This window comes from Domibacillus sp. PGB-M46 (genome assembly GCF_022668875.1).
Taxonomy (GTDB): Bacteria; Bacillota; Bacilli; order Bacillales; family Domibacillaceae; genus Domibacillus.
Genome location: NZ_JAKGCR010000032.1, coordinates 1 through 41562 on the forward strand (window position 1 = coordinate 1; position 41562 = coordinate 41562).

39 protein-coding genes are annotated in these 41562 nt (G+C 44.6%); 32 read left to right on the forward strand and 7 right to left on the reverse strand.

Features of this window, described 5'->3' with window-relative positions:
• On the forward strand, positions 1-249 hold a 249-nt coding region (locus tag L2D08_RS21560), incomplete at its 5' end, for a malic enzyme-like NAD(P)-binding protein (RefSeq protein ID WP_304653945.1).
• Positions 250-512: 263 nt separating this feature from the next.
• Positions 513-911 (forward strand): sporulation protein, encoded by a 399-nt coding sequence (locus L2D08_RS21565; protein ID WP_242237167.1) that lies wholly within the window; start codon positions 513-515, stop codon positions 909-911.
• Between the two features lie 14 nt (positions 912-925).
• On the opposite strand, the gene L2D08_RS21570 is transcribed toward L2D08_RS21565, so the two are convergent.
• Together L2D08_RS21570 and L2D08_RS21575 are read right to left on the reverse strand one after the other, a co-directional pair.
• Complete coding sequence (locus L2D08_RS21570) at positions 926-2017, reverse strand: SLAC1 family transporter (protein ID WP_242237169.1); 1092 nt, start codon at positions 2015-2017, stop codon at positions 926-928.
• Between the two features lie 102 nt (positions 2018-2119).
• Positions 2120-2392 carry an acylphosphatase gene (locus L2D08_RS21575; protein WP_242237170.1) on the reverse strand — a complete coding sequence of 91 codons (273 nt, stop codon included), beginning with the start codon at positions 2390-2392 and terminating at the stop codon, positions 2120-2122.
• A 419-nt stretch (positions 2393-2811) separates the two neighbouring features.
• Here L2D08_RS21575 and L2D08_RS21580 point away from each other — a divergent pair, with 419 nt between their 5' ends.
• The 5 genes from L2D08_RS21580 to L2D08_RS21600 are packed head-to-tail and all read left to right on the forward strand — an operon-like array spanning position 2812 to position 5038.
• Complete coding sequence (locus tag L2D08_RS21580; RefSeq protein WP_242237172.1) at positions 2812-3003, forward strand: YwbE family protein; 192 nt, start codon at positions 2812-2814, stop codon at positions 3001-3003.
• Positions 3000-3308 (forward strand): antibiotic biosynthesis monooxygenase family protein, encoded by a 309-nt coding sequence (locus tag L2D08_RS21585; protein ID WP_242237175.1) that lies wholly within the window; start codon positions 3000-3002, stop codon positions 3306-3308. Before L2D08_RS21580 ends, L2D08_RS21585 begins: the two co-directional genes overlap by 4 nt.
• The gene (locus L2D08_RS21590; protein WP_242237177.1) at positions 3305-3664 is read left to right on the forward strand and encodes a hypothetical protein; all 360 of its coding nucleotides are present in this window, start codon (positions 3305-3307) and stop codon (positions 3662-3664) included. The genes L2D08_RS21585 and L2D08_RS21590 overlap by 4 nt, the downstream gene beginning before the upstream one ends.
• Positions 3661-4311 (forward strand): cobalamin B12-binding domain-containing protein, encoded by a 651-nt coding sequence (locus tag L2D08_RS21595; RefSeq protein ID WP_242237179.1) that lies wholly within the window; start codon positions 3661-3663, stop codon positions 4309-4311. Before L2D08_RS21590 ends, L2D08_RS21595 begins: the two co-directional genes overlap by 4 nt.
• Complete coding sequence (locus L2D08_RS21600; protein WP_242237181.1) at positions 4298-5038, forward strand: STAS domain-containing protein; 741 nt, start codon at positions 4298-4300, stop codon at positions 5036-5038. Before L2D08_RS21595 ends, L2D08_RS21600 begins: the two co-directional genes overlap by 14 nt.
• Before the next feature lie 21 nt (positions 5039-5059).
• Here L2D08_RS21600 and L2D08_RS21605 read toward each other — a convergent pair whose 3' ends face one another.
• Positions 5060-6016, reverse strand: coding sequence for an L-lactate dehydrogenase (locus L2D08_RS21605; protein ID WP_242237184.1), 957 nt, complete (start codon positions 6014-6016; stop codon positions 5060-5062).
• A 371-nt stretch (positions 6017-6387) separates the two neighbouring features.
• On the opposite strand from L2D08_RS21605, the gene L2D08_RS21610 reads away from it, so the two are divergent.
• Positions 6388-7782, forward strand: coding sequence for a M28 family peptidase (locus L2D08_RS21610; protein ID WP_242237186.1), 1395 nt, complete (start codon positions 6388-6390; stop codon positions 7780-7782).
• A 58-nt stretch (positions 7783-7840) separates the two neighbouring features.
• Here the strand turns inward: L2D08_RS21610 and L2D08_RS21615 are convergent, their stop codons facing one another.
• Together L2D08_RS21615 and L2D08_RS21620 are read right to left on the reverse strand one after the other, a co-directional pair.
• Positions 7841-8635: a TIGR00266 family protein gene (locus L2D08_RS21615; protein ID WP_242237187.1), complete on the reverse strand. Its 795-nt coding sequence runs from the start codon at positions 8633-8635 to the stop codon at positions 7841-7843.
• Between the two features lie 53 nt (positions 8636-8688).
• Positions 8689-9279: a uridine kinase family protein gene (locus L2D08_RS21620; protein ID WP_242237190.1), complete on the reverse strand. Its 591-nt coding sequence runs from the start codon at positions 9277-9279 to the stop codon at positions 8689-8691.
• 95 nt (positions 9280-9374) lie between these two features.
• Here L2D08_RS21620 and L2D08_RS21625 point away from each other — a divergent pair, with 95 nt between their 5' ends.
• Both L2D08_RS21625 and L2D08_RS21630 read left to right on the forward strand, forming a co-directional pair.
• Entirely contained in the window at positions 9375-9827 is a 453-nt protein-coding gene (locus L2D08_RS21625) for a MarR family winged helix-turn-helix transcriptional regulator (protein ID WP_242237192.1), read from the forward strand.
• Positions 9824-12481 carry an MMPL family transporter gene (locus L2D08_RS21630; protein WP_242237194.1) on the forward strand — a complete coding sequence of 886 codons (2658 nt, stop codon included), beginning with the start codon at positions 9824-9826 and terminating at the stop codon, positions 12479-12481. The genes L2D08_RS21625 and L2D08_RS21630 overlap by 4 nt, the downstream gene beginning before the upstream one ends.
• Positions 12482-12518: 37 nt before the next feature.
• On the opposite strand, the gene L2D08_RS21635 is transcribed toward L2D08_RS21630, so the two are convergent.
• Positions 12519-13412 carry an AraC family transcriptional regulator gene (locus L2D08_RS21635; RefSeq protein WP_242237196.1) on the reverse strand — a complete coding sequence of 298 codons (894 nt, stop codon included), beginning with the start codon at positions 13410-13412 and terminating at the stop codon, positions 12519-12521.
• Between the two features lie 129 nt (positions 13413-13541).
• On the opposite strand from L2D08_RS21635, the gene melA reads away from it, so the two are divergent.
• The 20 genes from melA to L2D08_RS21735 all read left to right on the forward strand — a co-directional run bounded on the left by melA (position 13542) and on the right by L2D08_RS21735 (position 36551).
• A complete protein-coding gene (gene melA / locus L2D08_RS21640) occupies positions 13542-14867 on the forward strand; it encodes an alpha-glucosidase/alpha-galactosidase (protein WP_242237198.1) in 1326 nt (441 codons plus the stop codon).
• Positions 14868-14970: 103 nt separating this feature from the next.
• Positions 14971-16041 (forward strand): LacI family DNA-binding transcriptional regulator, encoded by a 1071-nt coding sequence (locus tag L2D08_RS21645; protein WP_242237201.1) that lies wholly within the window; start codon positions 14971-14973, stop codon positions 16039-16041.
• Positions 16042-16068: 27 nt separating this feature from the next.
• On the forward strand, positions 16069-17331 hold the full coding sequence (locus L2D08_RS21650) for an ABC transporter substrate-binding protein (RefSeq protein WP_242237204.1): 1263 nt from the start codon (positions 16069-16071) through the stop codon (positions 17329-17331).
• Positions 17332-17429: 98 nt separating this feature from the next.
• On the forward strand, positions 17430-18326 hold the full coding sequence (locus L2D08_RS21655; RefSeq protein WP_242237247.1) for a carbohydrate ABC transporter permease: 897 nt from the start codon (positions 17430-17432) through the stop codon (positions 18324-18326).
• Complete coding sequence (locus tag L2D08_RS21660; RefSeq protein WP_242237207.1) at positions 18326-19156, forward strand: carbohydrate ABC transporter permease; 831 nt, start codon at positions 18326-18328, stop codon at positions 19154-19156. Before L2D08_RS21655 ends, L2D08_RS21660 begins: the two co-directional genes overlap by 1 nt.
• 464 nt (positions 19157-19620) lie before the next feature.
• Entirely contained in the window at positions 19621-20751 is a 1131-nt protein-coding gene (locus tag L2D08_RS21665; RefSeq protein ID WP_242237209.1) for a GntR family transcriptional regulator, read from the forward strand.
• Positions 20752-20890: 139 nt separating this feature from the next.
• Entirely contained in the window at positions 20891-21583 is a 693-nt protein-coding gene (araD, locus tag L2D08_RS21670) for an L-ribulose-5-phosphate 4-epimerase (protein ID WP_242237211.1), read from the forward strand.
• A gap of 128 nt (positions 21584-21711) precedes the next feature.
• On the forward strand, positions 21712-23343 hold the full coding sequence (locus L2D08_RS21675; protein WP_242237248.1) for a xylulokinase: 1632 nt from the start codon (positions 21712-21714) through the stop codon (positions 23341-23343).
• Between the two features lie 70 nt (positions 23344-23413).
• Complete coding sequence (gene araA / locus L2D08_RS21680) at positions 23414-24886, forward strand: L-arabinose isomerase (RefSeq protein ID WP_242237213.1); 1473 nt, start codon at positions 23414-23416, stop codon at positions 24884-24886.
• 62 nt (positions 24887-24948) lie between these two features.
• A complete protein-coding gene (locus L2D08_RS21685) occupies positions 24949-25968 on the forward strand; it encodes an aldose epimerase family protein (RefSeq protein ID WP_242237215.1) in 1020 nt (339 codons plus the stop codon).
• Between the two features lie 3 nt (positions 25969-25971).
• Entirely contained in the window at positions 25972-27048 is a 1077-nt protein-coding gene (locus L2D08_RS21690; protein ID WP_242237218.1) for a sn-glycerol-1-phosphate dehydrogenase, read from the forward strand.
• A gap of 135 nt (positions 27049-27183) precedes the next feature.
• On the forward strand, positions 27184-28170 hold the full coding sequence (locus L2D08_RS21695; protein ID WP_242237221.1) for a LacI family DNA-binding transcriptional regulator: 987 nt from the start codon (positions 27184-27186) through the stop codon (positions 28168-28170).
• 198 nt (positions 28171-28368) lie between these two features.
• Entirely contained in the window at positions 28369-29721 is a 1353-nt protein-coding gene (locus L2D08_RS21700; RefSeq protein WP_242237224.1) for an ABC transporter substrate-binding protein, read from the forward strand.
• Positions 29722-29788: 67 nt separating this feature from the next.
• Positions 29789-30721, forward strand: coding sequence for a carbohydrate ABC transporter permease (locus tag L2D08_RS21705; RefSeq protein WP_242237227.1), 933 nt, complete (start codon positions 29789-29791; stop codon positions 30719-30721).
• 3 nt (positions 30722-30724) lie between these two features.
• Positions 30725-31561: a carbohydrate ABC transporter permease gene (locus L2D08_RS21710; protein ID WP_242237230.1), complete on the forward strand. Its 837-nt coding sequence runs from the start codon at positions 30725-30727 to the stop codon at positions 31559-31561.
• Positions 31562-31589: 28 nt separating this feature from the next.
• Positions 31590-33074, forward strand: a complete 1485-nt coding sequence (locus L2D08_RS21715) for an alpha-N-arabinofuranosidase (protein WP_242237231.1) — start codon at positions 31590-31592, stop codon at positions 33072-33074.
• A 37-nt stretch (positions 33075-33111) separates the two neighbouring features.
• The gene (locus tag L2D08_RS21720; protein WP_242237233.1) at positions 33112-33315 is read left to right on the forward strand and encodes a hypothetical protein; all 204 of its coding nucleotides are present in this window, start codon (positions 33112-33114) and stop codon (positions 33313-33315) included.
• 19 nt (positions 33316-33334) lie between these two features.
• Positions 33335-34000, forward strand: coding sequence for a YesL family protein (locus tag L2D08_RS21725; RefSeq protein ID WP_242237235.1), 666 nt, complete (start codon positions 33335-33337; stop codon positions 33998-34000).
• Positions 34001-34050: 50 nt separating this feature from the next.
• Positions 34051-35556, forward strand: a complete 1506-nt coding sequence (gene arfA, locus L2D08_RS21730) for an arabinosylfuranosidase ArfA (RefSeq protein ID WP_242237236.1) — start codon at positions 34051-34053, stop codon at positions 35554-35556.
• 23 nt (positions 35557-35579) lie between these two features.
• Positions 35580-36551 (forward strand): glycoside hydrolase family 43 protein, encoded by a 972-nt coding sequence (locus L2D08_RS21735; RefSeq protein ID WP_375337628.1) that lies wholly within the window; start codon positions 35580-35582, stop codon positions 36549-36551.
• 77 nt (positions 36552-36628) lie between these two features.
• Here the strand turns inward: L2D08_RS21735 and L2D08_RS21740 are convergent, their stop codons facing one another.
• The gene (locus L2D08_RS21740; RefSeq protein ID WP_242237240.1) at positions 36629-37369 is read right to left on the reverse strand and encodes a class I SAM-dependent methyltransferase; all 741 of its coding nucleotides are present in this window, start codon (positions 37367-37369) and stop codon (positions 36629-36631) included.
• A 101-nt stretch (positions 37370-37470) separates the two neighbouring features.
• Here L2D08_RS21740 and L2D08_RS21745 point away from each other — a divergent pair, with 101 nt between their 5' ends.
• Positions 37471-38340 (forward strand): LysR family transcriptional regulator, encoded by an 870-nt coding sequence (locus L2D08_RS21745; protein ID WP_242237242.1) that lies wholly within the window; start codon positions 37471-37473, stop codon positions 38338-38340.
• 61 nt (positions 38341-38401) lie between these two features.
• Complete coding sequence (locus tag L2D08_RS21750; protein WP_242237244.1) at positions 38402-41038, forward strand: cation-translocating P-type ATPase; 2637 nt, start codon at positions 38402-38404, stop codon at positions 41036-41038.
• The last annotated feature ends 524 nt before the right edge of the window (positions 41039-41562 follow it).

A 41562-nucleotide genomic window follows, 5' to 3' on the forward strand; every position in this document is an offset into this window, starting at 1 on the left:
GGAGCGGCTTACGCGGCAGACGGACGCTCGGTCAACAACGTACTAGGGTTCCCGGGTATTTTCAGAGGCGTATTGAATGCAAGAGCAAATGATGTCACGCACCCAATGCTGGTTGCCGCAGCGGAAGCCATCGCATCCTGCACAAAACCGGGTGATCTTGTTCCGCATCCATTAGATCGGACCGTTCATGAACGCGTAGCAGCAGTGGTGGAACAAGCAGCGGCTGCGGAGAAAATTGCGGTGAAATAACCAGTAATGGACAAGGTAAACGAAATCAAGTATGATATGATTATACAATCGAACGAAAACTCCTAAAGGGGAGTAGCTTTAGCGGATTGGTCGTCATTTCAGAGTCTTGACTCTCGGCTTTTCCGGCAGCAGCAAGCTGTTAGTGAGACCTTTACCCAGCCGGTAAAGGTCTCTTTTTATGAAAAAAACCTTTACTGGCATCGGTAAGGGTTTTTTTCTATTTTATTTGACCATACTAATTCCAAACAAAAGGGTGGAGGAACATGATTATGATGCTGCGAAAATATATGTCACTGCTGGGGATTGGCTCAGCTCAAATTGACCTCGTTCTGCCGAAGCAGACGTACAGACCTGGAGAACAAATTGAAGCCTACTTTTTAATTCAAGGAGGAACGATTGAACAGCGGATCAACCGGATCGATTGTGATTTGATGCTGGAAAACCATGCGGATGAAACAAGCAAAACGATTGAAAGCCGCACGATTCTATCCAGCCGCACCATTGCTGCGGAAGAATTAAACAAAGTGCCGTTTACATTCCGGCTGCCAGAAGTTCTGCCGGTTCCAGGCCGTGATGAATCTTATCGATTTAAAACGAAGCTGACATTTGACCAGGGCGCAGAAAGCGTCGTCGATCAGGATTGGATCAAAATTGTCGTGTAAAACAGCGCGTCCAACTAGGCGCGCTGTTTTACGTGATCCCGGCTTTCTGACCACGGAAGTGAATCTTTGAAAAACAGTGTACATTCCGCCAGAAGAAGTAGAATAAGAACGGGAATGCCGGATTGAACGATCAGCTGCTGTACCATCACAAACGGGGCAGGTGCATGGGTAAAATCAATATGTATAGTAAACATGTAAAATGTGCCGAGTGTAAAATTACGTGCCCATTGTGAAACATGGTAGCGGCCAATCGCTTCATGAAGAGAATAAGCTTGAAGACGGGCAGCCATACGCCATAACTCAATGCTTTCAATAATGAAAAATAATAAAGCTGCCCATATCCACATCACGAGTATAACTTCACGTGTAAAAGCTCCTGAAACAATCGCTGCTATACCTGAAATAGACATGGCACCGTGAATGATACAATTCGTATTTTTCCAGCCATCGAGAATATCTCCCCGTCGAAAACGCTGAAAGCGGATTATAACAAGAACGAGATTTAAAAAATAAAGGAACAATCCGCCGGCAATCACAAATCGGCTGAGTAACTGCAAAAACGGTGTTTGAAACAGGGTATTACATAGTATCACAAGTGATTGTGTACTCACTGTCGATAAAAAAACAATGCCGTGAATCCGTGTATAATACTTAGCGGAAAGGATCACCTTGTAACTTTTCAGACAGAGCACCATATAAAACGCCCAAAGTCCTGTATTCAAGAGGGCAACAGTGAAAATAACCGGCTGTAAAAAGGGGAATTGATGAAATAAAACCAGGCATAAAATCGATGTAGCGGCTACCCATGTGCCAACGGCAAAGCTCTGGACGGGATGGGTTAAATACCGCTTTCGAAAAACACCCCTCAGTGCTGCTTTCATAAAGGAAAAAATTAAAAACAGCCAAATAAAAAAAAGCACTGCATCAATCAAATAGGAAGGCAGTACGAGCGGAATATGAAGCTGGGGGAAAACCCCAATTGAGAAAATGCCAATGGCCATAATCATCGCACCATAGGACGCATCTATACGAGTTCCCCGAAACAAGGGAGATTTAATAATTAAAAGAAGCAAAAACAAAAGCGGTCCAAAGAACAACCGATACATCACAACAGTCTCCTTTTTTCCATTTTCGATCTATTTACTAGGTTTTTAGGAAAACAATTACCAAAAATACTTGTTTAATCATAGCAACGGAAAAAAAGAGTGTCAATACTTGATTCGAAAGGAAGTAAGAGACTCCAGCGGTACACGTTCCTCTTCAATATGATGAACCTTTGCAAAGTGGTTTCCTTTTTTTAAATCTGCTATAAAGGCGTCCAGCTCTGCCAGGGAACCCTCTGCATGAACAGCGACTGTGCCATTATCAAGGTTTTTCACCCAGCCGGAAACACCATGATCGGCAGCAGTCATTTGGGCAAAATAGCGAAAACCAACTCCCTGTACTTTTCCAGAAACCGTTAAATGACGAGCCTGTTTCATATAAATCCTCCTTTTTGCACGTTCATCTATCCAATAAAAACCCTATTCAAAAACAATGATGTTCTGTTGCTTTGGCAATTATTATAATACCCGCTTTGAGCAAACAGGTAAACAAACTGCCGGACAGCAAGCAAGTAAAATCGTTTGTCAGCATATCCCTTTATTTCTTTGGCAAGCAGGGAGTGCGGCTGGTTGGATAAAAGATGATAAGGCGGCGGGCGGCTTCCCTATAGGCCCTTTTTAAAAAGTGATGCTTCCTGAAAAGCCGCTTGCCTGCTTTCTAAATTTGTCTACACTTCGAGACAGGTATAACCTGTCTCTTTTCTTTGTTTCTAGAGGTTTGAGCCGTTTTTCTTCGATTATTGAAACAAAAACCTTTATACTAGTACTAATAACTGGAACAAAGAGGGGTATGAGTGATGAACGGACAAAACAGGAGTGAGATTAAACCCGGCTTGAAGGTCAACATCATTTTAAAGAAGGACCAGCGGACGGGTAATAAAACAAGCGGTACGGTCAAAGACATTTTAACAAAATCCAGTTTTCATCCGCATGGCATTAAAGTCCGTCTTGAAGATGGGCAAGTTGGACGGGTATGTGATATTTTATGAGCTATATTGTTCATTCTATTGTCAACGTGCCGCCGGATAAGATTGATGAAACCATTTCTATTTATCAAAACCGGTCCAAGCTTGTAGACGAGTATGAAGGCTTTGTATCTTTCGGGCTGCTGCAAAATGAAAAGCGCCCATCTGAATTAACCGTTCAGCTCGTCTGGGAATCAAAAGAGGCTTATATGAAATGGGTAACAAGCGAAGCTTTTCAAAAAGTGCACGATCTAGAAAAGAATTACCCGGATCAGGAGCTCGCTTCGATCGTCCCAAAAGTGCAAAAGTACCGTGTGGTAGCTACATGAATCAAAGCCGGATTGACCAGTGTATTGATATAATTATGAATGGAATGTACCGTGATTATCCAGAACTCGAGGAACGATTTGGTGAGTATGGGAAAGTAAAATGCCGCGAAGACAATCATCACCATTTTCACCATTTAAAAACGGCTTTTACGCTTCAACATGGACAGTTTTTCATTGACTATGCACATTGGCTGACGAATCTGCTCGTTTCACGTGGAATGAAAGCGGCGCATGTGATCGATAATTTTAAACGAATCTACCATGTTTTGGAGGAAGAGAATTCCGATGAGGCGTTATTTTACCGCACGGTTTTGACAGAGGCGATAGCCGATATTGAAAGAAGGGAAGCGAAATGAACACAGAAGCAGCGAAACTAGCCCATCTGCTGCTTGATGGCGATGTGGATGCAAGCTTTGCTTTTTTATGTGATCTTCGCGAAAAAGGGTGGACGTCGGTCGATATTTACCAGTCTATCGTCGGTGGGGCGATGCAGCATATCGGGTTTCTGTGGGAACAGGATGATATCTCTGTGGCAGATGAACATTTAGCAACGGCTACATGTGATTTTATGATTTCCCGTTTTCATGCACAAGCGAAACGAAAAACGTCCAGCCGTAAAGTAATGTTTTTATGTGTAGAAGAAGAGCAGCACACGCTTGGCATGCGGATGGCATCGCTGCTGTTTGAAGAAAATGGCTGGAAAGTGCGGATGATGGGGGCGAATTTACCGCTTGAACACGCCGTTTCTGCTGCAGAAAAGTGGAAACCGGATGTGATTTGTTTATCTGTCACGATTTTGTATCATGTACCGGTCTTGAAATCATATGCGGAAGCATTGGAGTCCTTGCCGTTCCGCCCAAAAATCATTGTGGGAAGCCGTCTTTTATCCATATATGATTTATCACCTTATTGCACGCCGAACACGCTTTTTATAAGGGATTATAAAAAGTTAACTGACTGGATGAATGATCAAAGCGAGGGGAAAGCAAGTGGGGCATCTTAAGTCTATGCCGCTGCCGACTTTTCGAGTAGATCGAAAGCTGAATGTTCTTGAATGTTCCGAATCGGCACAACGCCGGTTCGGGAACCAGCGGAATTTGGAATCGATCGTAGATGAAGGAAGCCAGCGGAAATTAACAAAACTGCAAGAACAATCAACAACCATTGAACTGGCTCTGTTAACTGTTGGGTTAAAGCCCGAAGCTTTTTCAGTGTCCGTTCAATGGGACGAGCATGAAGGGTATCTGCAGTGTGTCGGGCTTGACCGCCGGCTCGCCCGTTTGGAGAAAATGGTGCACCAGCAGCAGATGAGGCTTGCCGAGGCCGATTTTCAGCTTCTTGAAAAAAAAGAAGAAGCCGAAGCCGCGCTCATTAAAATGAAGGAGCGCTCTGCTCCGCTCATTGCGCTGAGCAGCACGACAGCACTCATTCCAATGTTTGGCGATTTGGACTCCGCCCTGATGGAACAAACAAAAGATGCATTATCACAACGTTTTTACGATGGGAATTATGAATACCTGTACATCGATTTTACAGCAGTGGATTTGATTACACTGTCTGGTATTGAGCAGTTTAACCAACTCGTTGACATTCTGCTCTTACTTGATGCGAACATTCGAATCGTAGGAGTGAAACCTGCCCACGCGCCGTTTTTAAAAAACCACCGGCACAGCGGTCTTGTTTATGCCAGCTCCATTCAAGTAGAAAGCGAAAGCCTGTTGAAAAAATAGGGCTTTCGCTTTTTTCGTGCATTATTCTTTCCAAAATGGCTCCTGAACTTTTTTCAATGTCTGCACGCTATGATCAAATAACTCTTTTTCACGTTCACTAAGTGGAATCTCCACTACATCCCGGACACCATAGCGGTTAATGACAGCCGGTACGCCGATATAAACATCATGATGGCCAAACTCTCCTTCGAGAAGAGCAGAGACAGTCAGCACGACGTCCTGATTTTGCAGGATTGCCCGGGAAATGCGAGTAAGCCCCATTGCAATTCCGTAGTAAGTAGAGCCTTTTGCTTCAATAATTTTATACGCCGCATCTCGAACCTGTACGGCAATTTCCTTCATTTTTTCTTCCGGGTTTTCATGCTCATCCCGCGCGAGGTAGTCTTTCAGTGGAATCCCCGCAATGTTGGCGCTGCTCCAAACGGCTACTTCGGTATCGCCATGCTCGCCAATAATAGATGCATGAACGCTGTGCAGCGCAACACCGAAGTTTTCGCCAAGCAGGTAACGGAAGCGGGCCGTATCTAAGATTGTGCCAGAGCCGATGACACGCTCTTTTGGCAGGCCGGAAAATTTCCACGTCGCATACGTTAAAATATCCACTGGGTTTGTAGCAATCAAAAAAATGCCATCAAAGCCGGAAGCCATTACTTCACCAACAATATTTTTAAAAATCGCCATGTTTTTTTCAACCAGTTCAAGGCGTGTTTCACCGGGCTTCTGGTTAGCGCCTGCGCAGATCACGACGAGAGCTGCGTCCACGCAGTCTTTATATTTACCAAAGCTTACTTTTGTAGAAGTAGGAGCATAGAGGACGCCGTGATTTAAATCCATCACATCGCCCTTTGATTTTTGTTCATTTAAATCAATCAGAACAAGCTCATCGCATACACCCTGGTTTAACATGGAAAACGCATAGCTTGATCCCACTGCACCTGTACCAATAAGAACGACTTTATTGCCTCTGATTTCAATCATCCTAAAACACTCCTCTATTTGATAAGTAAGAGAATTGAGTTGTTAATGTAGATTTTTTCACAAAATTGTTATAAAATGCTGAAATTCAAATTCGATTCCCATTTTTAAAAGATTGTGACAGTATATGTTTACATTTAGACACACCTTTTACTTATTCCCCAGTTAAGGGTAAGTAAAATAATGTAAAAGACATGGGGGAATAGATACAAGCAAGCTGAATAAAAAGAAACGATTTCCGTCAAAATCCTCTTTCTCTTTTAATGAGAACTTGTAATCTATGGAATCATATGCAAATAATGAGAATAATTCCTCTTTTCAGAAAAAACAAGACTATTTTAAAATAATAGTAACTTTCAGAAGGAGGTTCGAAGATGAAAAAACCTGTTTTAAAGCTGACAATAGCCGCTGCTATCACAGCCGGTACATTTAGTTTTCAAACTGCAGCAGTCCAGGTTAAACCTGTTTATGCGCAGCAGCCGGTGAATGTTTTGGATCGTAAGGTTGTTCAACATTTCAACGTGGAAAATGTGTATCAAAACATTGATTATTTATCGAAAGAACCTCGCATTGCTGGGACAGAATCAGAAGAAAAAGCAGTTCAATACATTCAATCCCAGTTTCAATCCTACGGTTATGAAACAGAGATTCAGCCTTTTACGTTTTTAAGCTACACGGAGCCGGAATCTATTTCTCTCTCCATCGAAGGCTTCGATGACACATTTACACCCTCTGCTTTTACATACACAGTGAGCGGCAGCATCACAGGAGAGCTGGCGGTGGCCGGTCTTGGTAAAAAAGAAGAGCTTGCGGACTTGAGTTTGACGGGGAAAATCGCTCTTATTCAGCGCGGAGAAATTAGTTTTGCCGAAAAAGTGCTTAATGCAGCCGAAAAGGGCGCTGCCGGCGTGATTATCTATAACAATACGGATGGTGCCCTAAATGGAACATTAGGAGAAGCGAATGATGCATACGTTCCGGCTGTTTCTTTAACAAAAGCCGAAGGAGAAGCGCTTGCTGCGAAAGCAGCAGCGGAAACACTGACGGCTTCCCTGACCGTTGAAGGAGCAAGCGTTGACGAAAAAACCTCGCATAATGTGATCGCGGTGAAAAAGCCAGCAAATCAAACCAAAGCAACGAATGACATTATCGTCGTTGGTGCTCACCATGATTCTGTACCGGGCGCTCCCGGTGCAAACGATGATGCGTCCGGGTCGGCCATGACGCTGGAGCTCGCTCGGTTGTTTAAAGATATTCCAACCGATACGGAGCTTCGCTTTATTACATTCGGAGCAGAAGAAGTCGGGCTGCTTGGTTCCGAGTACTATGTAGACGGGCTGCCGGAAGAAGAAGTTTCGCGCATGATCGCGAATTTTAATTTAGACATGGTCGGAAGCAGAGATGCCGGTGATTTGGTGATGATGACAGCGGATGGTGAACCCAATCTGGTAACTGAGCTGGCACAGGCATCGAGCACGCGCTTGAATGGAGAAGCAATCCCTTATCTTGAAGGCGGCCGCAGCGATCATGTTCCATTCGCGGAAGCGGGGGTTCCTGCTGCTCTGTTTATTCACGATCCGGCGGAGCCTTGGTATCATACGCCGGATGATACAATCGATAAAATTAGTAAAGAAAAACTTCAGGACGTGGGTGAAATTGTTGGAACGGCCATTTATGAAAAAGCCCGTTTTGATAATCAGGGGATCAAGGTGAAGAAAGCGGGCAAAGTAAGCGTTCCTCATTTATATCATAACGAAGACATTCAGTGAGACGTAAAGCAAAAAGGCCGGTGCTCCCGATTGGGAACACCGGCCTTTTAGTTCAGGATTAGTCGTCGTCGCCGCCGATAAAGTCAAACAGGCCGGACAGTCCGCCCTCACCCTTTGATCCGCCGTTTTGCGGCATTGCCGCAAAAACACGGCTGGCCAAGCGGCTGAATGGAAGAGACTGTATCCATACCGTCCCAGGTCCCCGAAGCGTCGCAAGGAACAAGCCTTCACCGCCAAAGAGGGCTGTTTTTACACCGCCAACTGCTTCAATATTGTAATCAACATCACCAGTCATAGCGACAAGGCAGCCCGTATCTAAACGAATCAATTCGCCCGGAGCAAGGGTTTTTTCATAAATTGTTCCGCCAGCATGAACAAATGCCATTCCGTCGCCTTCAAGCTTCTGCATAATAAAGCCTTCACCACCGAAAAAACCGGTGCCGAGCTTGCGCTGCAGTTCAATGCCTATTGATACGCCTTTTGCTGCTGCCAGAAACGCGTCTTTTTGGCAGATAATCTTGCCTTGATGTTCACTTAAATCCATGGGAACGATTTTCCCAGGGTACGGTGAAGCGAATGAAACATGTTTTTTGCCGCTGCCTTCATTGGTAAAGGTCGTCATAAACAAGCTTTCGCCTGTCAGCATACGTTTCCCTGCGCCGAGCAGCTTGCCCATCAAGCCGCTGCCGCGGTTTGAGGAGCCATCGCCAAAAATGGTCTCCATTCGAATGCCATCGTCCATCATCATCAAACTGCCGGCTTCGGCGATAACCGTTTCCTGCGGATCAAGCTCCACCTGTACAAACTGCATATCATCGCCAAATAATTGAAAGTCAATTTCGTGATTGTTCATGATTTATCCTCCTTATGATCAGCTAAATGTACGGTTTGTTCGTGTAAAAAGTTTCAGTTCAGGGCAGAAAGAATTGTAAGATCATCTCCGCCTGTTCCACTGACCACAACGTTTGCAGAGCCAGCGGGGTTTTGTTCACTCATATACACTTTCTCTGCCGGCATCCACAACTCCTCCCAAAGATGCCGTTTTTCCTCGCCGTCCCGCTCAATCCCGCGCTCGAGCCGGAGTTCTTCCGGGCTTTCCACCCATATTTTAAAGTGATAGTAAGGCAGAAGAGGCCGAACCATTGTATAGCAGCCTTCTACAATTACAAATCCGCCTGCCGGCACATCGTGTGCTTCTGCAAGCTGATCCGTTTCCCAGTCATATCGTTCGTACCGGGCCGGCTTGTTTTGGCTGAGCGGTTTTAACACCTGTTTTTCGAGCCGCTTTAAATCCCAGCTGCCTCCGATTTCACTGCTCCGTCTGCTCGACAGCGCATAAAAATCGTCCGCATGAACAATTACGGCTTCGCTGCCAAGTGACTGCTGCAAGGCGCGGGCCAGCGTGCTTTTTCCAGCCCCGCCCCCGCCATCAATCGCAATTAGATAGGTGTGCTGTTCTTTCTTGCTAAATAAAGCGGTTAATCCATTGATATTCATAAAAAATCCCCTCCTCCTAGAAATTATACCTTATCTGTTGACGGATAACCGTTTACCCTCTAAACTAAATGCAGGAAGTTTAGGGGGTAAACAATATGGAAAAACAGCTGCGTGAAGCGGTGGAATTGTTTGAGGAAGTGATCGTTTACGGAACCGAGCGAATCCTTAAGTCGATTGACGATCCGATTGTGCATGAATTTTCACCGGAACAAATTCAAATGATGAAAATTATCGAAAAGCATGGACCCATTACATCGAGCAGCCTGGCGGTGATGCAGGGGGTGCATAAAAGTGCTATTTCCAATCGCATGAAAAAGCTGGAGGAAAAAGGACTGATTCAAATGGTGAGATCAGAAAGCGATCAACGGACAAAATGGGTGGAGCTGACGGAGGAAGGCCGGGAATTTATTCAAAAAACGAGGGAATGTGTTTCAAACTTTATTTCTTCGCTCCTATCCAGCCATATTGACGAGCAGGAAGTGGAGCAGTTTGTGAACATGTTCCGCAAGCTAAAAGAAATTATAAAGATAGGTGAGGATCATAGATGAGAAGGATCATTCAATGGCGCTGGCCGATTTTTGTCAGCCTGCTCATTTTAACGGCAGCCCTGTTTTTACTGGCGCCTAATTTATCCAAGCAGGCCGAACAGGCGGGGTCATTCCAGCTGCCGGGTGACGCAGATTCACAGCGGGCAGCCGACCTGCTTGAGCAGGCGGGAGCTGGAGAAGAAACCATTTCGCTTGTTTTCCAGCTGGATCAGCCGCTTACGAAACAGGCACAGCAGTCCATTGCCGAAAGTGTAGCATCCCTTGAGAAAATGGACGGTCCGATTACAGATGTGATGGATCCATTTGAAAGTGAAGAAATAAAAAAGCAGCTTGTATCAAAGGATCAAAAAACCATTCTTGTACCGGTTACAGTAGATGGAACACAGGATGAGATTAATCGCCTGGCTGATGAGATCCGCGCGGAAGTGCTGCCGGATGATCTGACTGCGTACGTAACAGGTGAAGCCATCATCAATAATGATGTCAATAAAAGCTCGCAGGAGGGGCTTAAGCGGACAGAGCTCATTACAGTTGGATTGATTTTCGTTCTGCTTTTAGCTGTTTTCCGGTCGATTGTCACACCGCTTATTCCGCTTGCGGCTGTCGGCTTTACTTACCTGCTGAGCCAGTCACTTGTGGCATTTTTCATCGACTGGTTTGGGTTTCCTGTTTCGAACTACACGCAGATTTTTCTTGTCGCAGTGTTGTTCGGAATTGGAACAGATTATTGCATTTTGCTGCTCAGCCGGTACAAAGAAGAGCTGCAGGCAGGTCATTCAGTTGAAGACTCAATCGTGAATACGTATAAAACAGCTGGACGCACACTTTTGGTCAGCGGCATTGCTGTTTTTATCGGCTTTTCGGCGATCGGCTTTGCGGATTTCCCGATTTTCAAGTCAGCGGTCGGCGTGGCTGTGGGAATTGCCGTGCTTATTGTTGTGCTGTTTACCCTTGTGCCGTTTTTTATGGCTGTTTTAAAAGAAAAGCTGTTTTGGCCGTCGAAAAAGTCTGCTTCCCATGACGACAGCAAGCTATGGGCCTGGTTCAGCAGGTTATCTGTTCGCCGTCCGCTTCTTTCTATGCTTGTTGTTGCCGTTATTACCGTACCGCTTCTGTTTACGTATGACGGAAAGCTTTCGTTTAACACGGTAGATGAGATTGGCAGTAACTATGAATCTGTGAAAGGACTGGATGCGATTGCAGAAGGGTTTGGCAACGGCGATTCACTTCCAGTTACCGTGCTGATAAGCGGAAAGGAAGATATGGCAACTGAAGAAACGGTTCCGTATCTTGAATCCATTAGTAAAGATATTTTAAAAGTCGATGGTGTAAAGTCGGTGCGGACCCTTACCCGGCCAACAGGTGAAGCGCTCGATGAGCTATATGTGGATAACCAGCTGGGCACACTGACAGATGGTCTTGTGGACGCGCGGGACGGCCTGCTGCAAGTGCAGGATGGCCTTGCGGATATTCAAAACGGGTTAACACAGGCAGAGGGACAGATTCCATCTGGAAGTGAAGCTGCTTCTGGTGCAGAAGGGCTGCAGCAGGCAGCATCGGGCATCGGGCAGGTCAACGAACAGATCGGCCGTATTTCTGCCGGCATGGAGCAGTCGGGCAATGCAGAGCAGGCAGCTGCCCAGCTTGGAGCTGTGCAGCAGCAGCTTGGCAAAATCGGCCAGGGAATCAATGCAGCGGCAGGAGACCTTGAAGGAACTGCCGGCCAGGTCGGCCAGCTTGGCGGAGGACTATCCCAGCTTGCCTCTGGAGTAGGAGATGCAAACGATGGGCTGGCAGAGATTGCACAAGGTCTTACAAAAGCCGCTCAGACGACCCGGTCCATGAGCCAATCGAAAAGTGTCCATGATACCGGTATCTATATTCCTGACGGCACATTGGAAAGAAAAGAATTTAAAGATGTGCTCGACCGCTATACATTAAATGACGAAAAAACGATTAAGCTGGAAGTAGTGCTGTCTGAAGACCCGTATTCTCCTCAAGCGATTGACAGCATTGAAGAAGTGAAGCGGGCAATGAAACGGGCATCCATTGACACCCCGTTTGAAGGAGCAACATTTGCTTACAGCGGCATTTCCAGTGTAAATAGTGATTTAAAAGATATTTCATCGAATGATTTCAGCCGTACAGTAATCATTATGCTTGCCAGTTTGTTTGTTGTGCTGACGCTGCTGTTCCGTTCAGTTATTATGCCGCTTTACATGATCGGTTCGCTGCTTTTAACGTATTATACATCCGTTGCTGCAGCAGAATTAATTTTTATAAACGGTCTTGGCTATGACGGCGTCAGCTGGGCTGTTCCGTTTTTCGGATTTGTGATGCTAGTTGCGCTCGGTATTGACTATTCCATTTTCCTTCTTGACCGTTTCCGGGAAGAAGCGAGGGATGGTGTCAGCGTTCAGCAGGCGATGTCTGTGTCCATGGCCAAAATGGGTACCGTGATTATTACGGCCGCGATTATTTTGGCCGGCACCTTTGGCGCGATGATGCCGTCTGGTGTGCTCAGCCTAGTTCAAATCGCAACAATTGTGATTACAGGGCTTCTCCTGTATGGACTCATTGTTCTGCCGCTGCTCATTCCGGCCGTAACCGTCTCCTTTAACCAGGGAGTCTGGTGGCCATTCAAGCGAAAATAAAAAAGCTGCTCCGCTATTGCGAGCAGCTTTTTTTTGCTTAATCGATAATAACGTGCTGAAAGTCTGTCATTTTTTTGTCACGGCGGAAGCTGTCAGCAGACATGCCAATCATTTTTTTAAATACCTTGCTGAAATAGTTCGCATTGTCATAGCCGGTTTGAAGAGCGATTTCATGAATAGTTTTGTTCGTGGTCGTTAATAGCTCCATCGCTTTTTGCATGCGGACTTTAGCCAAGTGCTGAATGGGCGTTGTGTTCATATATTTTTGAAACTTGTTTGTAAAGTAGTACTTGGAAAGCCCCGCATGATGGGCAATCTCATCAAGAGACAGCGGCTGGTCGTAATGGGAGGCCATAAACTGCAGGGCTGCCCGAATGTCATCCGGAATGCTTGCTTTTGGCTGGTCCAGTCCTTTGGCAAACCGGTATAGTCCCATAATAAATTCGTACGCGCGGGCAGAAGAGGTAAACGTGTCTTCAATACCTTCTTTCAGAGCAAATTGATAGATTTTCTGCAGCAAAAAAACAAGTGGGGCGGCGTCTTCGAGCTGAACAATCGGGCCCAGTTCGTTTGTTAACTGAGTCCAGCACTCTTTTGCTTTCTTTCCTTCCAGTGTAATAAAGAAAAACTCCCATTCTGGACTTTCTGATGGAAGGTAGTAGCAATGGTTACTTGGAACCTCTACGATAAAGGCTTGCCCCGGCCGGACCGCCATCGTCTGGTCTCCGACCTGGATTTCTCCCCAGCCCTTTACGGTATATTGAAAAATAAACGTATTATGGTCGTTCGGCCGCATGCGCCCGTCCCAATAGTAATCGGTGGAGGTGCGTTTTTCAAAGCCGATCGAAGCAATGCGGGCTGAATCTGTTAAAGGTTCCTTTGAATGGTGATAAACAAAACTATGGTGAGGATCATCTGGGAGTGAGAACAATATATTACCCCTTTTCCGATTTTATTTACCATTGTTCGAAAAATGAAAGCGTTATATTATTTGGTATAAGAAATACATTAATTAAAATTTACTAAAATTTCAACATGAACTTTTAATGGAGGCGGGCAAATGAAAAAAATTACGTTTATTGGCGCAGGAAGCACAATTTTTACGAAAAATGTGTTAGGTGACTGCATGATGTCCCCGGCACTTCAGGACTTTGAATTTGCACTGTTCGATATTGATGAAAATCGCCTGTCAGAGTCGGAAGTATTGCTTAAGGCACTGAAGAATACGCTGAATTCGGGTGTTACGATCAACACGTACACAGACCGGAAGGAAGCGCTGAAAGATGCCAAATATGTAATCAACGCTATTCAAGTTGGAGGCTATAAGCCAAGTACGGTCATTGATTTCGAAATCCCGAAAAAATACGGCTTGCGCCAGACAATCGCGGACACCATCGGTATTGGCGGCTTGTTCCGGGCGCTGCGCACCATCCCGGTTATGCTTGATATTGCAAAAGATATGGAAGAGGTGTGCCCGGATGCATGGCTTCTAAACTACACCAATCCGATGGCTACATTAACAGGTGCTGTTTCCCGCTACACAAATGTAAAAATGGTTGGGCTTTGCCACAGCGTGCAGGTATGCACAAAAGATCTGCTGAAGGATCTCGGCATCCCGCATGAAAATGTTGAAGAGCGCATCGCCGGCATTAACCATATGGCATGGCTTCTTGAGATTAAATCCAATGGCAAGGATTTATACCCGGAAATTAAAAGAAGAGCAAAAGAAAAGCAGCAAACGAAGCATCATGACATGGTGCGGTACGAGCTGATGGATAAATTCGGCTTTTACGTGACAGAATCTTCCGAACATAATGCTGAATATCATCCGTTCTTTATTAAAGAAAAGTATCCAGAGCTGATTGACCGCTTCAACATCCCGCTTGATGAGTATCCACGCCGCTGTGAGGAACAGATCGACAACTGGCTGAAAACAAAAGAAGAGCTGATGAATGACCAGAACTTAACACACGAACGCTCTCACGAATATGGCTCGCGTATTATTGAAGCCATGGAAACGAACGAGCCGTTTGTATTTGGCGGAAATGTGTTAAATACGGGCGGACTTATTTCAAACCTGCCGGAAAAAGCGGTAGTGGAAGTACCGTGTATCGCGAATCGAAATGGTATCACCCCGGCTTATATGGGTGAACTTCCTGAACAGCTGGCGGCGCTGAACCGCTCTAACATTAACACGCAGCTTTTAACGATTGAAGCAGCGATTACAAAATCGACAGAGAAAATTTATCAGGCAGCTATGCTTGACCCGCACACAGCAGCGGAGCTTTCGATGGATGACATTATCAGCTTGTGTGATGACTTAATTGAAGCACATGGCGACATGCTGCCGGAATATCAATCATCTAAACAGCCGATCAGACAGTAAAACTGTCTGATTTTTCAAAAAAATTATTTTGTAAGCGCTTATTATCCGTGATATGATCGTTTTGAAAAGTAAAATTTACTAAACGATCAGTGAGGGATGCCACATGGTGACGATCAAAGATATTGCTAAACGGATAAATGTATCTCCTTCAACCGTATCGAGAGTGTTGAATCACGACGAAACACTTTCCGCTTCTCCGGAAACAAAACAAAAGATTTTTGATACAGCAAAAGAGCTGAATTACCGGACAGTTAAAAGCAGACGGCTGCAAAGCCAGGTACAGAAACAAGAAGGAACTAAAAACGAGACGTTTAACCTCGGTATGGTACTGGTTCAAACACAAGAGGAGGAAGCGAGTGACCCCTACTGGCTGTCTATCCGTGAAGGTATTGAAAAAGAATGTGCAGTCCGGGGGATCAGCTCATTAAAGCTGATCCGCCTTCAGGATATGGTAAAAGCAAGAGAGGAGCTCGCTGAGCTCGACGGCCTGCTCATAGTAGGCAGAATTGATTACTTGATTTTGCAGACAATTCGCGAATACAACCGCAATATAGTGCTCATTAATCAGCATACCTATGAAGATCAATACGATTCGATCATTTTTGATTATGAAAAAGCTGCCAGCCAGGCAATGGATCACCTGGCGGCCCAGGGATATGAAAGAATCGGTTATATTGGCGGCACGGAACGAATTTCCGTCGAACAGGAGCAGTCATTAAAAAAAATCTATACACCTGATGCGAGAAAAACGATTTACGAAAGCAAAATGAAAGAGCGCGGCTTGTATGACCCAAGCCTGCTGTTTGTGAAAGAGTATTCCATTCAGTCCGGCTACGATTTGATGAAAGAAGCCATTGAGCAGGGAAACGTGCCGGACGCTTTTTTCATTGCGAGTGATTCGATGGCCATCGGCGCAATGAGAGCGCTTCATGAAGCCGGTATCCAGGTGCCGGATGACGTCGCGATTGTCAGCTTTAACGATATCAAAATGGCTCAATTTACGTCTCCGCCATTGACCACCGTTAAAATACCGACCGAAGAAATGGGGCGGCTCGGTGTTCGAACAATGCTTGACCGGCTGGATGGCCGGGAAATGCCCATTAAAATTATGGTGCCAACAGGGCTGGTAGTCCGTGAAAGCTGCGGAGCACTGCGCCAGCAGGAGCGACAATAATATCCAACGAAAATCGGAGGGAATTCCATGAAAAAACAAGTCACATTATCTGTTCTTTCTTTATCCGCCATGATGGCTTTGTCGGCTTGCGGCAAGGACAGCGCAGAGGGCGGCGGCAGCGGGGACCAAGTGAAACTGACGATGATGTCGACGGCCACGACAAAAGCAGATCAGCAGATTTTCAAAGAAGTCGTGGCGGATTTTGAAAAAGCGCATCCGGAAATTGATATTGAAGATACGTATCCAGGCGACGGCTATGAAGATTTTGCACGTGTTAAAATGGCCGCAGATGATATGCCGGATCTTTTTGATACACATGGCTGGGCGAAAAGCCGGTACGGGGAATATACAGAAGATTTAAGTGATATGGATTGGGCCAAAAACCTGGATGAAGCGATGAAGCCAATTCTGACAGATGACAAAGGAAAGCTCCACGCGTATCCGGTTAACCAGGCACTGGACGGAATGTCTTACAATAAAACGCTATTGGACAAGTATGGGATCGAGCCGCCGAAAACGTTTGATGAATTGATGGCGGCGCTTGAAGAAGTGAAAAAGAAAAGTAAAGGAGAAGTGGTGCCATTCTGGCTCGGCGGTTCGGATAAAAGCCAGTTCGGCCAATACTTCGATGAATTTGCGACAACGCTTTTAATTACAGACAAGGAAAACAGCCATGGGGAAGAACTGCTCGACGGATCGTTTGATTGGTCTAATTACACATACCTGCCTGAGAAGCTGAAAGAAATGAATGATAAAGGACTGTTAAACAAAGACGTGCTGACGGCTCAGGTAACACAGGGTGCTGAATTGATGGCACAAAACAAAATTGCCTTCACGATGCTGAATGGATCAGTCGGGCGTGAAGTATCCGAATTAAATCCGGAGGTCCAAGTCGGCACGATTCCGGTACCAGCTATTCATGAAGGAGACTCACCAAGCTGGATTGGCGGCGAACGGTTTACCCTTGCAGTTGCAAAAAATTCAGAACACAAAGAAGAAGCCAAGCAGTTTATCGAATATCTTGCTCAGCCGGAAGTGGCTAAAAAGCTTGCAGAAGGCACATCTCTTCCAGATGCACTGACAAACGTAGATGCAGACAACTATTTTGCGGAATTTTACAAACAGTACGAAGGCACGCAAATTCAGCCGTACTTTGACCGTGTCTACCTGCCAAGCGGCATGTGGGATCCAATGGGAGCAACCGGACAGGAGCTGATTGCTGGCACGATGAAACCGGAGCAGGTATCCAAAAAGATGGAAGAGGAATATAAGCGCTTAAGAGCAGAATAAGGGATGGAACAGGGAGGCAGCTGCTTCTCTGGCCAACCGGCTCGTAAAGGAGATGGATAAAAATGGCCGCACTGACGAAAGCACCCGACAAAACAAGCATGAAAACAAAAAGCGCCAAGTTGAAAAGAAGCCGCCGGGAATCGTCTCTTTGGTGGATGTATCTGCCTAGTGTCCTGATTGTCGTTTTGTTTATTGTATATCCGTTTATAGATGGAATCCGTATTTCCTTTACCAACTGGAACGGATTCTCGCAAACGTACGATTACATTGGGCTTGATCAATATAAGCGTATGTTCGCCGACCCTGATACATGGCTTGTTGTAAAAAACACATTGCTGTACGGCATAGGCAGTACGATTTTACAAAACATTGTCGGACTGGGTTACGCTTTATTGCTCAATCACAATTTAAAAGTACGCTCTTTCACGCGAACGGTTATTTATCTGCCTGTTATTATCAGCCCGCTCATTATGGGCTACATCTGGTATTTCTTCTTTGCATTTCAAGGAGGAGCATTAAATGATATTTTCCTTCTGTTTGGAAAAGAGCCGATTAACGCGCTCGGCAACCCCGCTGTAAACCCGTATATTATTGTTTTTGTGAACACTTTCCAATTCGTCGGTATTGCCATGATTATTTATTTGGCAGGACTGCAAAGCATTTCAAAAGATTATTACGAAGCAGCGAACATAGACGGAGCAACCGGCTGGCAAAAGTTTAAAAACATTACAATTCCGCTTCTTATGCCGTCTATTACTATTAATATGGTGCTGAATATTATTGGCGGATTAAAGCTTTTTGATGTAATTGTCGCTTTGACAAATGGCGGGCCGGGGAATGCTTCCCAATCGATGTCTACTTTTATGTACAATCTTTATTTTTCACGCCAGGATGCAGGCTATGCGGCGACCCAGGGGGTTTTAATGGCGGTTATTATTTTAATTATCAGCATGGCGGCACTTATCTACTTTAAACGAAAAGAGGTTGAAGCGTAATGGAACAAATATCTTCAAGAACAAAATGGCTGCTGACCGGGCTCGCTCTTGTCATTACGCTTTTTCACCTCATCCCGTTTTATATACTGATCACCACATCGCTGAAAAAAGTAGGGGATTTCACGTCGAAATGGGCGTTTCCTACTTCCTTTGATACCGAAAATTTTGCGCTTGCCTGGGAGCAGGCAAATCTCGGCAACGCGTTTATCAACACAGCGATTATTACCATTTGCTCAGCCGTTTTATTGATCTTTTTTGGCTCAATGGCGGCATATGCATTGGCACGCCGGACAACAAAGCTGAATAAATACGTGTACATGCTGTTTGTTGGAGTGATGGTAATTCCACCGCTAACAGCACTTGTACCCCTGTACCGGCTTGTTGTCGATGTCGGCTTGATGAACACCCACCTTGTTGCGATCTTAAATAATGTGGCCGCTTTTATGCCGCTCACGATTTTCCTTTATGCCGGCTTTATCCGTTCAACGATTCCGAAAGAATTGGAAGAAGCAGCACGAATCGACGGAGCGAGTACACTTGGTGTTTTTTTCCGGGTTGTATTCCCGCTTTTAAAGCCCATTACGGCGACGGTATTAATCATTTCCTCCGTTTATATTTGGAACGACTATCAATTTGCGATTTTCTTCCTGCAGGATTCGAGCGTGCAGACCTTAACGGTAGCCCTGGCTGGTTTCTTCGGGCAAAATTCAAGCCAGTTGAATCTAGTAGCAGCCGCGGCCCTTATGGCCTCGCTGCCAATGGTAATGGTATTCTTGTTCCTGCAGCGTTTCTTTATTGAAGGACTTGCAGCTGGCAGTGTAAAAGGATAATGAAAACGGCCTTCTTATGAGAAGGCCGTTCCAAATTGTAGACAAATGATATGTATGACCGTGCACATGAATAGGATGGATCGGCGGCGTCCAGGCAGCTCCGCTTTCCATGGGGCGGGCGCTGAGCCCGTTCGTCCCATAGGAGTCTGCATCGCCTTCCCGCCGCCAAGTGGCTTGCGGCAAGATTGTATAGGGAAGTTCCTATCTTTCTGTTTAAAAAAGAGAAAATGTCTATTCGTTCTTTGCTTATGGGTCTTCCACATCCCTTATCGGCTCTTTCTTAAAAGTGAAAGACTTGTCTACATACTGAAACGGCCTTCTTATGAGAAGGCCGTTCTTTTTTAGATGAATGAGCAGGAAGCCGGCTCTTCGTTGACTGAATAAAACTGCATACATCTTATTTTTTTGTGATAATATATACGTATAAGTTATAGGGAAAAGAAACAAAACGGGGAGGTGATCGCTTGGCGACTAAACACAGCATCGTGAAGCAAGCGATTCAATCGCGCATTTTAGATGGTACATTTTTGCCTCACCAAAAAATCAGTTCGGAAAGTGAGCTGATGAAGGAGTTTGGAGTCAGCCGCCACACGGTGAGGCTTGCAATAGGCGATCTTGTCAACAAAGGCTGGCTTTACCGGGAACAGGGAGCAGGCACATTCTGCGCTGACCGTCAGGCAAACGGTGCGGTTTTGGACCCAGCCGGACAGAAAAACATTGCCCTTATTACAACGTATATTTCAGAATATATTTTTCCGTCCATTATTCGGGGCGCAGAGTCTGTATTGAGTGAGCAGGGCTATCATGTCACACTTTTCAGCACAAACAACGATCATCAAACAGAACGGGAGATTTTAGAGAAAATTCTGTCCGGTTCATTTGATGGAGTGATTGTTGAGCCAACCAAAAGTGCATTCAGCAATCCGAATATCAACTATTATTTAAATTTAGAACGGCAGAACATTCCCTATGTGATGATGAATGCCTACTACGATGAGCTTGAGCCTCTTTATGTCGCGGTTGACGACGAACGAGGCGGTTTTCTGCAGACGGAGTTTTTAATTAAGCAGGGATACCGAAATATAGCCGGTTTTTTTAAAACCGATGATATCCAGGGGGTCAAGCGGATGAAAGGCTTCCTGAAAGCGCATCGGAAGCATCAGATTCCCATTGAACCGCAAAATATTATTACGTATTACACCGAAGAAAAGGAAACCAAGCCGGCTCGGGAACTGGAGCAGCTGCTCAAGCAGCAGGGAAACGGGATACCGGATTCTCTCGTGTGCTACAATGACCAGCTTGCGCTCAGCCTGCTGAACCTTCTGCGTGAGAAAAAACTTCGTGTCCCAGAGGATATCGCCATGGTTGGATATGACGACTCCTTTTTAGCTGATGTATCTGAAGTAAAGCTCACTACAGTCACGCATCCGAAAAGTGATCTTGGCAGGGAAGCGGCGCGGCTTATTTTAGAACTTGTTCAAGAAAAGAAAGGGTTAGCTGCAAAAAAAGAACCAAAACAGGAGCCTATTTTATTTGAACCGGATCTTCACATCCGGTCATCTGTTAAAATAGCAGAGGGAGCACATAAACAATAACTTGTTTATGTGCTTTTTATTTTTTTCTACAAGTTATTGAAGGTTTATCATAATAGATATTGATTATGCGTACATATTATACTATTATGGATTTTAAGAAGTGAATATATACGTATAAGTTAAAGTGAGGAGGCTTTTTATGCTGGATCAATTAAAGCAGGAAGTGCTGGAAGCGAACCTGTCCCTTCCAAAGCACGGACTTGTTACTTTTACATGGGGAAATGTAAGCGGTTTCGATGAAAGGGAGCAGCTTGTCGTTATTAAACCGAGCGGCATCGCGTATGACCAGCTGACTGTAGAGGACATGGTTGTCGTAGACTTGGACGGAAATGTAGTGGAAGGGACGCTAAAGCCTTCATCGGATACGGCCACGCACTTGATTCTATACAAGCATTTTTCAGGGATTGGCGGGGTGGTTCATACTCACTCTCCTTGTGCGACAAGCTGGGCGCAGGCGGGCAGACCTATTCCAGCGCTTGGAACTACACATGCTGACTATTACTATGGGGAAGTTCCCTGTACCCGCCCGCTGACAAGGGAGGAAATTGAACAGGCATACGAAGTGGAAACCGGCAATGTCATCATCGAAACCTTTACCCACCTTGATCCAAAAGCCATGCCTGGTGTTCTCGTGTACGGACATGCGCCGTTTAACTGGGGAAAAACGCCGAGTGAAGCGGTTCATAATGCAGTTGTATTGGAAGAAGTGGCCAAGATGGGCTTAAATACGTTTCATCTGAATCCTGACACTGAGCCTATTGACCAATTTTTGCTGGATAAGCATTATTTGCGGAAACACGGAGTTAACGCCTATTACGGACAAAAAGGATAAACCGATATAGCGTCGTCGATAAGGGGCTTCGGGATCAAGCTTAAAGCTGGCTGTAAATGAACCCTTTAGCACCCGGCAAAGTCTAATGGGGAATTGTACATTATCGATTAAAAGGAAGTGGCTGAATGATGAATAAGCTGGATTTAATAAAAGCTGATATCGCTGGCAGTCGAACAGCTTTAGGTATTGAGTTTGGTTCTACTCGTATCAAGGCCGTGTTGATTGATTCTAACCATTCGCCCATAGCTTCTGGAAGCTATGGATGGGAGAATCGTTTGGAAGGGAGAATATGGACATATTCTCTTGATGACATTTGGAAGGGTCTTCAAACAAGTTATCAAGAAATGGCAAATGAAGTGAAAGAAAAGTATGGAGTAATCCTTCAAAGGGTTGGAGCCATTGGTTTTAGTGCGATGATGCACGGCTATATGGCGTTTAACAAAGACGGAGAGCTGCTGGTTCCATTCCGTACTTGGAGGAACTCGATCACTGAACAGGCAGAAAAAGAATTAACAGCCCTTTTTAATTATAATATCCCGCAAAGATGGAGTATTGCTCATTTATATCAAGCGATTATAAACGGAGAAGAACATGTAGAAAATATTGATTTTTTCACAACACTAGCTGGCTATATCCATTGGAAACTGACCGGCCAAAAAGTTTTAGGGGTTGGAGATGCTTCCGGTATGTTTCCGATTGATGTGGAAACAAAGAATTACGATACAAGGATGATTCAAGCTTTTAATGATTTGATTATTGAAAAGAATTATCCATGGAAGCTGAAAGAGATTTTGCCGCAGGCGATGCAGGCGGGTGATGAAGCCGGGCAATTATCAGAAAATGGCGCCAAGCTACTAGACGTGAGTGGAAACCTTCAAGCTGGCATTCCGCTATGTCCTCCAGAAGGCGACGCAGGAACGGGTATGGTTGCAACCAACAGTGTTGCCCGGCGTACGGGAAATGTCTCAGCAGGAACGTCAGTGTTTGCGATGATCGTGCTGGAAAAAGAATTGAAAAAGGTTTATCCAGAAATCGACCTCGTGACCACTCCCTCTGGAAGCTTGGTTGGTATGGTTCACGCGAATAACTGTTCTTCTGACATCAATGCCTGGATGAAGCTGTTCGAAGAGTTTTCAGAAGCCCTGGGTTATCAAGTAAATAAGGATAAACTGTTTGAAGTCTTGTTCAATAAGGCTCTTGAAGGGGATAAGGAGTGCGGAGGGCTACTGTCTTACGGTTATTATTCTGGCGAGAATATTACAGGAATGAGAGAAGGCCGGCCGTTATTCGTCCGTTCACCAGAAAGCAATTTTAACCTTGCAAACTTTATGCGTGTACATTTATTTTCGGCACTTGGCACTTTAAAAATCGGAATGGACATTCTTTTACAGGAAGAAAATATTGGGATCGACAAGATTTTGGGACATGGGGGTCTGTTTAAGACCAAGGGTGTTGGACAGAAGATCATGGCCGCAGCCATGAATGCGCCTGTATCTGTTATGGAAACTGCTGGTGAGGGCGGTGCTTGGGGAATTGCGCTGCTTGCATCTTTTACAGCTAATAAAGAAGAAAATGAATCATTGGAAGAGTATCTGGATAAAAAGGTATTTGGCGACAATGTCGGCGTGGAATTAGAGGCAGACGAAGAAGATGTAGAAGGTTTTGGAGCCTTTATGGATCGTTATAAACAAGGACTTGCCATTGAGCGAGCCGCTATTGATCATTTACTCATTCAAAAGAAGGTAGGGCAGCTGGTTTAAAGAAAAAGTTTTTTTAAATGGTCTTGAAGATGTCTATTAAAAACGACAATAACCCAAAGGAGCGAGAAGTATGCTAGCAATAGATAAGAAAGAATTTTGGTTTGTTACAGGAAGCCAGCACTTGTACGGAGAAGAAGCGCTGCAAGAAGTTCAGAAAAATTCAGAGGAAGTCGTAAATGGAGTAAATGGAGAGGCTGAGCTGTCTTACCCGGTTATTTTTAAAGAAGTGCTGACAACATCCGGAGATATTCACCAGTTGATGCAGCAGGCGAACAGCGATGAAAACTGTGCCGGTATCATTACCTGGATGCATACTTTTTCTCCGGCGAAAATGTGGATCGCTGGTTTGAAAGCGCTGCAAAAGCCGCTTCTTCATCTGCATACACAGTTTAACCGTGAGATCCCGTGGAGCAGCATCGATATGGACTTTATGAATCTAAACCAGGCAGCACACGGAGACCGTGAGTATGGATTTATCGGTACACGTATGCAAATTGGCCGCAAAGTCATTGTCGGCCACTGGCAGGATGAGTCAGTTAAGAAAAGCGTAAGCGACTGGATGAATATTGCTGTAGCGGTAACAGAAGGGCCGAATATCCGGGTTGCCCGCTTTGGTGACAATATGCGGAATGTAGCCGTTACGGATGGTGACAAGGTAGAAGCGCAAATTAAATTTGGCTGGGTCGTAGATTATTATGGCATTGGCGATCTTGTGGAAGAAATGAATACCGTCACGCGGGACCAGATCGATTCTCTTTATGAAGAATACAAGCAGCAATATATATTTGAAGAAAGTGATGACATTTGCGCGGCGATCAAAGAACAAGCACGTATCGAAATCGGACTGCGTTCATTCTTGGAACGGGGAAATTATAACGCGTTCACAACAAACTTTGAAGATTTGCACGGCATGGAGCAGCTGCCGGGTCTTGCTGCACAGCGGCTCATGGCAGACGGCTACGGCTTTGCAGGCGAAGGTGACTGGCGGACAGCTGCGCTTCTCCGCATGATGAAAATTGCAGCCGGCAACAAGCAGACATCATTTATGGAAGATTATACGTACCATTTAGAAGAAGGAAATGAAATGATTCTCGGTTCGCATATGCTCGAAGTCTGCCCGACCGTTGCGGCTACAAAGCCGCGCATTGTTGTTAATCCGCTTTCAATTGGCGGAAAAGAAGATCCGGCACGCCTTGTGTTTGACGGATTGAGCGGCCAGGCGGTTAATGCATCACTTGTAGAGATGGGAGGACGTTACCGGTTGATCGTCAATGTGGTAGACGCAGTTGAGTCACCGCAGCAAACACCGAATCTTCCAGTCGCAAAAGTGCTCTGGAAGCCGCAGCCGTCTTTAAAAACAGCGACGGAGTCCTGGATTTATGCCGGCGGCGCTCATCATACGGTTCTTTCCTTTGCAGTCAGCGCCGAGCAGCTGTATGACTTTGCGGAAATGTCAGACATCGAATGTATCATCATTGACAATGACACGAAAACATCTCAGCTGCGCAATGAGCTGAAGTGGGGAGAAGCAATCTGGAAGTAATTCATCGAAAAGGCTGTCTCATTTATGAGCCGGCCTTTTCTTCTACTAAAGGAGCAGAGAATATGACTGGGAATATAAATGGCAAAAATATTAAAGAATTTACATTGAAAAACAAAAATGGAATGGAAGTGTGTTTTATTGATTATGGCTGCATTATTACCAAAATCATTGTGCCGGACTGTCAAGGAAACCGTGAAAACGTCGTGCTTGGCTATGGAAAGACCGATCAGTATGCATATAATCCATGGTATTTAGGTGCTGTTATTGGCCGCTTTGCCGGACGGATCGGGGAAGGTTCATTTGAGCTGGGCGGGAAAACATACACGCTTGAGCGGAATGATGGAAACAACCATCTGCATGGCGGCCAGGCAGGGTTTGACAAAGTCATCTGGCAATCCGAGCCCATAACAGGCGGTGTCCGGTTCACGCATGAAAGCCCGGATGGGGAAGGCGGGTATCCGGGGAATGTGAAGGTTACGGTTACGTACACGCTGAATAGTGAAAATGAATTTATTATTCAATATGAAGCTGTATCGGATCAACCGACTCTTTTAAACCTGACAAACCATACGTATTTTAACTTAAGCGGTAATATAAAACGGGATATTACCGGCCACCTGCTGCAAATGGACAGTGACCGATATGCGGAATTAAATGACCAGCTTCTGCCGACCGGCAGGCTCCAGCCAGTTGAAGGCACTGTGTTCGATTTTCGCGGGGGCCAGGCTATTCAAGCAGGGGTAAAAGCAAATGATTCGCAAAATGAGCTGGCAGGTAAAGGGTACGACCATCCCTTCGTTTTGAGCGGAGATGGCGGCATCATTTTATCAGATGAAGAAAGTGGGCGTGTGCTCAGTATAAAAACAGATCAAGAGTGTGTTGTACTGTATTCCGGCACGCAAATAACGGATGGCGTACTGCTTAATGGAGGGGAATCGCGGAAATACGCCGGCCTGTGTTTAGAGACACAGGGGCTGCCGGATTCTATTCATCACCCGCACTTTCCGCAGAGTATCCTGGAAAACGATAAAAAATATCAATCCACAACAATATACAGGTTTTCAACCAGGAAAGGGGAATAGGAAGTGAAGGGAACCACAATTGAAAAGATTGTTATTGAAAAGGATGCTTTTGAACAGTGTGCGGCTTACGTGCAACAAAAAGGATGGAAAAACATCTTAATAATTGCAGATAAAAACACACAAAGAGCAGCCGGCGGAATGCTGAGCAAGTGTTTCCTTGAAAAGTCTCTTCAAGTGCAAACCTGTTTAATTGAACCCGATCAAAACGGAGACGTAAAAGCGGATGAAATATCTATCGTACAAGCATTGATTGGCATTGATGCGAAAACCGACGTTTTAGTAGCCGTTGGCTCCGGTACTATTCACGATATTACTCGCTTTTGCAGTGATAAAACAGGTGTCCCATTTGTGTCCATCCCAACGGCTCCTTCCGTAGACGGTTTTACCTCCGTCGGCGCGCCTATTATTGTGCGAGGGATGAAAAAAACATTTAAAGCTGTGTCACCGCAAGCCCTATTTGCGGATATCAAGGTTCTGATGAAAGCGCCGGACGAAATGATAGCCGCTGGTTTTGGCGACATGCTGGCGAAGTTTACTTCGCTGGCAGATTGGAAATTTGGTCATCTGACAGCGAAAGAGCCGTATTCAGAAGAAGCAGCTCTTATAACCGAACGTGCTTTAAACCGGTGTGTTAAACATGTTGACTCGATTGCCGAAAAACAAGAAGAAGGCATTCGCGCTTTAATGGAGACGCTTATTGAATCAGGCATCGCCATGCTTAAGTTTGGGCAGTCACACCCAGCTTCAGGAGGAGAACATCATCTCTCTCACTACTGGGAAATGAATTTTATTCAGGAAAATCGTCCACAGGTTCTTCATGGAGCAAAGGTAGGAGCCGCCACAGCTCTTATTACTCGTACGTATAAGGAGAGAGCAGAAAAGCTTCCTTGCCGGGCTGGAGTCGAGCTTATTCCAGATCCTGATGAGATTGTCCGGCTTCTTCAAAGGGCAGGCGCGCCTGCCAGTCCGTCGGAATTGGGGATTGAGCCGGAATTAGTAAAAGCCAGTTTACGTGATGCACATACACTTCGAGACAGATATACGATGCTTCGTTATATAAATGAAAACGAGATAACGTAAGTACAGACATGGATGCATATGCATTCATGTTTTCTTTTATCCAGCGAAAAGAATACAAGTTGACCGTTTAAGTAAGGTATAATTAAAGAAGGACCGGTCTTTCATATAGATTATTTGAGTCAGAGGAGGGAAAAAATGCGTGTGACAATAAAGGATATTGCAGCCGTTTGTGGTGTTTCCGCGGGTACTGTTGATCGTGCACTTAACAACAGGATGGGAATCAGTGAAAAAACGAGAAAAAAAGTATTAACAGCAGCGGAAGAAATGAATTATCAGCCGGACTTCACTGCCAGAAGCCTTGTTATGGGAAAAACGATGACCCTCGGCGTGGTGCTGTTTGATCTGTATAACCGCTCATTTGCCCAGCTTATGAATGCGATTGAACGAAAAGCAAGAGAGCTTGGCTATTTTGTTTATATTACACTTACAGATAAAGATCCTGAGAATGAGCGGATGTGTATTGAGTATCTGGTTAGTCGAAAAGTGGATGGAATTATTTTATTTACAGTAAACCGGGGAGAAGAATTTGACAATTATTTAAGAAAATTTCATACACCGATTGTGACGATTTTTAATTACATATCAAGTAACTGGGAATATATTGGAATTCAAGAGCGCCAGGCGATGAAGGAAGCTGTGGATTATATTGCTTCAAGAGAATATGACCAGCTTATTTATATCAGCCCTCCTCTTGCACATGCAGGGAAGTCGAACATTTATACACAAGAAGAGCGCTATATTGGATTTATGGAAGGTGTTAAAGCGAATCGTCTTCCCGCCCCGCTTGTGCTAAGAGACGCCGATTACCTGGAAAAGCTGAAGATGTATCCATACGAATCAACCGGAAAAATAGGGATTCTATGTTCAACAGACTTATATGCATTAGAAGTGATGAACTTATTAAAAGAAAAAAAGATTTCAATACCGGGGCAGGCTGGCGTTATGGGGTTTGATGATATTGATATGCTGAAATACATTACTCCTCGCTTAACAACCGTAAAGTATCCAATTTTGCAGATTGGAGAAAAAGCTGTTGAAAGTATTGTGCATAAAATAGAAAGAGATGAATATATATACGTACCACTTTTAGAACATGAAATTATTAAAGGTGACTCCATTTAATTATAAAATAAATATTCCAAAAAATGTTGATCGTACAAGTTGAGCGTGATAGAATTTTAACTACCAACAGTGTTGCTTGTCTTTTATGTAAGCGCTATCTATAAAATATGTCTTTTACGTGTACGTACACGTAAAAGGCGAGCTTCCATGTTGGTAGTATCCTGTTTTTCATTTACTCAAAAAAAGGGGGAGAGGGAAATGAAGAAAAGAAGCTTGTTTGTACTGCTTTTTAGTATGCTGTTTGTTCTGCTGGCAGCGTGTGGCAGTGGAGGCGGAGGTGGAGGCGGAGGCGGCTCGGAAAATTCCGAAGGTGCAGACAAAACCGAAGTCATTGGCAGTGATTCTAAAGACGCTACGGAATTAACATTTTGGACATTCCAGGAACTTCATATCAACCTTTTTGAAGACGCTGTTACACGGTGGAATAAAGAATTTCCGGATCGTCCGATTAAATTAAAAGCAGAAGCATATCCCTATGATAATATGCACAATAACTTGCTTTTGGCACTGCAGTCGGGTAAAGGGGCCCCTGACATTGTTGACATTGAACTTGGCCGTTTTCCGAACTATCTTCAGGGAGAACCGCAGCTTCTTCCAATGAATGAATATGTAGATCCTGTTCGTGATGAGTTTATCGAATCACGATTTGATATCTATTCAAAAGATGGACAGAACTATGGATTACCTACTCACGTTGGCGCAACCGTTGTTTTTTATAACAAAGAAATTATGGACAAAGCAGGCGTGGATATTGATTCAATTGAAACATGGGACGACTATATCGCAGCTGGAAAACAAGTTGTGGAAAAAACAGATGCAGTCATGACAACACTAGAAACTGGTGACTACTGGTCCTACTGGCCGTTAATTAAACAGCAAGGTTCGGATTTCTTTGATGAAAATGGCAAGCTGACACTTGCAAACGAAACGAATGTAAAAACGCTTGAATTTATGCATGGTTTAATCCACGATGAAAAAATTGCTGAAATTACACCGGGTGGCACTCATCATGAAGAAGAATACTATGGATTTATGAATGACGGCGGTGCGGCTTCTGTCATTATGCCGATGTGGTATATGGGCCGCTTCACTGATTATATGCAGGATTTAAAAGGAAAAATGGTCATCCGTCCGATGCCGAAGTGGACAGAGGATGGAAACCGTTCGGCTGGTGCAGGCGGTACGGGAACTGCTGTCACAAATCAAACCGAGCATCCGGAGCTGGCGAAGGAATTCCTTGCTTATGCAAAGCTGTCTGAAGAAGGGAATCTGGCACTGTGGAAAATCATGGGATTCGATCCTCCAAGATGGACTGTTTGGGAAAACCCTGCAATTAAAGAGGACAATAAATATTATCAATACTTCGGCACAGATATTTTCGATACGCTGCTCAGTATAAAAGATGAAATTGATTCGATCAACATTACAGAGAAAAATCCGCTTGTTCAGGAACAGCTGTCAACAAATGTATTTAATAATGTTCTCCGGGCTGAAAATCAGTCTCCAGAAGAAGCATTGAAAGAAGCGGAAGCTGCTATCAGCAGCAATTAACATTGATGAGAAGGCAGGAAAAATTCCTGCCTTCTCATCTAAATAAGTGAAAAGAAAGGGGATTGTGATGATTGAACGAACTGCTTCTACAGCCGAGAGCCGTCGGTCGAAATGGTCCTTGAAAGACTTCTTCCTGTCGAAAAAGGTAGTCCCGTATGTTTTTGTTTCACCTTTTATTATTTCTTTTTTGCTTTTATTTTTGTATCCGCTTATTAACGGTGTTGTGATGAGCTTTCAGACTATTTTGCCCGGACAGACAACATTTATCGGAATGAGGAATTATGAGCGGATTTTAAACCCGACTTTTTTTAAAGCGTTATCTAATACAACAGTGTACGTTGTTTTAACCACTGTAATTTTAACGATACTGCCCATGGTTTTAGCCACAATGCTTAATTCAAAGTTTGTTCGCTTTTCCAATGTGTTCCGGGCTTCTTTGTTTATTCCGGCATTGACTTCAACGATTGTAGCAGGGGTTGTATTCCGGTTAATGTTTGGAGAATCGGAGTCTTCTCTTGCAAACACAGTGGTTGGATTTTTTGGGGTAGAACCGATGGAATGGAAGTTCGGCGCTGCAACAGGAATGTTTTTAATGGTACTGCTTTGTACGTGGAAATGGCTTGGTGTAAATATTCTTTACTTTATGGCAGGTCTCGCTAATGTGCCAAAGGAGTTATATGAGGCGGCTGAAATGGATGGAGCGGGGATTCTTAATAAGTTCCGCCATATTACACTTCCAATGCTGAAGCCGATTACAGTGTATGTAGTTACCATCACCATTATTGGCGGCTTTCGGATGTACGAAGAGTCATATGTATTTTGGCCTGAAGGTTCCCCGGGAAATATCGGCTTGACGATTGTCGGCTACATCTACCAGCAGGGCTTCCGCATGAATGATCTTGGTTTTGGTGCGGCGATCGGGGTCGTGTTAATGCTGATTATCTTCATCATTAGTATCCTGCAGCTTTCATTATCCGGCACATTAAAGAAAGGAGAGTAAAACATGTTAGCACGAGACAAGCTCTTAACTACTATTGTTACTGTTGTTATCGCCCTTGTCGCAATTTTAGCTTTATTCCCGCTGTTTTCTCTTATGCTCTCTTCTCTGCGGCCGTCTTCAGAGCTGATGAGAAACGGTATTACACTATCTGTGCCGTTTGACCAATTGAATCTCAATAACTACACATACATTTTTACGGAAGCAGGAAACTATTGGAGCTGGTATATGAACAGCATTATTATTTCTGCAGCAACTATCATTCTTTGTTTGTTTTTCTCGTCAATGGTTGGTTATGCGCTAGCTGTTTATAATTTTAAAGGAAACCGGTTTATCTTTATCCTGGTTTTGCTGATTCTTATGGTACCTTTTGAAATACTCATGCTGCCGCTTTATCAGCTGATGATCGGGCTTCAGATGATTGATACGTACCTGGCCGTTATTTTGCCGATGATGGTAGCTCCTATCGCCGTCTTTTTCTTCCGGCAGTATGCATCGGGCCTCCCGAAAGATTTGATGGAATCAGCCCGGATGGACGGCTGTACCGAGTACGGAATTTTCTTCCGCATTATGGCACCGCTTATGCTGCCTTCCTTTGCGGCAATGGCGATTTTACAGGGCCTTTCAAGCTGGAACAACTTTCTGTGGCCACTCGTTGTACTTCGGTCGAACACTATGTTCACCCTTCCAGTCGGCTTGGCAACTCTGTTAACACCGTACGGAAATAACTATGATATCTTGATCGCGGGATCTGTTATGACAATTCTTCCTGTTGTTATCCTGTTCCTGTTCTTCCAGCGTTACTTTATCGAAGGATTGACAGTAGGCGGAGTAAAAGGATAAGAATACTTACTGATAAAGGACTGATAGAGTGAGGCACACAGCTGTATTAAATACTGATATTGAGCAGGGGAAAATCAACAAAAATATTTATGGGCACTTTGCAGAGCATTTGGGACGATGCATTTATGAAGGAATTTGGGTTGGAGAGGATTCATCGATTCCGAATACAAATGGTATCCGGACAGATGTTTTGGAAGCGCTGCAAAAAATTCGAGTGCCGGTTCTTCGCTGGCCTGGCGGCTGTTTTGCTGATGAATATCATTGGAAAGACGGCATTGGACCGAAAGAGAACCGCAAGCGGATGGTTAATACGCATTGGGGCGGGGTGGTCGAAAACAATCATTTTGGCACCCATGAATTTATGATGCTTTGTGAAATGCTGGGGTGTGAACCTTATATATGCGGCAATGTTGGCAGCGGAACCGTTCAGGAAATGTCTGAGTGGATTGAATATATGACGTTTAAAGGCGAATCCCCGATGGCAGACTGGCGCCGTGAAAACGGAAGGGACGAGCCATGGAAATTAAAGTATTTCGGTGTCGGGAACGAAAACTGGGGCTGCGGCGGCAATATGCGCCCTGAATATTATTCTGATTTGTATCGCCGCTATCAAACTTATGTCCGCAACTACGATGGCAATCAAATTTACAAAATTGCCGGCGGCGCAAACATTGATGACTACAATTGGACAGAAGTGCTGATGAGGGAATCTGCCCGTTTTATGGATGGGCTGAGCCTGCACTACTATACGATCCCGGGCGAGTTTTGGACAGGCAAAGGAGCCGCGACTGGTTTTTCGGAAGACGAATGGGCGGTCACCATGCAAAAAGCATACCGTATGGATGAACTCCTCACAAAACACAGTACAATTATGGATAAATACGATCCGGAAAAGAAAGTAGCTATTATCGTAGATGAATGGGGCACCTGGTTTGATGTGGAGCCCGGTACAAATCCAGGATTCCTCTATCAACAGAACACTATTCGAGATGCGCTTGTCGCAGCCATTCACTTTCATATTTTCCATAATCATCACGAGCGGGTGCAGATGGCAAACATCGCCCAGACGGTAAATGTGCTTCAGGCGATGATTTTAACAGAAGGAAGCAATATGATTGTAACGCCTACGTACCATGTGTTTGATTTATTTAAAGTTCATCAGGATGCGGTGAAATTGACACTTGAGACTACTGCAGAAGAATATAAATCGATGCCGCAGGTCAGCCTGTCTGCTTCTAAAAATGCAGAAGGAACCGTGAATATAAGCTGCTGCAACATTGACCATGAAAACGAAGCGGAAATTACGGTTGATTTACGCGGAATAAATACCGAATCTCTTTTTGTAGCCGGAACAATTTTAACAGCTGAGCAAATGGATGCCCATAATACATTCGATCAGCCGGATCGGGTGCAGCCCGCTTCGTTTTCTAATTTCTCGCTATCGGGTACGTCTTTGAATGTAACAATGCCTCCGATATCCATTGTGGTCCTTGAGCTGAAAAAAAATGAATAATGTCCGGTTTTGTAAAGGATGCACTGGAAGTGCATCTATGGATGATCCACGTGTTTTTTTGACAGATAACGCACTGCTTGATATTGAAGAATTATGGATCCAAAAACGGCGCCTTGAATCGTGTGCCCAGTGTGAATTTTTACGGAACGGAACAACATGCGGCCAGTCGGGTATGCTTGTTTCGTACCGTGCAGGATTGCTGGATGCGAAATGCCCGCACCCGGCAGAAACAAAATGGTGAAAAAATAGGAGGAACCGTAATGAAACCCAATTCATTTATGGAAAAGCTGACCAACACTTTTTCCTGGATAGCCAGGCTGGCTTACGCTCATTTTCTCTGGATGTTTTTTAGCGTAGCGGGTCTGGTTGTTTTCGGGATTTTCCCGGCCACGGCTGCTTTGATGACTGTCTGCAGAAATTGGCTTGATGGTGAAGAAAGTGTGCCGGTATTCCGTACGTTTTGGACTTCATACCGCTCATCCTTTTTTGCTGTAAATAAAATTGGTCTTGCTTATATGGCGGGGGCACTCATTCTGTATTTAAACTTTTTAGCAATTCAGGAAAACGGCGCAGGAATTGTAATGGTGGCCGCATTTTATCTGTCTGTTTTCTTTTTAGTCATAACGGGAACTCACCTATTGCCGTTGTACGTAGTGAGGAAACAGTCTTTCCTTTATACATGGAAAACAGCTTTTGTTATGAGTATCGTAAATCTTCCTATTTCAATAGCTGTTCTTATTAGTCAATCTGCTATTTACTATTTGCTATTTTCATATCCTTCAGCTGCCCTTTTCTTTCTTAGCAGCACATTAGTCATGATTCAACTGTGGCTTGTACAGCATTCGTTTAACCATATAGAAAAAAAAGCAGCAGCATTACGGGACAGAAAAAGTGCTTCACCTGTACAGAAAACACATACGGCGTGAGTGGATTTTCTTATAAACATATACGTATACATTAAAGGAGGAGAATAATCATGACTCAAAATGCAAAAATGACAATTGATAAAGAATTTGTAATCGGTGAAATTGACAAGCGGATTTACGGTTCCTTTATTGAGCATTTAGGAAGAGCGGTATACGAAGGGATTTATGAGCCGGATCATCCTTCTGCAGATGAGCAGGGATTCCGCACCGATGTCATTGAGCTGGTCAAAGAGCTGAAGGTACCTCTTGTCCGCTATCCTGGAGGAAACTTTGTGTCCGGCTACAACTGGGAAGACGGGATAGGACCTGTTTCAGAAAGACCGCATAGACTCGAGCTTGCATGGCGTACAACAGAGCCGAATGTAATCGGGACAAATGAGTTTATGGACTGGGCAAAAAAAATTAATGCAGAAGTAAATATGGCGGTTAACCTTGGTACACGCGGTATTGATGCAGCTCGAAACCTTGTTGAATATTGCAATCACCCATCCGGTTCCTATTGGAGTGACAAGCGGATTTCTCACGGGTATGAAAAGCCCCACAGCATTAAGACCTGGTGTTTAGGAAATGAAATGGACGGCCCATGGCAAATCGGCCATAAAACCGCTCACGAATACGGACGCCTTGCGGCTGAAACAGCCAAAGCAATGAAATGGGTAGATCCTTCAATCGAATTGGTTGCCTGTGGGAGTTCAAACCGGCATATGCCAACATTTGCGGAATGGGAAGCAACAGTACTGGAGCATACGTATGATCATGTAGAATTTATCTCGCTACATACGTACTATGGAAACAAGGATGAAGACTTAGCGAACTACTTAGCACAATCAATGGATATGGATCAATTTATTTACTCCGTTATTTCCATTGCCGATTACATTAAAGCGAAAAAGCGCAGCAACAAAACCATTTATTTATCATTCGATGAGTGGAATGTCTGGTTCCATTCAAAAGAGTCAGATAAACAGCTTGAACCGTGGACGGTAGCTCCTCCGCAGCTGGAAGATATTTATACATTTGAAGATGCTTTGCTTGTCGGAAGCATGCTTATTTCTTTATTGCGCCGGGCAGACCGTGTAAAAATTGCCTGCCTTGCCCAGCTTGTCAATGTTATTGCACCGATTATGACTGAAAAAGGCGGGGAAGCCTGGAAACAGTCAATTTTTTACCCATATATGCATGCATCTGTATTTGGACGTGGAACAGCACTGCAGGCCATTGTGTCATCGCCAAAATATGACTGCAAAGATTTCACAGACGTTCCATACCTCGATACAGTTTCTGTTTATAACGAAGGTGATGAAACATTAACGATATTTGCGGTAAATCGTCACCAGGAAGAATCACTCAGCTTAAGCGGCGATGTCAGAAGCTTTGAAGGATACACAGTGAAAGAGCATATTATTCTTGAAAACAATGATGTAAAAGCGACGAACCAGCATAACCATTCCAATGTAACTCCTCATAGTAATGGAGATGCAAAAGTAGATAACGGCCAATTATCCGCTCAGCTGCCGAAATTGTCCTGGAACGTTATTCGTCTCGCAAAAGCATAAAATAAAAAAGGGAGGATATGCTTATGACCTCTTACAATAACCCGCTGCTTTTAAAGCAAGCAGATCCATACATTCATCAGCATTTGGATGGCTTTTATTATTTTATTGCATCAAGCCCAGAGTTTGAACGCATTGAATTACGGCGTTCGACGACTATCGATGGTCTCCGTACAGCAAATGCTGTAACTGTCTGGACAAAGCATGAGGAAGGCCCGCTGAGCTGCCTGATTTGGGCGCCGGAGCTTCATTATATAGAAGAAAGCTGGTACATCTATTTTGCAGCGGCTCCAAGTGAAAAAGCACATCCAGAGCATAAAACGTTCCAGCATCGCATGTATGTGATCCAAAACAAGGGTGAAAATCCGCTTGAAGGCGAATGGGAAGAAAAAGGGCAGATAAAAACGAACTGGGAATCTTTTTCACTGGATGCAACTGTATTTGAACACAAAGGTACGTACTTCTATGTTTGGGCTCAAAAAGATCCAGCCATTCTAGGAAACTCGAACTTGTATATTGCGGAGATGAAAAACCCGTGGACACTAAAGGCCAAGCAAGTGATGCTGACAAAGCCTGATCTTGAATGGGAAATGCGTAAAATTCCTGTGAACGAAGGGCCGGCTGTGCTGAAGCGGCACGGAAAAATCTTTATCACCTATTCAGCCAGTGCGACCGATGAAAACTATGCCATGGGGATGCTTGCGGCAGACGAGGAAGCCGACCTGCTTGATGCGGCGTCATGGGAAAAAGCGCAGCAGCCTGTTTTTCAAACGAGCGAACAAAACGAAAAGTTTGGTCCGGGACATAACAGCTTTACAGTTGCCGAAGACGGCATAACCGACCTGCTTGTATACCATGCTCGTGACCAGAAAACAGGCGGCGGAGAAGCGTTAAATGATGCCGGCCGGCACGCCTGTATTCAGCCGTTTGACTATGACGAAAAAGGATACCCGGTGTTCGGGGAGCCGATTCCAAACGCAGCAATAACAGTTAAATAAAACAGTGCGACGGTCGGAATCATTGAGATTCGACCGTCCTGTCCTGATAACAGCAAAACTGAAATAAGGTTTTGCTGTTATTTTTTCGTTCCCACTATACGAATCCGCCAGTAATCCGCGATCCAATGATCTTCATAAAACCGTTCTTCCGTCAATGTGGCTACAGCCCCGGATATGATCCGCTCTTTTTCTTCCGGTGTCTGTGCGCCCATGATCACATCACCAAACATATGGATCCAATTCCGCATCCCGTCTACACCGTCAAGACGGGTCGGCCGTTCAAAGTGCTCGGCAAACGCGACATGAAAGCCGGCTTGTTCCATTAAAGAAGTGTATTCTACAATCGAAGGGAAAAACCATGGATATTGGTTATGGTCGTAATGATCAATTTGCCCGATAATAGCCTGGGAAATAGAAGCGACGTTTCCTTTGGCGCCAAACTCTGCCACAAACCGGCCGCCCGGCTTTAAACTCTTGAATATACCGCCCAGCACTTGTTCGGGCTTTTTCATCCAATGAAGAGCGGCGTTTGAAAATACCGCATCGAATTTTTCCTCAAACGGGAGGTTGTGCGCGTCTTCTACAAAAAACGGGATATGTGGGTATTTTTGTTTTGCTTCTTCGATCATGGAAGCAGACTGGTCAATGCCAGCCACTTGAACCCCTTTGTTGGACAAAGAAAAAGCCAGATCACCTGTGCCGCATCCAACATCTAAAATCGCTTCGCCGGCTTTTGGTGCAAGCAGGTCTACAACATCCTCGCCAAATTTTGAAACAAATTGGTGTTTTCCATCATATAACTGTGCATTCCAGATCATATTCACTTCACTCCTTTTCATTTAGTATAGAGTTTTTCCTATATAATGAAAATTAGTTAAAAATGAGAAATTTGATAACGAAGTGGAATAAGGAGGAACGTATGAATATTTATTGGATTAAAACATTTTTAAAAGCAGCGGAAACAGAAAATTTCCGCCAGGCTTCAGAAGAATTGTTTATTTCCCAGCCGGCCGTCACAAAGCATATTCAACGGCTGGAGGACCGGCTGGATATCTCTTTGTTTGATCGACATGGGAAAGCGGTCAAGCTGACACCGGCCGGCTTGTTTTTTCTCCCGCGTGCAAAGGAAATCGCCGACTCATTTGACCGGAATATAAGGGAGTTTGACGCCTGGAAGCAGGGATATACAAAAAAGCTGGCAATTGCCTGCGCACCGCAGATTGCCTCGTCCTTTCTGCCCCCGGTCCTTCAGCAGTTTATGGCCCGCTTTCCGGAGATTGATGTACAGATCGACATTCATAAGTCTTATGAAATCGGCGAAAAAGTAGGGAGCGGTGAGGCAGACATTGGACTTGCACGAATGCCTTCCGCTTTTGCCGGTACATCTGTCAGTATCATTCATAGTGAAGCGGTTGTACTGGCCGGTCCGGCGGCTGAAAAGATCGATGAAGCTTTTCTCTTAAAAAATTACCGGGTTCTGGCGCATAACCATCCGGGTTACTGGGAAGAGCTTTTAAAAGAACTGAAAAAGAAACATCCCCACTTGAAAATCATGACCGTTAGCCAGATGGATGTAACAAAGCGATTTATTGAAGCGGGTCTTGGGGTGTCATACATACCGAAATCAATGGTAAAAGAAGAGCTTGTTTCGGGCAGGCTAAGCACCTATCCGTCTGAAGCTGCAGAAAAGCAAGCATCCCATACGTATTTAATTGAAAAAACGATAACAGAGGAAGCGGACTTGTTTAAACAGTTTCTTTTGTCAATACAACATGGAAAGAGCGGATAAACTGGACGGATGTTTAAGAAAGCAAAAAACAAAAGCCAAATAACAGAAAGGAGCTGACTCATTGGAAACCTATCGCAAAAGTGCAGATGATGTGATCGCGGAATGGAACACAACCAGTCAGGGATTAACAACCGGGGAAGCGATCAAACGACTCGAAGAGCATGGCTATAATGAGATTAAGGGCAAGAAAAAGGATCCTGTTTGGAAGCTTTTTTTAGCCACATTTAAAGATGCCATGGTAATTGTTCTGCTTGTAGCAGCCGGCATCCAGCTTGTGCTTGGCGAGGCGGTAGAGTCCGTTATTATTTTTCTTGTTCTTTTGTTAAACGGCGTAATCAGCGTCATTCAAACAAGAAAAGCGGAAAGCTCCCTTGATGCACTGCGTGAAATGTCCGCCCCGTCCGCAAAAGTAATGCGTGATGGCGTGAGTCAAACGGTGCCCGCAAGAGAGCTGGCAAAAGGGGATGTTGTTCAGCTTGATGCAGGTGATTATGTACCGGCGGATGGACGGCTGATTGGCAGTGAATCATTGAAGGTAAACGAAGGGATGCTGACTGGAGAATCTGAAGCAGCCCAAAAAAGCACGGATACATTAACCGAGCAAGTACCTGTTGGTGATCGGCTTAATATGGTACATAGCGGTTCCCTGGTCGTAAATGGACGCGGCCGTTTTGTAGTAACGGGAACGGCCAATGAGACAGAGATCGGAAAAATTGCTAATATGATCGCGACTGCTGAGTCTAAACAAACCCCGCTTCAACGGAAGCTGGACGAATTCAGCAAAAAGCTTGGAATCGGTATTCTTGTTTTATGTATTTTAATTTTTGCGGCCCAAGCATTGCGCATTTGGTTTGGCAATGAGCAGGTAGATACGACGGAAGGGATGCTGAATGCATTTATGTTCGCGGTCGCTGTTGCCGTAGCTGCAATTCCAGAAGCTCTTTCTTCTATTGTAACCATCGTCATGGCGGTTGGAACAACGAAAATGGCGAAACGGCAGGCGATTATCCGGAAGCTGCCAGCAGTAGAAACACTCGGGTCGACGAGTGTGATTTGTACAGATAAAACCGGCACGCTCACCCAAAACAAAATGACCGTTACAAACACCTTTTTGCCGGGAGTAGGGCAGACATTTACGGAAGCGCACAAGAAAAGAAACAAGTCGGAGCAAATGCTTCTTTATATTGCCTTGCTTTGTAATGACTCATATATAAATAAAGAAGGTCAGGAAATTGGGGACCCGACCGAAACCGCTCTGCTTCATTTGGGGAAAAAGATGAACGAGCCTCCTGAACAGCTGCGGAATCAGTTTCAGCGTGAACTGGAACTGCCGTTTGACTCTGACCGTAAACTTATGTCAGCCGTTTATACGATTGAAGGAGAACGGCTCATGCTTACAAAAGGCGGCCCGGATGTGATATTCAAGCGATGCCGCTTTATTTTAACGAACGGCAAAGAGGAGCCGCTTACCGAAGAGAAGCTGAACGAAGTAAAAGAAGCAAATGAAGCTTTTTCAAATGATGCGCTTCGTGTTTTGGCATATGGCTATAAAAAGCTTTCTGCTGAAAAAGCTTCTATTACGACAGAGGATGAAAATGATTTGGTACTGGTCGGCTTGACCGCCATGATCGATCCGCCGCGTGAAGCTGTATACGGAGCTATTGAAGAAGCGAAAAGTGCTGGCATCCGGACGATTATGATTACAGGTGATCATAAAACGACCGCGAAGGCGATCGGGCGGGATATCGGTTTAATGGATGAAAATGATATTGCTTTAACCGGGCAGGAACTGGATCGGCTTTCAGACGAAGAGCTGGATGAAAAGCTCGAGAATATCTCGGTTTATGCACGTGTTTCGCCCGAAAATAAAATCCGTATTGTCCGCGCATGGCAGCAAAAAGGTGCCATTACAGCGATGACAGGAGATGGTGTCAATGACGCACCTGCTTTAAAACAAGCGGATATCGGCATTGCGATGGGAAGCGGGACGGATGTAGCAAAGGATTCAGCTGCTATGGTGCTCGCAGATGATAACTTTGTTTCGATTGTGAATGCCGTCGGCGTTGGGCGTACAGTGTTTGACAATATAAAAAAAGCGATTAGTTATTTGTTTGCTGGAAACCTCGGCGCAATCATCGCTATTTTATTCGCAGTATTTTTTAATCTTCCGAATCCATTTACAGCGCTGCAGCTCTTATTTATCAACTTGATTAATGACTCGCTTCCGGCATTGGCGCTTGGGATGGAAAAGGAAGAAGCGGGGGTTATGAAACGAAAGCCGCGCGATATAAACGAAGGCATCTTTTCTGGAGGAACGCTAAGAGCGGTGGTTACCCGGGGGCTACTGATTGGAATCGCGGTTATTGTCTCTCATTACATGGGGGTGCAGACGTCGGCAGAAATGGGTATCGCCATGGCCTTCACTACACTGATCTTGGCCCGGACGCTTCAAACTTTTGCAGCCCGTTCCAATACACAAACAGTATTCGGAATAGGATTTTTTAGTAATAGATATGTTCTTGGTGCCGTAAGTGTTTGTTTTTTACTGTATGGATTAACGGTACTGCCAGGCATACGAAACATTTTTTCGATTCCGCCTTCGTTTGGCTGGGATGAGTGGCTCGTTGCTGCAGGACTTGCCTTAGCAGCGGTTGTGCTTATGGAAGTAATCAAGCTTATCCAAAATAAAAAATCGTAAAGGAAAGCCCCGGTTAAACATATGACCGGGGCTTTCTGTATAAGCGGGGGAGAGACGTAAGAAAAGGTAAAAAGAATTTTTTGTGTTTTTTCGAAAAATGTATTGACCATATAGAGTAATAGATGCTATATTATTAAACGTCGCTAAGACATCAAACGAAAACACAACCGAATTAAAGTGAAGATCACCAATCATTTTACTTTAAAAGGAAGTTGACTTGTTTTTGAGAAATGCGATAGAATAAAGGCTGTCATTGAGAAGTTCTTCTAGTTGAAACGAGAAGAATATAAAAAAGGTTAATAAACTTTTTAAAAAAGTTATTGACAAACAAAAGAACTTAATGATATGATGTTATAGCTGTCGCAAAGACGGCGTAAACGAATTGAACATTGAAAACTGAACAAAATCAATAAAAACGTCAACGTTTTAAAATTTTTATTTCCCATTAAAACACCCCGTGTTTTAATGGGAACAAATGAGCAAGTCAAACACTTTTTGGAGAGTTTGATCCTGGCTCAGGACGA

Bases quoted from the DNA above. Each gene is read 5' to 3' on its own strand.
- L2D08_RS21565 (WP_242237167.1), top strand. From the start codon at position 513: ATGATTATGATGCTGCGAAAATATATGTCACTGCTGGGGATTGGCTCA.
- L2D08_RS21570 (WP_242237169.1), bottom strand. From the start codon at position 2,017: ATGTATCGGTTGTTCTTTGGACCGCTTTTGTTTTTGCTTCTTTTAATT.
- L2D08_RS21575 (WP_242237170.1), bottom strand. From the start codon at position 2,392: ATGAAACAGGCTCGTCATTTAACGGTTTCTGGAAAAGTACAGGGAGTT.
- L2D08_RS21580 (WP_242237172.1), top strand. From the start codon at position 2,812: ATGAACGGACAAAACAGGAGTGAGATTAAACCCGGCTTGAAGGTCAAC.
- L2D08_RS21585 (WP_242237175.1), top strand. From the start codon at position 3,000: ATGAGCTATATTGTTCATTCTATTGTCAACGTGCCGCCGGATAAGATT.
- L2D08_RS21590 (WP_242237177.1), top strand. From the start codon at position 3,305: ATGAATCAAAGCCGGATTGACCAGTGTATTGATATAATTATGAATGGA.
- L2D08_RS21595 (WP_242237179.1), top strand. From the start codon at position 3,661: ATGAACACAGAAGCAGCGAAACTAGCCCATCTGCTGCTTGATGGCGAT.
- L2D08_RS21605 (WP_242237184.1), bottom strand. From the start codon at position 6,016: ATGATTGAAATCAGAGGCAATAAAGTCGTTCTTATTGGTACAGGTGCA.
- L2D08_RS21610 (WP_242237186.1), top strand. From the start codon at position 6,388: ATGAAAAAACCTGTTTTAAAGCTGACAATAGCCGCTGCTATCACAGCC.
- L2D08_RS21615 (WP_242237187.1), bottom strand. From the start codon at position 8,635: ATGAACAATCACGAAATTGACTTTCAATTATTTGGCGATGATATGCAG.
- L2D08_RS21620 (WP_242237190.1), bottom strand. From the start codon at position 9,279: ATGAATATCAATGGATTAACCGCTTTATTTAGCAAGAAAGAACAGCAC.
- L2D08_RS21625 (WP_242237192.1), top strand. From the start codon at position 9,375: ATGGAAAAACAGCTGCGTGAAGCGGTGGAATTGTTTGAGGAAGTGATC.
- L2D08_RS21630 (WP_242237194.1), top strand. From the start codon at position 9,824: ATGAGAAGGATCATTCAATGGCGCTGGCCGATTTTTGTCAGCCTGCTC.
- melA (WP_242237198.1), top strand. From the start codon at position 13,542: ATGAAAAAAATTACGTTTATTGGCGCAGGAAGCACAATTTTTACGAAA.
- L2D08_RS21645 (WP_242237201.1), top strand. From the start codon at position 14,971: ATGGTGACGATCAAAGATATTGCTAAACGGATAAATGTATCTCCTTCA.
- L2D08_RS21650 (WP_242237204.1), top strand. From the start codon at position 16,069: ATGAAAAAACAAGTCACATTATCTGTTCTTTCTTTATCCGCCATGATG.
- L2D08_RS21655 (WP_242237247.1), top strand. From the start codon at position 17,430: ATGAAAACAAAAAGCGCCAAGTTGAAAAGAAGCCGCCGGGAATCGTCT.
- L2D08_RS21660 (WP_242237207.1), top strand. From the start codon at position 18,326: ATGGAACAAATATCTTCAAGAACAAAATGGCTGCTGACCGGGCTCGCT.
- araD (WP_242237211.1), top strand. From the start codon at position 20,891: ATGCTGGATCAATTAAAGCAGGAAGTGCTGGAAGCGAACCTGTCCCTT.
- L2D08_RS21675 (WP_242237248.1), top strand. From the start codon at position 21,712: ATGAATAAGCTGGATTTAATAAAAGCTGATATCGCTGGCAGTCGAACA.
- araA (WP_242237213.1), top strand. From the start codon at position 23,414: ATGCTAGCAATAGATAAGAAAGAATTTTGGTTTGTTACAGGAAGCCAG.
- L2D08_RS21685 (WP_242237215.1), top strand. From the start codon at position 24,949: ATGACTGGGAATATAAATGGCAAAAATATTAAAGAATTTACATTGAAA.
- L2D08_RS21695 (WP_242237221.1), top strand. From the start codon at position 27,184: ATGCGTGTGACAATAAAGGATATTGCAGCCGTTTGTGGTGTTTCCGCG.
- L2D08_RS21700 (WP_242237224.1), top strand. From the start codon at position 28,369: ATGAAGAAAAGAAGCTTGTTTGTACTGCTTTTTAGTATGCTGTTTGTT.
- L2D08_RS21705 (WP_242237227.1), top strand. From the start codon at position 29,789: ATGATTGAACGAACTGCTTCTACAGCCGAGAGCCGTCGGTCGAAATGG.
- L2D08_RS21710 (WP_242237230.1), top strand. From the start codon at position 30,725: ATGTTAGCACGAGACAAGCTCTTAACTACTATTGTTACTGTTGTTATC.
- L2D08_RS21720 (WP_242237233.1), top strand. From the start codon at position 33,112: ATGGATGATCCACGTGTTTTTTTGACAGATAACGCACTGCTTGATATT.
- L2D08_RS21725 (WP_242237235.1), top strand. From the start codon at position 33,335: ATGAAACCCAATTCATTTATGGAAAAGCTGACCAACACTTTTTCCTGG.
- arfA (WP_242237236.1), top strand. From the start codon at position 34,051: ATGACTCAAAATGCAAAAATGACAATTGATAAAGAATTTGTAATCGGT.
- L2D08_RS21735 (WP_375337628.1), top strand. From the start codon at position 35,580: ATGACCTCTTACAATAACCCGCTGCTTTTAAAGCAAGCAGATCCATAC.
- L2D08_RS21740 (WP_242237240.1), bottom strand. From the start codon at position 37,369: ATGATCTGGAATGCACAGTTATATGATGGAAAACACCAATTTGTTTCA.
- L2D08_RS21745 (WP_242237242.1), top strand. From the start codon at position 37,471: ATGAATATTTATTGGATTAAAACATTTTTAAAAGCAGCGGAAACAGAA.